The 57,671-nt window shown below is 49.0% G+C and carries 48 protein-coding genes, 4 pseudogenes and 1 riboswitch (1 of these 53 running past the window's edge); of the genes and pseudogenes, 36 read left to right on the forward strand and 16 right to left on the reverse strand.

Going from position 1 to position 57,671, the window contains the following annotated elements:
- From dnaA to rpsR, 10 genes and pseudogenes are all read left to right on the forward strand, one after another.
- Positions 1-1,350: a chromosomal replication initiator protein DnaA gene (gene dnaA, locus LBCZ_RS00005; protein ID WP_025013650.1), complete on the forward strand. Its 1,350-nt coding sequence runs from the start codon at positions 1-3 to the stop codon at positions 1,348-1,350.
- 173 nt (positions 1,351-1,523) lie between these two features.
- Positions 1,524-2,663, forward strand: coding sequence for a DNA polymerase III subunit beta (gene dnaN / locus LBCZ_RS00010; protein WP_039639777.1), 1,140 nt, complete (start codon positions 1,524-1,526; stop codon positions 2,661-2,663).
- A gap of 719 nt (positions 2,664-3,382) precedes the next feature.
- A complete protein-coding gene (gene yaaA, locus LBCZ_RS00015; protein ID WP_025013651.1) occupies positions 3,383-3,595 on the forward strand; it encodes a S4 domain-containing protein YaaA in 213 nt (70 codons plus the stop codon).
- A complete protein-coding gene (gene recF / locus LBCZ_RS00020) occupies positions 3,592-4,710 on the forward strand; it encodes a DNA replication/repair protein RecF (protein ID WP_039639775.1) in 1,119 nt (372 codons plus the stop codon). The genes yaaA and recF overlap by 4 nt, the downstream gene beginning before the upstream one ends.
- Before the next feature lie 41 nt (positions 4,711-4,751).
- Entirely contained in the window at positions 4,752-6,713 is a 1,962-nt protein-coding gene (gyrB, locus tag LBCZ_RS00025; RefSeq protein ID WP_025013652.1) for a DNA topoisomerase (ATP-hydrolyzing) subunit B, read from the forward strand.
- Between the two features lie 65 nt (positions 6,714-6,778).
- The gene (gene gyrA / locus LBCZ_RS00030; RefSeq protein WP_039639773.1) at positions 6,779-9,403 is read left to right on the forward strand and encodes a DNA gyrase subunit A; all 2,625 of its coding nucleotides are present in this window, start codon (positions 6,779-6,781) and stop codon (positions 9,401-9,403) included.
- A gap of 171 nt (positions 9,404-9,574) precedes the next feature.
- Positions 9,575-9,953 (forward strand): annotated as a pseudogene (locus LBCZ_RS00035) (single-stranded DNA-binding protein).
- Between the two features lie 126 nt (positions 9,954-10,079).
- The gene (rpsF, locus tag LBCZ_RS00040) at positions 10,080-10,376 is read left to right on the forward strand and encodes a 30S ribosomal protein S6 (RefSeq protein ID WP_010490297.1); all 297 of its coding nucleotides are present in this window, start codon (positions 10,080-10,082) and stop codon (positions 10,374-10,376) included.
- Between the two features lie 29 nt (positions 10,377-10,405).
- The gene (gene ssb / locus LBCZ_RS00045) at positions 10,406-10,999 is read left to right on the forward strand and encodes a single-stranded DNA-binding protein (RefSeq protein ID WP_025013653.1); all 594 of its coding nucleotides are present in this window, start codon (positions 10,406-10,408) and stop codon (positions 10,997-10,999) included.
- Positions 11,000-11,088: 89 nt separating this feature from the next.
- Positions 11,089-11,325, forward strand: a complete 237-nt coding sequence (gene rpsR / locus LBCZ_RS00050; protein WP_003568467.1) for a 30S ribosomal protein S18 — start codon at positions 11,089-11,091, stop codon at positions 11,323-11,325.
- A gap of 79 nt (positions 11,326-11,404) precedes the next feature.
- Here rpsR and LBCZ_RS00055 read toward each other — a convergent pair whose 3' ends face one another.
- Positions 11,405-11,911, reverse strand: a complete 507-nt coding sequence (locus LBCZ_RS00055; RefSeq protein WP_025013654.1) for a type 1 glutamine amidotransferase domain-containing protein — start codon at positions 11,909-11,911, stop codon at positions 11,405-11,407.
- Between the two features lie 357 nt (positions 11,912-12,268).
- On the opposite strand from LBCZ_RS00055, the gene LBCZ_RS00060 reads away from it, so the two are divergent.
- The 7 genes and pseudogenes from LBCZ_RS00060 (at position 12,269) to LBCZ_RS00090 (ending at position 21,635) form a co-directional block, all read left to right on the forward strand.
- Entirely contained in the window at positions 12,269-13,747 is a 1,479-nt protein-coding gene (locus tag LBCZ_RS00060) for a cytochrome ubiquinol oxidase subunit I (RefSeq protein WP_025013655.1), read from the forward strand.
- Positions 13,740-14,759 (forward strand): cytochrome d ubiquinol oxidase subunit II, encoded by a 1,020-nt coding sequence (gene cydB, locus LBCZ_RS00065; RefSeq protein ID WP_039639770.1) that lies wholly within the window; start codon positions 13,740-13,742, stop codon positions 14,757-14,759. Before LBCZ_RS00060 ends, cydB begins: the two co-directional genes overlap by 8 nt.
- Positions 14,760-14,901: 142 nt before the next feature.
- On the forward strand, positions 14,902-15,096 hold the full coding sequence (locus LBCZ_RS00070; RefSeq protein ID WP_010490250.1) for a hypothetical protein: 195 nt from the start codon (positions 14,902-14,904) through the stop codon (positions 15,094-15,096).
- 521 nt (positions 15,097-15,617) lie between these two features.
- Complete coding sequence (locus LBCZ_RS00075) at positions 15,618-16,670, forward strand: IS30 family transposase (protein WP_010620018.1); 1,053 nt, start codon at positions 15,618-15,620, stop codon at positions 16,668-16,670.
- 220 nt (positions 16,671-16,890) lie between these two features.
- Entirely contained in the window at positions 16,891-17,592 is a 702-nt protein-coding gene (locus LBCZ_RS00080; protein ID WP_025013826.1) for an ABC transporter ATP-binding protein, read from the forward strand.
- Positions 17,593-17,601: 9 nt separating this feature from the next.
- Positions 17,602-20,176 (forward strand): annotated as a pseudogene (locus LBCZ_RS00085) (ABC transporter permease).
- A gap of 202 nt (positions 20,177-20,378) precedes the next feature.
- Complete coding sequence (locus tag LBCZ_RS00090) at positions 20,379-21,635, forward strand: cell wall hydrolase P40 (RefSeq protein WP_025013825.1); 1,257 nt, start codon at positions 20,379-20,381, stop codon at positions 21,633-21,635.
- A 194-nt stretch (positions 21,636-21,829) separates the two neighbouring features.
- Here the strand turns inward: LBCZ_RS00090 and LBCZ_RS00095 are convergent, their stop codons facing one another.
- From LBCZ_RS00095 to LBCZ_RS00115, 4 genes are all read right to left on the reverse strand, one after another.
- A complete protein-coding gene (locus tag LBCZ_RS00095) occupies positions 21,830-22,939 on the reverse strand; it encodes an NAD(P)/FAD-dependent oxidoreductase (protein ID WP_025013824.1) in 1,110 nt (369 codons plus the stop codon).
- 19 nt (positions 22,940-22,958) lie between these two features.
- On the reverse strand, positions 22,959-24,032 hold the full coding sequence (locus LBCZ_RS00100; RefSeq protein ID WP_025013823.1) for an ammonium transporter: 1,074 nt from the start codon (positions 24,030-24,032) through the stop codon (positions 22,959-22,961).
- A 908-nt stretch (positions 24,033-24,940) separates the two neighbouring features.
- Positions 24,941-25,168, reverse strand: a complete 228-nt coding sequence (locus LBCZ_RS00110; protein WP_191995840.1) for a hypothetical protein — start codon at positions 25,166-25,168, stop codon at positions 24,941-24,943.
- A 155-nt stretch (positions 25,169-25,323) separates the two neighbouring features.
- Positions 25,324-26,376 (reverse strand): IS30 family transposase, encoded by a 1,053-nt coding sequence (locus LBCZ_RS00115; RefSeq protein ID WP_041084699.1) that lies wholly within the window; start codon positions 26,374-26,376, stop codon positions 25,324-25,326.
- Between the two features lie 186 nt (positions 26,377-26,562).
- On the opposite strand from LBCZ_RS00115, the gene LBCZ_RS00120 reads away from it, so the two are divergent.
- From LBCZ_RS00120 to LBCZ_RS00130, 3 genes are read left to right on the forward strand one after another with little or no spacing between them, the layout of a single operon-like run.
- On the forward strand, positions 26,563-27,114 hold the full coding sequence (locus LBCZ_RS00120) for a TetR/AcrR family transcriptional regulator (RefSeq protein WP_025013819.1): 552 nt from the start codon (positions 26,563-26,565) through the stop codon (positions 27,112-27,114).
- Between the two features lie 24 nt (positions 27,115-27,138).
- A complete protein-coding gene (locus LBCZ_RS00125) occupies positions 27,139-27,945 on the forward strand; it encodes a Cof-type HAD-IIB family hydrolase (protein ID WP_025013818.1) in 807 nt (268 codons plus the stop codon).
- Positions 27,946-27,953: 8 nt separating this feature from the next.
- Complete coding sequence (locus LBCZ_RS00130) at positions 27,954-28,274, forward strand: hypothetical protein (protein ID WP_025013817.1); 321 nt, start codon at positions 27,954-27,956, stop codon at positions 28,272-28,274.
- Between the two features lie 107 nt (positions 28,275-28,381).
- Here LBCZ_RS00130 and LBCZ_RS00135 read toward each other — a convergent pair whose 3' ends face one another.
- On the reverse strand, positions 28,382-29,155 hold the full coding sequence (locus LBCZ_RS00135) for a sulfite exporter TauE/SafE family protein (protein ID WP_010490228.1): 774 nt from the start codon (positions 29,153-29,155) through the stop codon (positions 28,382-28,384).
- 302 nt (positions 29,156-29,457) lie between these two features.
- Entirely contained in the window at positions 29,458-30,096 is a 639-nt protein-coding gene (locus tag LBCZ_RS00140; RefSeq protein WP_025013816.1) for a TetR/AcrR family transcriptional regulator, read from the reverse strand.
- A 230-nt stretch (positions 30,097-30,326) separates the two neighbouring features.
- Here LBCZ_RS00140 and LBCZ_RS00145 point away from each other — a divergent pair.
- The 5 genes and pseudogenes from LBCZ_RS00145 to LBCZ_RS00165 all read left to right on the forward strand — a co-directional run bounded on the left by LBCZ_RS00145 (position 30,327) and on the right by LBCZ_RS00165 (position 36,214).
- Positions 30,327-31,704 (forward strand): annotated as a pseudogene (locus LBCZ_RS00145) (Nramp family divalent metal transporter).
- 139 nt (positions 31,705-31,843) lie between these two features.
- The gene (locus LBCZ_RS00150; RefSeq protein ID WP_025013815.1) at positions 31,844-32,455 is read left to right on the forward strand and encodes a sugar O-acetyltransferase; all 612 of its coding nucleotides are present in this window, start codon (positions 31,844-31,846) and stop codon (positions 32,453-32,455) included.
- A complete protein-coding gene (locus tag LBCZ_RS00155; protein WP_228767544.1) occupies positions 32,456-32,830 on the forward strand; it encodes a hypothetical protein in 375 nt (124 codons plus the stop codon).
- A 354-nt stretch (positions 32,831-33,184) separates the two neighbouring features.
- A complete protein-coding gene (locus LBCZ_RS00160; RefSeq protein ID WP_039639761.1) occupies positions 33,185-34,975 on the forward strand; it encodes an ABC transporter ATP-binding protein in 1,791 nt (596 codons plus the stop codon).
- A 186-nt stretch (positions 34,976-35,161) separates the two neighbouring features.
- A complete protein-coding gene (locus LBCZ_RS00165) occupies positions 35,162-36,214 on the forward strand; it encodes an IS30 family transposase (protein WP_039639765.1) in 1,053 nt (350 codons plus the stop codon).
- A gap of 122 nt (positions 36,215-36,336) precedes the next feature.
- On the opposite strand, the gene dapB is transcribed toward LBCZ_RS00165, so the two are convergent.
- The 5 genes from dapB to lysA form a co-directional block, all read right to left on the reverse strand.
- Entirely contained in the window at positions 36,337-37,104 is a 768-nt protein-coding gene (gene dapB, locus LBCZ_RS00170; RefSeq protein WP_025013883.1) for a 4-hydroxy-tetrahydrodipicolinate reductase, read from the reverse strand.
- Entirely contained in the window at positions 37,101-38,006 is a 906-nt protein-coding gene (dapA, locus tag LBCZ_RS00175; RefSeq protein ID WP_025013884.1) for a 4-hydroxy-tetrahydrodipicolinate synthase, read from the reverse strand. The genes dapB and dapA overlap by 4 nt, the downstream gene beginning before the upstream one ends.
- A gap of 378 nt (positions 38,007-38,384) precedes the next feature.
- Positions 38,385-39,536 (reverse strand): N-acetyldiaminopimelate deacetylase, encoded by a 1,152-nt coding sequence (locus LBCZ_RS00180; RefSeq protein WP_025013885.1) that lies wholly within the window; start codon positions 39,534-39,536, stop codon positions 38,385-38,387.
- 6 nt (positions 39,537-39,542) lie between these two features.
- Positions 39,543-40,247, reverse strand: coding sequence for a 2,3,4,5-tetrahydropyridine-2,6-dicarboxylate N-acetyltransferase (gene dapD, locus LBCZ_RS00185; RefSeq protein WP_025013886.1), 705 nt, complete (start codon positions 40,245-40,247; stop codon positions 39,543-39,545).
- A gap of 9 nt (positions 40,248-40,256) precedes the next feature.
- Positions 40,257-41,606 (reverse strand): diaminopimelate decarboxylase, encoded by a 1,350-nt coding sequence (lysA, locus tag LBCZ_RS00190; RefSeq protein ID WP_039639758.1) that lies wholly within the window; start codon positions 41,604-41,606, stop codon positions 40,257-40,259.
- Between the two features lie 136 nt (positions 41,607-41,742).
- A riboswitch (Lysine riboswitch) is annotated at positions 41,743-41,922 on the reverse strand.
- A 643-nt stretch (positions 41,923-42,565) separates the two neighbouring features.
- On the opposite strand from lysA, the gene LBCZ_RS00195 reads away from it, so the two are divergent.
- The 3 genes from LBCZ_RS00195 to LBCZ_RS00205 are packed head-to-tail and all read left to right on the forward strand — an operon-like array spanning position 42,566 to position 46,016.
- A complete protein-coding gene (locus tag LBCZ_RS00195; protein ID WP_025013853.1) occupies positions 42,566-43,945 on the forward strand; it encodes an aspartate kinase in 1,380 nt (459 codons plus the stop codon).
- A gap of 1 nt (position 43,946) precedes the next feature.
- On the forward strand, positions 43,947-44,954 hold the full coding sequence (gene dapF / locus LBCZ_RS00200) for a diaminopimelate epimerase (protein WP_025013854.1): 1,008 nt from the start codon (positions 43,947-43,949) through the stop codon (positions 44,952-44,954).
- A 3-nt stretch (positions 44,955-44,957) separates the two neighbouring features.
- Positions 44,958-46,016: an aspartate-semialdehyde dehydrogenase gene (locus LBCZ_RS00205; protein WP_025013855.1), complete on the forward strand. Its 1,059-nt coding sequence runs from the start codon at positions 44,958-44,960 to the stop codon at positions 46,014-46,016.
- Between the two features lie 187 nt (positions 46,017-46,203).
- Here LBCZ_RS00205 and LBCZ_RS00210 read toward each other — a convergent pair whose 3' ends face one another.
- Positions 46,204-47,619 (reverse strand): IS5-like element ISLca2 family transposase, encoded by a 1,416-nt coding sequence (locus tag LBCZ_RS00210; RefSeq protein WP_039639756.1) that lies wholly within the window; start codon positions 47,617-47,619, stop codon positions 46,204-46,206.
- Positions 47,620-47,961: 342 nt separating this feature from the next.
- Here LBCZ_RS00210 and LBCZ_RS00215 point away from each other — a divergent pair, with 342 nt between their 5' ends.
- The 3 genes from LBCZ_RS00215 (at position 47,962) to LBCZ_RS00225 (ending at position 48,921) form a co-directional block, all read left to right on the forward strand.
- Positions 47,962-48,291 carry a YxeA family protein gene (locus LBCZ_RS00215; RefSeq protein ID WP_025013856.1) on the forward strand — a complete coding sequence of 110 codons (330 nt, stop codon included), beginning with the start codon at positions 47,962-47,964 and terminating at the stop codon, positions 48,289-48,291.
- Positions 48,292-48,416: 125 nt separating this feature from the next.
- The gene (locus tag LBCZ_RS00220) at positions 48,417-48,629 is read left to right on the forward strand and encodes a hypothetical protein (protein WP_025013857.1); all 213 of its coding nucleotides are present in this window, start codon (positions 48,417-48,419) and stop codon (positions 48,627-48,629) included.
- Complete coding sequence (locus LBCZ_RS00225; RefSeq protein ID WP_225421706.1) at positions 48,613-48,921, forward strand: helix-turn-helix domain-containing protein; 309 nt, start codon at positions 48,613-48,615, stop codon at positions 48,919-48,921. The genes LBCZ_RS00220 and LBCZ_RS00225 overlap by 17 nt, the downstream gene beginning before the upstream one ends.
- Before the next feature lie 48 nt (positions 48,922-48,969).
- Here LBCZ_RS00225 and LBCZ_RS00230 read toward each other — a convergent pair whose 3' ends face one another.
- Positions 48,970-50,214: an ISL3 family transposase gene (locus LBCZ_RS00230; protein WP_041084700.1), complete on the reverse strand. Its 1,245-nt coding sequence runs from the start codon at positions 50,212-50,214 to the stop codon at positions 48,970-48,972.
- A gap of 483 nt (positions 50,215-50,697) precedes the next feature.
- Here LBCZ_RS00230 and LBCZ_RS00240 point away from each other — a divergent pair, with 483 nt between their 5' ends.
- Positions 50,698-51,111, forward strand: a complete 414-nt coding sequence (locus tag LBCZ_RS00240; RefSeq protein ID WP_025014001.1) for an NUDIX domain-containing protein — start codon at positions 50,698-50,700, stop codon at positions 51,109-51,111.
- Positions 51,104-51,969 (forward strand): annotated as a pseudogene (locus tag LBCZ_RS00245) (DMT family transporter). The gene LBCZ_RS00240 and the pseudogene LBCZ_RS00245 overlap by 8 nt, the downstream one beginning before the upstream one ends.
- Before the next feature lie 237 nt (positions 51,970-52,206).
- On the opposite strand, the gene LBCZ_RS00250 reads toward LBCZ_RS00245, so the two are convergent.
- Entirely contained in the window at positions 52,207-52,473 is a 267-nt protein-coding gene (locus tag LBCZ_RS00250; RefSeq protein ID WP_039639749.1) for a helix-turn-helix domain-containing protein, read from the reverse strand.
- 340 nt (positions 52,474-52,813) lie between these two features.
- On the opposite strand from LBCZ_RS00250, the gene LBCZ_RS00255 reads away from it, so the two are divergent.
- Positions 52,814-53,290, forward strand: coding sequence for an ABC transporter ATP-binding protein (locus LBCZ_RS00255; protein ID WP_025014002.1), 477 nt, complete (start codon positions 52,814-52,816; stop codon positions 53,288-53,290).
- Between the two features lie 81 nt (positions 53,291-53,371).
- Here LBCZ_RS00255 and LBCZ_RS00260 read toward each other — a convergent pair whose 3' ends face one another.
- On the reverse strand, positions 53,372-54,424 hold the full coding sequence (locus LBCZ_RS00260; RefSeq protein ID WP_010620018.1) for an IS30 family transposase: 1,053 nt from the start codon (positions 54,422-54,424) through the stop codon (positions 53,372-53,374).
- A gap of 203 nt (positions 54,425-54,627) precedes the next feature.
- Here LBCZ_RS00260 and LBCZ_RS00265 point away from each other — a divergent pair, with 203 nt between their 5' ends.
- The gene (locus LBCZ_RS00265; RefSeq protein WP_225423311.1) at positions 54,628-55,716 is read left to right on the forward strand and encodes an ATP-binding cassette domain-containing protein; all 1,089 of its coding nucleotides are present in this window, start codon (positions 54,628-54,630) and stop codon (positions 55,714-55,716) included.
- 464 nt (positions 55,717-56,180) lie between these two features.
- A protein-coding gene (locus LBCZ_RS00270) for a DHH family phosphoesterase (RefSeq protein WP_025013876.1) crosses the window boundary here: on the forward strand, positions 56,181-57,671 show its 5' portion. 516 nt of this gene lie beyond the right edge of the window; the window shows 1,491 of its 2,007 coding nt (coding positions 1-1,491); its start codon is at positions 56,181-56,183; its stop codon lies beyond the right edge, outside the window.

The raw sequence follows: 57,671 nt of genomic DNA on the forward strand, positions 1-57,671 counted from the left end.
ATGCCCAATTTAGAGGAGCTTTGGGCTTACCTGAATGATAAATTCCGTGAAGAGTTGACCCCAGTCGGCTACAGCACATGGATTCAAACAGCCAAACCCGTTAAATTGACCAAAGATAAACTCGAAATCGAAGTCCCGGCATCGTTGCATAAGGCTTACTGGGAGAAAAATCTGGTCACCAAAGTCGTGGAAGGGGTCTATGAATTTGCCCAGCTGGAAGTCGATCCGGTGATCATGACCAAAGACGAGTTACAGCCGGTCACGACGCACCAGCAACCAGCGACTGCCGATGATGATGATCAACAACTAACTTTTAAGGCGAAAACGCATCTCAATCCGAAATACACGTTTGACCGGTTCGTGATCGGCAAAGGCAACCAAATGGCGCATGCCGCGACGTTAGCGGTTGCCGAAGCTCCCGGCACGACGTATAATCCGCTGTTTATTTATGGTGGCGTCGGTTTGGGCAAGACGCACTTGATGCAGGCTATCGGTAACCTGGTTTTGGAAAATAATCCAGCCGCTAACATTAAATATGTCACCAGCGAGAATTTTGCCAACGACTTCATTAACTCGATTCAAACCAAGCAGCAGGAGCAATTTCGTCAGGAGTATCGCAATGTTGACCTGCTGTTGGTTGATGATATCCAGTTTTTTGGTGACAAAGAAGCCACGCAGGAAGAATTCTTCCATACGTTTAACACGCTGTACGAAAATATGAAGCAGATCGTACTCACAAGCGATCGCCTGCCAAACGAAATTCCTAAGCTGCAGGAGCGGCTGGTGTCGCGGTTTAACAAAGGCTTGTCCGTTGACGTGACGCCGCCTGATCTCGAAACCCGCATTGCCATCTTGCGCAATAAAGCCGATGCCGAAGATCTCAGCATTCCTGATGACACGCTTTCTTACATTGCCGGCCAAATTGAAAGTAACGTGCGTGATTTGGAAGGGGCTTTGGTGCGTGTCCAGGCTTTTTCTACTATGAAAAATGAAGATATCACGACCAGCCTGGCCGCCGATGCGTTAAAGGCGCTCAAACTCGATGATCGCAGCGGGCAACTGACCATTGCGCAGATACTGGACGCTGTCGCCAAGCATTTTCAGGTCACCGTGCAGGATCTAAAAGGTAAGAAACGGGTCAAGCAAATTGTGATTCCCCGCCAGATCGCGATGTATCTGGCGCGAGAAATGACCGATAATAGTTTGCCGAAAATCGGCCAGGAAATTGGCGGTAAAGATCACACCACGGTCATCCACGCGCACGAAAAAATTATGTCGGCAATGACGACGAATGAAGATCTTAAAGCCCAAGTCGTCGAACTGCGAAATATTCTTAAAAATCGCGGATAATCCACTTGTGGACAACTGCGAAAACCCACCCGGTTTGTCCCTTACACTTATCCACAGGTGCATAACTTTTCCGGCTGTTGTTTCTCAAAGTTTTCCACAGTTTGAACACGGCCTATTACTATTACTTAAAAAGCTTTATATTATATATATAAATAAACGTACGGGAGGCTCTTATGAAATTTACGATTACCCGATCCACATTCTTGAAAACCTTGAATGACGTTGCCCGGGCTATTTCAACCAAAACCACGATTCCGATCCTGACTGGTTTAAAAATCGTCCTCACTGATACGGGACTGGTACTCACCGGTAGTGATGCCGATATTTCGATCGAATCACGTATCAATATTGCTGATGAGAACAACGATCTTCAAATCGATAGCACCGGAGAAATCGTGTTGCCTGCACGTTTCTTTAGTGAAATCGTCAAGCGGTTGCCGGAAGACAAAATGACCTTGGAAGTCAAAGATAATTTCCAAACCGTCATTACCTCTGGTGCTTCCGAATTTACGATTAACGGCATGGACGCTAATAACTATCCCCGGTTACCGGAAATTACCGCTGATGAAGCGTTGACCGTCCCAGCTGAAGTGCTGCGCCAGTTGATCAATCAAACAGTTATCGCCGTTTCTAATCAAGAAAGCCGACCGATTTTGACGGGTGTGCATTTCACGATTATGGGCGATCAGTTGGTGGCTGTTGCGACTGATTCGCATCGGTTAGCGCAACGAACCCTGACATTGCCGAGTGCAAGTACCACCAATTACGACATCATTATTCCCGGTAAGAGCCTCACCGAATTGAGTCGGATGCTGAGCGAGGATGTCGAAAAAATCGAAATCCGGATTGCCGAAAATCAGGTTTTGTTCGTTTTCGGTCAAACCGCCTTTTATTCCCGGTTGCTTGAAGGCAATTACCCGGATACGAGCCGCCTGATTCCAACGTCGAGCAATACGCAAGTCGAATTCGACGCGCCGGTCCTGTTGGCATCCATTCAGCGTGCTAGCTTGCTGAGTCACGCAAGCAGCAATAACGTGGTTCGGTTAGTGCTCAACATTGCGGATCAAAAAGCCACGATTTACGGCAATTCGCCTGATGTCGGGAATGTCGAAGAAGTCCTTACCTTTAATAAGTTGACCGGCGAGGATCTCGAAATCTCCTTCAATCCTGACTACATGAAGGACGCGCTCCAAGGCTTTGGCCAAACCGCCATCGAAGTTGACTTCACCGCCCCGTTGCGCCCATTCACCTTGGTACCGACGGAAGACAAGGAAAAGTTCATCCAACTTATTACGCCAGTGCGGACGTTCTAAAGCGCGACGGAGCAACTATAAGTACCGAGCATAAAGAGGCTGAGTCATAATTCATAGCCACAATAAAGGACGAACATACTCTGCAGTGATTAGAGGGTATGTTCGCTTTTTTATTTTCCTGAGGTAGTCCGGTGGAATTATTTTAGATATGAGTGCCAAGGCGGAGCAATCGTAGGCCAGAGGGGGCTCAGCTGTGAAATTGTACTAGCCGGGCGATCTTCCCGGCGTAGTACAAGGCCTAGCTTTGAGACTCAGCGGGCTTTGCTGAGGCTCAAAGTCGTGCCCACAGCGTTCCAGCCCCCTCTGGCCGGAGATTGCGGAGTTTGGCGCGGCAAGAAACTTATTGCCTAAAACTTTTTAATCGTTCGGAATTTACTAATCTGTTAACGTTCGTACAAAATTATGCTTCATCCTCTTTTTTCAGCAAAGTTCACCGCCATTACGTCATTTATAAACAAGCCCTCCATAACTAAGCATCCTTAAAAATGGCTTTAGGCTAGGCTAAAAACAGTAGAATTGAAAATTTGGCTGTTTTTGGGCTTTTTAAGGGTTTTTAGTCTAGGTGGGCGTCTTGGTGTTAAATTGGCTCAGAGCCGCTTAAATGCCCGTTTAGAATTGTTTTTTAATGTACAAAAGGGTATAATTGTTATGTGTTCATCTGCGGCAAAGCGCGATTTGATGCGATTTGCCGGTACTTTTCGGATTGGAGGGCGACGACGATGACAACCATCAAAATCACGACCGCATTTTTGACATTGGGTCAGTTTCTGAAAGAAGCCGGTCTCATTGATAGCGGTGGTGCAGCTAAGTGGTATCTAGGCGAGAATCCGGTAACCGTTAACGGTGAAGCCGAAAACCGTCGTGGCCGGAAATTATATCCGGATGATCAGATTGAAGTTGCCGGTCAGACTTATGTGATCGTGAGCGCATGAAGCTGGACCATTTGACATTAAAGAATTATCGCAATTATGCCACCGTCGATACGGATTTTTCTCCGGAAATCAATGTCCTGATAGGCGAGAATGCGCAAGGCAAGACCAACTTGCTTGAAGCGATTTACGTCTTGGCATTGGCCCGCAGCCACCGAACCAATAGTGACAAAGATTTAATTCGGTTTGGCAGCGATTTTGCGCGGGTTTCCGGACGGATTTCCCGGCAGAGCGGCACCCATCAGTTGGAGCTTGTCATCAGTCATCAAGGCAAACGGGCCCGAATTGATCGGATCGAACAATCGAAACTGTCGCAATACTTAGGACATTTCAATGTCATTTTGTTTGCCCCTGAGGACTTGGCGATCGTTAAGGGAAGCCCGGCTGGCCGGCGTCGATTTATCGACATGGAGTTTGGCCAGATGAGCTCGAAATATCTCTATAACCTGAGCCAATACAAAACGTTCCTCAAGCAGCGCAACGCCTACTTAAAGCAGCTAAAGTACCATCAGGCCAAAAATCTTGTGTATTTGGATGTTTTGACGGATTCGTTAGCTGCCTTTGGGGCCGAGTTGATTACCGCGCGTGCCGAGTTATTGCAAACCATGTCGGGCTATGCTGCGGCGGTTCAGCAGGATATTACCAAAGGACGCGAAATGTTGCGCTTTTCGTACCAGACCCAGGTTGATGCGGAGGCGCAACAAAATAGTGAGGCGGCATATGCGGCGTTGGGTGCGTTGTTTGCGAAGCAGCAAGCACGCGAAATCGAACAGGGAACCAGCCTAGTCGGGCCGCACCGCGATGATGTTGCCTTCATTGTGAATGACAAGAATGTTGCCGATTTTGGTAGTCAGGGACAGCAGCGTACCACGGCTTTGGCGGTCAAGTTGGCAGAAATCGATTTAATGAAAGATCAGACTGGCGAGTATCCGGTTTTGTTGCTGGACGACGTTTTGTCTGAACTTGATGCGATGCGCCAGACGCACTTGCTTAAAGCCATCCAGAGCAAAGTCCAGACGTTTCTGACGACTACCAGTCTGGATGGCATTCAAAAAGAAATCATCACGGCACCAGCTATTTTCCGGGCGCAGGATGGGGTTTTGTCTAAACAAGCGTAGGTTTGCTGTGTCGGGAAACGTGTTTTTAAGGAGGATAACCAGTGAGGGACAAGAAAGAATCGGCCGAAGAGAAGAAAGAAGAGCTGGCAGCAGAATATGATGCCAGTCAAATTCAAGTGCTTTCAGGTCTGGAAGCGGTTCGGAAGCGGCCAGGGATGTATATTGGCTCCACAAGCAGCCAAGGCCTGCATCATTTGGTTTGGGAAATTATCGATAACGGGATTGATGAAACGTTGGCCGGGTTTGCGACTCAAATCGAAGTCGAAGTCAATCCGGACAATAGTGTCACCGTGACAGATAATGGTCGCGGGATTCCGGTCGATATTCAGGCGAAAACCGGTCGGCCGGCACTGGAGACCGTTTATACGGTTTTGCATGCCGGCGGTAAATTCGGCGGTGGCGGGTATAAGGTGTCCGGCGGGTTGCACGGTGTCGGCGCTTCTGTTGTCAACGCCTTGTCGACGAATCTGGACGTGACGGTTAGTCGCGGCGGCAAGCGGTATTACATTGATTTTGTTCGCGGTAAGGTTAATACCCCAATGAAGGTGATCGGCACTGCGCCGGAACATGAACACGGGACCAAAGTTCATTTCCTGCCAGATCCGGATATTTTCACCGAAACAACGACGTTTGATGATAAAGTGCTGACCACCCGGATTCGCGAGTTAGCGTTCCTGAATAAGGGCCTTAAGCTGACGTTTACCGATAAACGCGCAGCAACTCACGAGAAGCTGGTCTTTCACTATGAAGGCGGGCTGAAATCCTACGTCGACTTTTTGACGGAGAAAAAGGAAAACCTGCTGCAAGAGCCGATTTATGTGGAAGGTCAGGATAAGGGCATCACGGTAGAAGTGGCGTTGCAATACACCAACGACTATCACAGCACCTTGCTGACATTCGCCAATAATATCCACACCTATGAAGGCGGGACGCATGAAACCGGGTTTAAAACGGCGCTGACCCGCGTCATCAACGATTATGCCCGGCGTTCCGGAGCATTGAAGGACAGCGATGATCCACTTAGCGGTGACGATGTTCGCGAAGGATTAACGGCAGTTGTCTCAGTCAAGCACCCTGATCCGCAGTTTGAAGGCCAGACCAAGACCAAGCTGGGCAACTCGGATGCGCGGACGGTGGTGGACCGGACATTTTCCGATCATTTTAACAAGTTTCTGATGGAACACCCGGCTGATGGCAAGTTGATCATTGATAAAGCCATGCTTGCCAGCAAAGCCCGTCTCGCTGCCAAACGCGCCCGTGAAGTCACCCGCAAGAAGAGTGGCTTGGAAATCTCTAACTTGCCCGGCAAACTGGCGGACAATACCAGTAAGGATCCGGAAATCTCGGAATTGTTCATTGTCGAAGGGGATTCCGCCGGTGGCTCGGCTAAATCCGGCCGTAGCCGCTTGACACAGGCGATCTTACCGATTCGCGGGAAGATCCTGAATGTTGAAAAGGCGTCGATGGAACGGATTTTGGCCAATGAAGAAATCCGCACGCTGTTTACTGCGATGGGCACCGGATTCGGTCAGGATTTTGACATCAGCAAAGCGCGGTATCACAAGCTGATTATCATGACCGATGCCGATGTCGATGGGGCGCATATCCGCACCTTGTTGCTGACGTTGATTTATCGCTACATGCGGCCAGTGCTTGATGCCGGCTACGTTTATATCGCGCAGCCGCCGTTGTATCGCTTGCGGCAGGGTAAGATGATGCGTTACATCGATTCCGATGAAGAGTTGCAGGATATTCTCGGGCAACTGCCGCCAAGTCCGAAGCCGGATATTCAACGGTACAAAGGGCTGGGTGAAATGGATGCCAGTCAGCTCTGGGAGACAACCATGGATCCGGATACGCGGCGCCTGTTACGGGTATCGCCAAAAGACGCGGAAGAAGCCGATGGCATTTTTGAAATGCTGATGGGCGACCATGTTGAACCGCGGCGGAAATTCATTGAAGAAAACGCGGTCTTCGTTGACCCGAATAATATTGATGTGTAATTGACCGATTGACGGATAGCAAACCGGTCGGATATGAGAACTTTTGAGAGGAGACTTTTCGCTTAATGGATGATCGCCAAGAAAGCCGGATTACGAATGTGAATCTCGGCGAAACAATGCGTAAATCATTCCTTGAATACGCGATGAGTGTCATTGTGGCGCGGGCCTTGCCTGACGTCCGCGATGGCCTCAAGCCGGTTCAACGCCGGATTCTGTATGGCATGAATGAACTCGGAGTGACGCCGGATAAACCGTATAAGAAGAGTGCGCGGATTGTCGGGGATGTCATGGGGAAATACCATCCGCATGGTGACAGCTCGATTTATGAAGGACTCGTGCGGATGGCGCAGGATTTCAGCTACCGATATATGCTGGTTGATGGCCACGGGAATTTTGGGTCGGTCGACGGTGACGGTGCCGCTGCGATGCGGTATACCGAAGCCCGAATGAGTAAAATCGCCGTTGAAATGTTGCGCGATATCAATAAAGACACGATTGATTTTCAGGACAACTATGATGGCACCGAAAAAGAGCCGGTTGTTTTGCCGGCACGGTTCCCAAACTTACTGGTGAACGGCGCTACCGGTATTGCGGTCGGGATGACCACCAATATTCCCCCGCATAATCTGTCCGAAACCATTTCCGCTTTGCACGTGCTGATGGACAATCCGGACGCGACTACGGCTGACTTAATGCAGGCGCTGCCGGGACCTGATTTTCCGACAGGCGGCGTGGTCATGGGCAAGTCGGGCATTCGCCATGCGTATGAAACCGGCCGCGGAACCATTGTGCTGCGTGGGAAAGTCGATGTTCAGACCGAAAAATCCGGCCGCGAACGAATCGTCATTACGGAAATTCCGTACATGGTCAATAAGGCCAAAATGGTGGAACGGATTGCCGATCTGGTTCACGAAAAGAAGATTGATGGCATTGTCACGTTGCGGGATGAATCTGACCGTGACGGGATGCGGATCGTCATTGATGTCCGGCGGGATGCCAGTGCTTCGGTGATCCTGAACAATCTGTACAAGCTAACACCGTTGCAGACCGGTTTTTCATTTAACATGGTCGCGATTGTCAACGGTGCGCCGAAGCTGCTGAGCTTAAAACAGATCCTACAATATTACCTGGATCATCAGGAAAATGTCATTCGCCGGCGGACACAATATGAACTGAAGAAAGCCAAGGCCCGCGAGCACATTCTCGAAGGCTTGCGGATTGCGCTTGATCATATTGACGAAATCATCACGATCATCCGCAGTTCCGAAACCGGAGACAAGGCCAAAGTCATCTTGATGGACAAGTTCAATTTGTCCGACAAACAAAGCCAAGCCATTTTGGACATGCGGCTGGTTCGCTTGACCGGTCTGGAACGTGACAAGGTTGAAAACGAATATAAAGATGTTGAAGCAGCAATTGCGGATTACACCGATATTCTTGCCAAACCTGAACGGGTTCACCAGATCATTTACGATGAATTGCTGGATATTCAAAAGAAATTCGGCGACAAGCGGCGGACAGAGTTGTTGGTCGGCGAAGTATTGAGCCTTGAAGACGAAGATCTGATTGAACAGGAAGATGTCGTGATCACGTTGAGTCATAACGGTTACGTCAAACGCCTGGCAACCAGCGAGTTTAAGGCGCAAAATCGTGGCGGCCGCGGGATTCAAGGCATGAACGTTCATGATGACGACTTTGTTGAACGTCTGATCTCAACCTCGACCCATGACGTGCTGCTATTCTTCACCAACAAAGGGAAGGTCTATCGTAGTAAAGGCTACGAAATTCCGGAATACAGCCGGACGGCAAAAGGCATTCCGATCATCAACCTGCTTGGTGTCGGCGCTGGCGAAAAGATTCAAACCGTCATCAATGTCCACGAAGGTCAAAAAGATGACCGGTACCTATTCTTCGTCACGCAAAATGGTGTCGTTAAACGCACGCCGGTCAAAGAATTTGCCAACATTCGCAGCAATGGCCTGATCGCGTTGAATCTGAAAGATCATGACGAGCTCAATAATGTCATTTTGACATCAGGTCAGGATAATATCCTGATCGGCACACATCTGGGTTACAGTGTGGCCTTCAAGGAACAGGATGTGCGCTCGATGGGTCGATCAGCCACAGGGGTACGCGGCATTCGCCTGCGTGACCATGATTACGTTGTCGGCTCCGACATTCTCAAACCGGATTCCGAAGTCTTCGTGATTTCCGAAAAGGGTTACGGGAAGCGCACTGCCGCGAAGGAATACCCAATCAAGGGCCGTGGCGGTAAAGGTATCAAGACTGCTAACATTACTGAAAAGAACGGCCCACTTGCCGGTGTGACGACCGTTGACGGGACTGAGGATATTCTGGTCATGACCGATTCTGGCGTCATGATTCGCTTCAATATCCAAAGCGTCTCGCAGACAGGCCGCGCAACGCTGGGTGTCCGGTTAATTCGGGTAGACGATGATGCCAAGGTCGCAACGATGGCTAAGGTTGAACCGGAAACCGATGATCCGGAAGATGACAACAAGCCAGACCAGCCAACCGATCCACAAGCCGGACCGACTGATCCTGATTCAAAGCAGCAACCAGCTGACGGACAATACGCAGGCAATGCCGACGAGCAGGTCAACAAACTGCTGGATCGCGCTGAGACCGATCAGCCTGCATCTGATGCTAATAGCGATGACGAGGACTAAACACGCCTGAGTCATTGTGAGGAATACCGTTCAATCCTGCCCGGATGATGGGTGAATTGAGCGGTATTTTATTTTTGTTGCAAAAATAAGGGAACATGCCATCAAGTGCAAAACTTTTTGCGTAATGTATAGCCGACAGCGAAAATAGCGCGATGAGATGGAGGGTGGCATATGCTAAATTGTGTGAGTTTGACGGGTCGGCTGACGAAGGAACCAGAGGTGTTTAAAACAGCAGCTGATTTGGATCTGGTTCGCTTTACGCTGGCTGTGGATCGGGTTTTTAAGAACAAAACCGGACAACGCGAAACGGATTTTATCGAGTGCGTGATTTTTGGCAAACGGGCGTTGACGTTTGCCAGCTCAACAACGAAAGGGTCGCTCATTGGCGTTGCCGGGCGCATCAGTAACAATCATTTTGAAAATAAACAAGGTGAACAGCGGTGGCGGACGTCGGTGGACCGGCACATTGCAGGCAACCGGCACTGATGGGATGCCAGCAGGTGATCCGTCAGCCTCACCGGAGCTGGCTACGGATGATTTACCATTTTAGCAGTAGTATTCGGAGCGAATCTATGCTACAATTTTACTTCGTGAGTATCCGGCTATTTTTGTAGCCTTATTACTCCTTGCTCCGGCAAACGACCGGGGCCTAAAGTCCATAAGGAGGTGAATCGTCATGGCTGAAACCAAGTATGAAGTAACTTACATCATTCGTCCTGATTTAGACGATGCTGCAAAGACTGATTTGGTTGAACGTTTTGACAATATTTTGAAGGAAAATGGTGCCAGCATCATTGATTCCAAGGATTGGCAAAAGCGTAAGCTCGCATATGAGATCAACAAGTATAACGAAGGTCTCTATCATATCGTGAACTTGTCCGCAGAAGATGACAAAGCGATCAATGAATTTGACCGTCTTGCCAAGATTAATAATGATATTCTGCGTCACATGATCGTGAAGCGAGAAGACTAATTGTAACTTTTTGAAAGGGGCGCTACGGCATGCTTAACAGTGTTGCATTGACAGGTCGTTTAACCAGAGATGTTGACTTGCGCTATACGCAAAGCGGTACAGCTGTCGGTTCATTCACTTTGGCCGTTGATCGCCAGTTCCGCAGTGCAAACGGTGAACGGGAAACCGACTTTATCAATTGTGTGATCTGGCGTAAGTCAGCGGAGAATTTCGCAAACTTCACCAAGAAAGGCTCACTGGTCGGGATTGAAGGACACATTCAGACGCGTTCTTACGATAATGCGCAAGGGCAGAAAGTCTATGTGACCGAAGTCGTCGTTGAGAACTTTGCATTGCTGGAATCACGGGCAACGACACAACAACGGCCGTCCGAACCTGCGAATCCCGCTGGCCAAGGCAACCAGAATTATGGCGGTGGGCAGCAGTTTGGTAATAACCAGCAGCCGCAAAACCCACCTAGCTTTGGTTCCCAAAGCGCCCCGAACAATGCACCATCATCGAATCCGGGCCAAAACCCGGCAGCAGGTCAAAGCCAAGGCAACAATGGCAATACTGCTAATCCCGATCCTTTTGCCAATAATGGTAAACCGATCGATATTTCCGATGATGATCTGCCATTCTAATGTGTGACTAGGGTCATGCTTAGCGAAGACATTGGTTCGTAAGGAAGCAATGTCGACTTGGAATCTTTGATAGAGAAGGAGGAATTCTCATGGCACAACAACGCCGTGGTGGCCGTCGTCGTCGTAAAGTCGACTTCATCGCCGCTAACCACATCGAATACATCGATTATAAAGACACGAACTTGTTGGATCGGTTTATCTCAGAACGAGGCAAGATTTTGCCACGTCGGGTAACCGGCACCAGCGCTAAGAACCAACGTAAGCTGACGATCGCAATCAAGCGAGCGCGGATTATGGGTCTTCTGCCGTTTGTTTCGGAAGACTAATATCGGTATTTAAAAAGGATGTTTCTGCTAATCGCGGCAGAAACATCCTTTTTTTGTGCTCGTCAGTCAGCACCGTTAATTACTTTAATTGCGCCAACATTGCCTTATTGAATTCCGGCAAGTCATCAGGTGTCCGGCTTGTCACCAAGTTATGATCAACGACGACCGGTTCATTTTTAACGATGGCCCCTGCATAGTAAAGATCCGGGCGAACCGTTGTGTAGGCGGTCATGGTGCGGCCCTTGGTCAAGCCTGTCTGGATGAAGAATTGCGGCCCGTGGCAGATCGCAAAGACTGGCTTGTCGGCCAACAGGAAGGCTTTGACGAAATTAACAAAGCGATCGTCAGCCCGAAGTTCATCTGGCGAAAAGCCGCCTGGAAGCAGTAAGCCGTCAAAATCATCCGGTTTGACATCGGTAATCGTGGTGTCGATCGTTGCCGTTGCGCCATGTTTACCGGTAATTTGCTTCCCAGCTTGCGTTTCAATCAAAGTGACGTCATGGCCCTGATCCTTTAACGCTTTGACGGGTGAGGTTAATTCCGCATCCTCGAAGTTATCGGTAACCAGAACAGCAATTTTTGCCATTTTAAAAGCCCCTTTCAGCATGTATTACTATTCTAGTTTAACGGTTTAAAAGTGTTGATGCAAAGGATTAAAATCCTAATTTTGTGTGAACTATCCAGGATTATGGATGAACAACTCTATAAGTTTCAAGAAAATGAGCGGCCGTATCAGAGTCATATTAACAGCAGTCCCTCGTTATTTTGGCAAACAAACGGAGGCGTGCTAACCCGCTGACTAGTAACTTATGTTAACGTTAGCTAATGCGAACAAAATCACAAGCTTATCGTTATATAAAATTTTGATTTTGTTTTACAATGACGATGATCAGAAGAGCAAAACGAACTTATATCAGGGGTTTGATTATCAGAGGTGATCAAAATGGGGCTCACATTAGCCGCGATCCTGTTGGCTGTCACGAACTTATCGCGAATGCAGTTTGCGGTGACCGCCATTACGCACTTTCTATTTGTGACAACCACCATCGGGATGTTGCTGACGACCATGATTTTTGAATTTTTATATGCCTATGGTCGGGGCGACACTGAAAAATACGGCCGTTTAACGCTATTCTTTAGCCGCATCTTCTTCTTCAGTTTTGGTACCGGGGTTGTGACCGGTTTGATTATGGAATTTCAATTCGGCATGAACTGGTCGGCCTTTACCCGCTTGATGGGCGATGTTTCTGGTGTACCGTTAGCCATTGAAAGTATGATTTCGTTCTTCATTGAATTGACTATCATCGGTTTGTGGCGGTTTACTTGGGGTAAATTGCCAAAACGCGCCCACGCTTGGCTAGGCGTTGGGATGTTGGGGGCATCACTGTTTTCCGTCGTTTGGATTATTGCGATTAATGCCTTTATGCAAAATCCTTATGGCTTCCACTTGGAAAATGGCCGTGCCCGTTTGGACAGTTTGATTACGTTGTTACAGAATCCACAGTACCGGCCGGAATTTTTACACGTTTTATTTGCAATTCTGATCACCGGCGGGTTTGTGACAGCCGGCATCTCGGCCTGGCAGATTCTGCATAAGCGCGATACGGCAGCGTTTAAAATTGCCGTTCAAATCGGCTTACTGATCGCGTTGCCAGCGGCCTTCCTACAGCCTGCACAAGGTGACGATCAAGGTGCCGCAACTGCCGCACTGCAGCCGATGAAGTTCACGGCAATTGAAGGACGCTATGATTTGGAAGGGAGTGCCACAACCGGTGCGCCTTGGGCAATGGCGGCGCTGATCAATGAAAAGGATCACACGACCAAAGCTATTTCGATTCCGAACATGGGCACGTATTTTGGTAAAAACACGTTTACCGGTGCGATGCCTGGCATGAATCAAGTGGCCAAAATGTATCATGCAAAGTTTGATAAGACCGTTGCCAAATCCTATGACGGCCAGATGAATTACTATCCGCCAGTAACGCTGCTGTTCTGGACCATGCATCTGATGGTTTATGCAGGCTACTTCTTCACCATGTTCGCGTTGTTTGCAACAATTATGCTGCATCGGCGTGAGTCAACGATTGAGGAGCATCCAAAGACGCTGCGGACGTTGGGCTGGACGTTATGGCTTCCGTACCTGACGTTTACTTCAGGCTGGATTGTTGCTGAAGTCGGTCGCTATCCGTTTGTTGTCTACGGCTTGCTGACACAGTATGATGCGGTTTCGCCAAGTTTGACGGCGACCGAGGCGGGTACGAGTCTTGCCTTGTTCTTCATTGCCGACGTCTTCTTGGTAAGCACCATGATTTATATCTCGCATCGTACCGTCACCCGTGGCTTGCCACAGATTACCGGTGATTATCCGGAAGACCGGACCATTCCAGATCCGTTTGCAAAGGAGGCGTTCAGCCATGCCTAGTCTTTCCAATTTGCAAGTCATTTTCCTCGGCATCATTTCTACCGAGCTGATGTTGTTCTTCGTCCTTGATGGCGCCGATTTTGGTGCGGGAATGGCAACGTTCTTTGTGGGCGATGATTTGTCGCGGCGTCAACAGATTATGAAAGTAACCGGGCCGGTGTGGGGCGGCAATGAAACTTGGGCTGTTACCGCATTTGCCGTCATGTTTGCTGCTTATCCTGGCTGGTATTCGGCATTGACCTCGGGCTATTATCCGTTGATTTTCCTGATGCTGTTCTTCTTGATTTTCCGCGGCGTCGCGTTTGATTATCGCAATCAATGGCATAGCCGACACTATAATCAGTTCTGGGACTGGGCGTTGTTTATCGGCAGTCTGATGCCACCGTTCCTGCTCGGCATCGTCTTTAGCTCCACGGTCAGCGGCGTGCCGATTCGTAACGGGTTTGTCTATGCCAGCATGGGTGACATCCTGACACCGTTCAGCATCTTAGGCGGTATTTTAGCGGTCTTGCTGAGTCTTAATGTCGGCTTGACCCGGGTGATCAAAAAAGTCAGTGCCAATGTTGCTGAGCAACTAACCGTGGCACTGAAACGCACAACCTGGGCACTTTATGCGGCGGTTGTCCTGTTTGCCGCCCTGTTGCCGTTCTATACCCGGTTTTTCACCAATCGGCCAGTCATCGTCTCGTTACTGCTGATCTTGTTGGTTGCGTTCCTTGGGGTTGAGACTTGGTCCATTGCCAACCACCATCCGCGTGTGACGTTCTGGCTCAGTGTTGGCACGATGGCCAGCTTCATTTACACCATTTTCCTCGGCGTCTTTCCAACGCTGATTGTCGGTCGGGCGCGAGGCACCTCAGTCACCGCCTTAACCGCAACCAGCGGCCCGGTTTCACTACTTTGGACTGCATGGCTGTTTGGCTTCACGATCATCTTGATGGTCGGCTTACAGGCAACCGCCTATCACCTGATCAATAAGTATTACAACGCACCGGCATCGCCAATGATTTAGGCTATAACGCGTTCGCTGGCGCAGGAGCCTGTGTATAAGAACCTTGGTCGCAATGGTCAAAGCCCGACCATCTCGCCCAAGGCCACTTATACTCCGGCTCCTGAACGCGCCAGCTCACGCTCAGCAAAAGGGAGTGTGTACTATGAAAAAAATCTGGATCAATATTTTCTGGGGCCTGCTAGTCGTTGGCTTCTGGCTCTACCAAGTCTTCTGGCCGGTATTCTGGAACCCGATCAGTAAGTTTTACGGCAATGTCGCTTTGTACACCATTGCGCTCATCGCTTTGGGATTTGCGATTCGGGCAACCTTGAAGGGATATGGCCGGCAGAAGGCTTGAGAATTAAATTTTGAATAGTCAAAAGGACGCTTGAGGTTCACGCAGTTATGTATGTGCGAATTCGAGTGTCTTTTTTTGATGTAAGGTGCGGGATGCCGAGATGCTTATTGAGTTTATCATCAGACGACGTGAGCTGTTTATTCAGATATAGTAGCTACAAGTTTTTAAGGTTGAATGATTTCGACCAAGAGTAAAGTCTAAGATTTTGCCTTAGTATAGGTGCTGATGTCGTAAAAAGGTTCATTTGAGTCAAAAATATTGAGAAAAACGACGTTAATTGGCCAAAAGTCGACGTTTATTTTTTTTATGACAAAAGATTTTAATCTGTGGTTATACTAAAAAAGTAAAGTCGACTTTGCAAAAAATTGAGAGTTTCCCCAAAATGTATAAAATTGTCAACGCGCATTTTAGAATCAAGTTAGCCACTGTCTCAAAATTTTTTGGACAATAAAAAACATCAAGAACAGATATCCTGTATCATTGAAGTTCCTACACAAACAATGGAAGAGGATATTGTCTTGATGCAGAAACAGGATAGCACACACCGCCAAAAAGGTCAGCACTTAACATCACTCGAGCGCGGAAAAGTGGCCGGATTCCGCCAAGCTGGGAAGTCCAATCGTTGGATTGCTGCTGAAATTGGCGTCTGCCCGCAGACCATTAATAATGAAATCAAGCGAGGTACAGTAGATCAGGTCAAGAAGAGTAATGGCAAGCGCGTCTACCATCGACAATACCTGCCAGAGGCTGCTCAGGCACGTTACGAGACTGCACGCTTGAGCTGCCATCGTCCTGACAAGTTCGCCAGCGTACAGGTCTTCTTAGCCTGGTACGTACAGCGAGCTAAGCAGGACAAATGGTCGCCGGATGCTTCAATCGGCTATGCCAAGCGACACAAGCTGTTTACTCCTGAAGAGCTTGTTTGTGCCTCGACTTTGTACCAGTACATTGACGACCAACGCCTAGAGATTCGAAATATCGACCTGTTGGAGAAGACTAAGCGGAAGACCTCTCACCAGCACCACACCAAGGCTAAGCGCCTGGCTGGCCGCAGTATCGAGGAACGGCCTAAGGTCGTTGAACGACGCAGGCAGTTCGGTCACTGGGAGATGGATACCATTGTCGGTAAACGCAATGGCAAGGAGAGCGTCATCTTGACTCTGATTGAGCGCAAGACCCGTTGCCAACTTCTCCGCTTGATCGAAGGACGAGATGCAGACTCTGTGAGCTATGCATTGCGTGGAATCAAGCGCGAATGGGGAGCTTGCATCAAGACCATCACAGCCGACAACGGACCCGAGTTCACCGCCTTAAATACTGCTTTTGCTGGGACGGAAACTGAGATCTTCTACGCCCATCCTTACACGTCCTGCGACCGTGGCACCAACGAGGCACATAACCGGATGATCCGCCAGGACTTCCCTAAGGGCATGTCCCTAGATGACATTAGCCCTAGTCAAGTGCAGGCCACGCAAGACCGCTTGAATCAGTTGCCTCGCAAACAACAGGGCTACTGCACACCCCAGCAAAACTTTGAGGCCGAAGCTCGGCGCGTTCGCCGCATGGCCCAGTAGTCTCTCTAGCGCCACAACTTCTATTTGATAACGGCCTGTTCTGGGATTGTCCTCAACGACTGGCTAACTTGTTCTTGCAATTTACGCAGATTTTTTGTTTCTGTGCTTGAACGAACACTTTTAATCTAACATAATGTCATTAAATGAACAACGTGTTGAATTTATGAGCAGACCAGCGGCACATACTCAGCTCAATGCGATTGTAGGAGGTTTTTTAATATTGGCATATATCCAAGTCAAACATGAATCCAAACGTTACAAAATGGGTGAAACCACCATTACCGCCAATCAGGATATCAACTTTACCGCGGATCAAGGCAAGCTGACGGTCATCCTTGGCCCCAGCGGTGCGGGCAAGTCGACGCTGCTGAATATTTTAGGCGGGATGGATTCGCCCACAGAAGGGGAGGTCTGGATTGACGGGACTGACATTGCGACGTTTTCCGATAAGCAACTCACGGCTTTTCGGCGGCACAATGTCGGTTTTGTTTTTCAATTTTACAATCTAATCCCGAACCTGACGACTAAGCAAAACGTTGAGCTGGCTGGGTCCATTGTGAAGGATGCGTTGGATCCGACCACAGTGTTGCAGCAAGTTGGTTTAGGCGCGCGGCTGGACAATTTTCCTTCGCAGCTTTCCGGCGGCGAGCAGCAGCGGGTGGCCATTGCCCGCGCCTTGGCGAAGAATCCGAAGCTGCTGCTGTGTGACGAACCAACTGGCGCGCTGGATTACAAGACCGGCAAGCAAGTGCTGCAACTGTTACAGGATGCCAGCCGCAAAGATCATAAAACCGTTTTGATCATCACCCACAACGCTGCGATTGCCAAAATGGCTGATCGGGTGATCGAAATCAATGATGCGCAGGTCCGCAGCATTCATGACGAAGCCGCACCAACGCCAGTCGCAGACATTGAGTGGTAGGTGATCAGTTTGAAACCATTAACAAAAAATCTTTGGCGAAACATTCGCGATTCATTGGGCCGATTCATCGCAATTGTTATCATCATTATGCTTGGCGTTCTTTTATTTGTCGGGGTCAAAGCGACCGGGCCAGCGCTCAAGGACTCCTTGAACACGACCGTTAAAGCCGATCATCTCGCTGACAGCCAGCTCCTGGCAACCACTGGCGTCACCAAAGCCCAGGTCAAGGCAGCACCAATCGGTTAGCGGCACTCAGGCAGAAGCCGTCAAGTTCAAATACGCAATTGGTGGAAAGGCCAGCGATGTCGTCGCCTTGTATGACTACCGAAAAACGGCCACGATTAATCGCCTCCACCTGACCAGCGGCCACTTGCCGACCCACCATAACGAAATCGTGCTAGATTCAGTCGCCAAAAAAAGCGGCTACAAACTAGGACAACATTACACCTTCGCCCGCAGCAGCGGTCTCAACCGGCGAACCTACACGATCACTGGCTTCGCGGACTCGCCGGCCTACATTGAAGACACCAGCCGCGGATCCGCAAATATCGGGGATGGCACGGTACGGTATTTTGCCTATATCCCTGATCAGCAAATGAACATGCCTCTCGCCTCGCAATTGAACATCCGCTTCCCGGGATTACAAAAGCGCGACACGTTCAGTTCATTTTACAAAGATGCGGTTGCCGCCAAAATGAAACAAGTCAAACACCGCGTCAAAGTCCAGGCACAAAAAGATTTGCAAACCATGATCGAAGCCAAAATTGTGCAGGCGGCCACTCAAAAGGCCACTGCCCAGGCGACTGCGGCCGGCATGCCGGCCAGTGCCGCTGCCACCACTGCGCAGGCAGCTGTTCAAAAGCAACAAGCGACTTTGAAAAAACAAGCCGACACCCGTGCGCAGAAGCAACTGACAACCAGCCTCACTTGGCAAACGCGGAGCGACCTGCCAGGATTCGGTGACTACGGCGGATCAGCGGATCGAATTGCCGCAATTGCCAACGTGTTCCCGGTATTCTTTTTCCTCGTGGCTGCCCTCATCACCTTTACAACCGTTAGCCGCATGGTTGAAGAAGCCCGCGCGCAAATCGGCACGTTTAAAGCACTCGGCTACGGTAAATGGGCCATTGCCCGGAATTACCTTGCTTATGCGGCGCTGGCCGGGTTGTTTGGCGGAATCATCGGCGTTTTTGCCGGCAATCTCAGCATTCCGCGGATCGTTTTGAGTTTGTATAAAAACTACATCCCGCTCAAACAAATCGTGACGCTGCAATGGCCGCTCATCGCCTTGTCGATCGGGCTAGCCTTAATTGCCACGTTAGGCGCCGCCATCATCGTTGTCCGAAACGAATTAACCGAAAAACCAGCAGCCTTGATGCGTCCGCGGGCCCCTAAATCCGCCAAACGCATTTTACTTGAACGGATCACCCCGTTATGGTCACGGCTTTCGTTTAATCAAAAAGTCAGTTACCGCAACCTGTTCCGGTATAAATCACGGCTCATCATGACCATTCTTGGCATTGCCGGCGGAACGGCCTTGATTCTCACCGGCTTTGGTATCAAGGATTCCATCACCGCCACGGGCACCTTGCAATACGACGATGTGGTGCATTACCAAGCGATTGCGCGTTTGGCGGATGGCAAAACCCCTGCGGCAGCGCGCACCGTCTTGAAGAAAAGTAACGCCTATCGCAGCGCTGGTACTGTCAGCAGTGCAGTTGGTAAACTTAGCGCCAATGGCCACCAAATCAGTGACGTTAATCTTTTTGCCCCATCAAGCGGCACCACCCTCGAGCCCTACGTCAGTCTTCGCTCAACCAAAACCAACCAAAAACTGACGCTGCCACACTCCGGCATCGTTATTACCAGCAAAGTGGCCAAATCACTTAAAGTCGGGACTGGCGATCGCTTAAAAATCACCACAACGGATGGCAAGAAACATAGCTTTAAGATTAAAGGTATCGCCAAAAACTATGTCGGGCATTTCGCCTATCTCGCAAATGCCAGCTATCGGCAGCTTGCCGGTCAGCACACAACGCCCAACGCTTTGCTCGTCCGCTTACGACCGCAAACCACTAAGCAAAACGATCGGCTAGCCAAGCGTCTTCTGAACCACCATGCGATTGTCGGCATCAGCTTCACCACAACGGCGAAAAAGACGCTGAACAATATGAGCAGCATGCTCGATCCGATTGTCCTGATCTTCATTCTCTTGAGTGCCGTTTTATCCTTCGTGGTCCTGTACAACCTGAACAATATCAACGTTTCCGAACGCATTCGGGAGTTGTCCACGATCAAGGTGCTGGGGTTCTTCGATCGTGAAGTCACCATGTACATCAGTCGCGAAAGCATCGTGCAGACCATTGTCGGGATTCTATTCGGCTATGGGTTAGGTAACCTTTTAACGGCGTATATTTTGCAACAGGCAGAAACTGCCGACGTCGTTTTCCCACTGACCATCAGTTTCACCGGCTACCTCACTGCCACGCTGCTGATGATCGGGTTCACCGCCATTGTCACTTGGCTCACCCACCGGCGCCTTCAGCGGGTTGACATGGTCGAGGCCCTTAAATCCAACGAATAACTTACAATTTTGTCATGCAGTCGCAGCGCGCGGCTGCTTTTTTTCATCCAAAATTCACCAAAACTGCCGAATAAAAACCTAAAATCACGTAAATTTGACCGCCAGATGAAGATTGAGAACAACTCCTAACAATTCTGTAATGGTGACGTAACATTGACACGGTAAAGTAGCCTTTAGTTAATTAATTAAGGGTGAGGTCAAAATGAAATTCAATAAAGCTATGATTACATTGGTTGCCGCAGTTACCTTAGCAGGTTCTGCCAGCGCCGTAACACCGGTTTTCGCTGACACAAGTGCCAGCATCGCTTCTAACAAAAGCGAAACGAACGATTTATTAAAACAAATCGAAGCAGCCAACACTGAGGTCATCAATCTTAACAAACAGATTGACGATAAGAATTCGCAAATCAGTGATGCCACAGCCAAGATCAGTGCAACCGATGCCCAGATCAAATCATTGAGCGGCCAAATCACGGCTGCCCAAAAGAACGTGACGGCACGGAAGAACAACTTGAAAGACCAACTGATTTCCCTTCAAAAGAAGGCTGGCAGCTCGGTTAGCGGCAATGTCTACATCGACTTCGTGTTGAACTCACAAAGTCTTTCGGACTTGATCGCCCGCACCATGACCGTTGGCAAACTCAGCCAAGCCAGCAAGGAAGCGCTGGACGCTGTGACCGTTGCCAAGGACAAACTGGCAGGACTGAAGAACCAACAGGAAACAGCGCGTCAGACGTTGGTTTCAACCAAGTCATCGCTTGAAACCCAGAAGTCTCAGTTGGTTACCTTGCAAAAGACAGCTAGCGACAAGCAAGATGCCTTGAACAAGCAAATCAATGACCACCGTGACGAATTAGTTGCTTTGCAAAGCCAGTTCGCACAGGAACAGGAAAAGACCGCTGCGGCAACCCAGGCTGCTTTGAAGACGGTCGCTGCATCAACCGGTTCTGCATCAAGCAAGAGTGCCGAAAGCAGCAGTTCAACAACTAAGGCTGCTTCAAGCCAAAGCACCCTCTCCACAACCAGCACCTCTTCCAACAGCGGTGCCTCATCATCCGTCATCAGCAACACCACCGCTTCAGGTAGCGGCAGCCATGCTGATTACAGTACTTCAGGCAACACTTATCCTTGGGGTCAATGCACCTGGTACGTTAAGTCTGTCGCTTCATGGGCAGGCAATGGCTGGGGCAACGGCGCTGAATGGGGCGCTTCCGCTGCAGCTGCAGGCTTCACGGTTAACCACACACCGGCAGCCGGCTCAATCATTGTCTTCGCTGCTGGCCAATCAGTTGGCGGCCAATGGACTGCTGATGGTCAATATGGTCACGTTGCTTACGTTCAATCCGTTTCCGGCGACAGCGTCACCATTTCCCAAGGCGGCATGGGCTTCAGCTCACCAACCGGCCCGAACACCCAGACCATCTCTGGCGCAAGCAGCTACACTTATATCCACCGGTAATTTTACCCACCCTTAATCACGTCTTGGGATCCCATTTTCGGATACCAACCTAAAAATACCGCGGGAACCAAAAGAAGCCTCGGAATCTTTGCAAGTGCATAGATTCCGAGGCTTCTTTTTATGGTTGCTATGAGAACTGCCGTGGATTCAGCACAACAGTTAATGACACGGCGGCTGTCTAGATGTTTAAAACCCTAGCAATCGCACGCCACATCGCATGTGTCACAATCATCAAGATAGAAACTGTTGGCGCGACTCACCGTTACAAAATCGCCAATGTCCCAATTTTCCCGTTCGGCTATTTCATTCACGATGACGCCAAACCGTTGGCGGAACTTGTAGATATAGCAGAAAATCGCGTCTTGGTGGCGAACGTCCGGACCGACAACAAACACGTTTTTGGCGCGGATCGATTCATCAACGTCACTTAACTTAATCTCGCCATCAACACTTTCGAAAAGTTCCGGCCATAATTTTAGCGGGCCCGGGTTGAATCCCGTACACAGGATCGGTTTGTAAGGCGTCGTGATGGTCCGGCCGTCGGTAAACCACAGCTGATACTGTGATGGAGAATCGCTGGTCACCGTTTTTAAGGTTGCATTTTGTTGTAAGGTGATCCGATCCGCAACTGCTGGCGGCAAATCCAAGAACCGGCGCCGGGTGTATGGAGCCAGGCGGATGCTGGGATCAGGTGAAGCAGCGTTTAAGCCGGTCGATTCCGTGATCATCAGAACTTTATGCCCGAGCGTGGCCAGATTGATCGCAGCATCCACGCCGCTTTCATTGCCACCGATGACAATTTGGGTTTCCCCTGGCAAATCCTGCCAGGAATGCACCTGCTGATAGTGAATGACATTTTCAGGGTGATCGGTTAACTTCGGAAAAGCAAATTGCCCGACTGCCATAATCAAATATTTACTTTCAACGACACCGTGATCAGTCTCAATGGTATAGCTGTCGGCATTGGCCGTAATGGCGCCAACACGTGTATGTTCAGCAATCGGTAACGTATAAGTCTCTGCCACCAGCTTCAAATAATCGGTAAACTGAGGCCCGCTAAGATGTTCGGTTCCCAGCGTATATGCCGGCGACGTCTCCATGGTAACGGCATTTAAGTCCGGCATGCCGAAACCATTACTGGTAAATGATGGCGTGATGAATCGGGTTTCTTTTGGCCAGTTGCGAAAACTTTCGCCAATTTCACCTTGCTCCAAAATCTGAAATTCCTGACAGCCTAATTGTTTCAAGATGACGCCAACGCCAATTCCGGCTGCTCCGCCACCAATAATCGTAATTTGATTCATATATTCATTTCTCCTTACATCATTCCAGACGCTTACTATCACGCACCATTAATCGATTCAGGCCGGTTTCACTCACATGTGCCGCGGCCTGAGCCAAAATGGTGCCGACAACGGTCAACCCGACCGCCACTAAGACCGCCAACAGCTCCACGCCAGCGAAACGGACACCATCCTGGCGCGTCACCATTCGCGCCACCATCAGACCGATAACACCAGTCAGGCCGCCAACAGCATTAATCGCAAAAGAATCAACTGCATCGTAGAATCTTTTAGCATGTTGCATCTGCACGACCGCCGTCTGACATAGCCCGCCGGAAACAACGGCGACCACGGCCATGGTGCCTGCACCGACATAGCCGACCAAAGCCGTACTCGTTACCAATCCGCATAAAATGCCATTCAGTAAGTCACCTAAGCTCACCGATTGCGTTCGCCAATACGTCAACCAGCACCATCCGGCAATCGCCGCCAAAACCGCAATGAGCGTTTTGACCAGCACCTGCAAAGCCTGGGCATTCAGGCCACCCACCGGCGCTAAATTAAAGCCCAACCAGCCCACCAGTATCATGATCGTTGCGGCGTAATCCGTACGAAAATCATTCGCCACAACCGCCTCACGACTGCGGGTCAACGACTTTGCCAAGACAAGACTGGTCAGCCCCGCCGTCAGATGCACGACAATACCGCCGGAAAAATCCAGTGCACCCAGTCGCTGCAACCAACCGCCATCCGACCATAGCCAGTGCGCCAGCGGGCAATAAACCAACGCCGTCCAAACCGGCACAAAAATCACCAAGTAACGGCCATGTTTAAAGCCAACAACGGTCCCGATCAACATGGCGATCGCATATAAGTAAAAATCCATCTGCACCAACCCATTCAGCAAATCCGCAAAACGGTTAATCTGTAACAGATTGGTGCCAAATGCCAGGTAATTACCAAACACCAACCAGCAGCCGATCGCCACCATCAACGCAACGCTCATGGTTAAAAGTGCCGGCTGCTGCCGCGAGCGCGGTAACATACCCACGTATAACAACGGTACGCTAAAGATCATCGGCAGCATGATCAGGAAACAGACAAGTGCAAACATAAATGACCCCCCTTGTAAACTTTCATCAGCTTGAAAATCAGGCTGAGCAAGCGTTAGTGACCCTTTGCTATTCAGTTGTCTATGACCGCTTCTACCTATAGACATGCGGTCAGTATGCGTAGCTATTTTTGAAGCTACCTACCTCGCTTTCTAAAACGTAACCATTACGATTAAGAAGCGACTGTTACCTTATCATTTGTTGGTTAGTGGTGTCAACTGATATTTTTGGCAAAAAAAGACGACACCTCTGCTAAAAGTGTCGCCCTGCTGCCAGTCTGTTTTCAAAAATAAATGGTGTGCGCTAGGCCCAGTTATCCCTGGTCACAAACGTTCCTTTCTCGAGAAATGGCAAACCGCTATTTCTCCTACGGTGTTAACAACCCAAATAAGTGGCATGATCGTCAATATATTCAACATTGCCTGTCTGAAGGTATCGCCGATTAACATTCGGAAAAGGACATTTATCAGGCAGCAAATTGACCAAAAAATGAGCTTAAGAACCATACCAAATAGCGCCCCCAAACAATATAAGCAGCGTCTTTTTTAGACCATTGCTTCTTACTTCACGTTTCCCAAGCAGAAATTCATCTATATTTCTTCGAATAGAAATAATAGACCAGACCGAGACCAGTTCCAAGAAGCAAGCAAATCAAGATTAGAACGGGATTGAACCAATTGTTAGGGTTTGTGTTAACATTTGTGTTCAAATAGACCGCAACGGCGTAGACTGCGGCAACGCCCAGAACAGATTTAGGTTTTGGTGTCATGGGGTTTCTCCTTGTACGATTTATCTTCAAGTTCGAAAAAGACACTGGACTCCGGTTCAAATCCAGTGTCTTTTTTGTTTAAAACCAAGAAATGACCTGGTTTCTTATTTGCAACACATTCCGCTGACTAATGACGTAGCATTAAATCCAGCAGCTTGCCCAGTAACCTATCCCTGCCCCAAGACCAGAAGCTCCACCAGCCCCTAAGGCACTGGCCGGTCCACCAAATGCTCCTACAAAAGCGCCGCTTGCAAAGCCTGATAGCATAGCTTTATTAGCCTCCTTAGCAGAGCATTTTCCGCCTTTGCCACCAGCCACTTTTTGAAGTTGTGCCTCGTTCAAAGAAACTAATGTGTTGAATGTTGACATTATAATTATCCTCTCTATTTTTGATCAAGTTACACGTGGAGTTCTCACTAAAATGATTGACAATTTTATCGTAAATTGCAAGAACAAGTTAGCCAGTCGTTGAGGACAATCCCAGAACAGGCCGTTATCAAATAGAAGTTGTGGCGCTAGAGAGACTACTGGGCCATGCGGCGAACGCGCCGAGCTTCGGCCTCAAAGTTTTGCTGGGGTGTGCAGTAGCCCTGTTGTTTGCGAGGCAACTGATTCAAGCGGTCTTGCGTGGCCTGCACTTGACTAGGGCTAATGTCATCTAGGGACATGCCCTTAGGGAAGTCCTGGCGGATCATCCGGTTATGTGCCTCGTTGGTGCCACGGTCGCAGGACGTGTAAGGATGGGCGTAGAAGATCTCAGTTTCCGTCCCAGCAAAAGCAGTATTTAAGGCGGTGAACTCGGGTCCGTTGTCGGCTGTGATGGTCTTGATGCAAGCTCCCCATTCGCGCTTGATTCCACGCAATGCATAGCTCACAGAGTCTGCATCTCGTCCTTCGATCAAGCGGAGAAGTTGGCAACGGGTCTTGCGCTCAATCAGAGTCAAGATGACGCTCTCCTTGCCATTGCGTTTACCGACAATGGTATCCATCTCCCAGTGACCGAACTGCCTGCATCGTTCAACGACCTTAGGCCGTTCCTCGATACTGCGGCCAGCCAGGCGCTTAGCCTTGGTGTGGTGCTGGTGAGAGGTCTTCCGCTTAGTCTTCTCCAACAGGTCGATATTTCGAATCTCTAGGCGTTGGTCGTCAATGTGCTGGTACAAAGTCGAGGCACAAACAAGCTCTTCAGGAGTAAACAGCTTGTGTCGCTTGGCATAGCCGATTGAAGCATCCGGCGACCATTTGTCCTGCTTAGCTCGCTGTACGTACCAGGCTAAGAAGACCTGTACGCTGGCGAACTTGTCAGGACGATGGCAGCTCAAGCGTGCAGTCTCGTAACGTGCCTGAGCAGCCTCTGGCAGGTATTGTCGATGGTAGACGCGCTTGCCATTACTCTTCTTGACCTGATCTACTGTACCTCGCTTGATTTCATTATTAATGGTCTGCGGGCAGACGCCAATTTCAGCAGCAATCCAACGATTGGACTTCCCAGCTTGGCGGAATCCGGCCACTTTTCCGCGCTCGAGTGATGTTAAGTGCTGACCTTTTTGGCGGTGTGTGCTATCCTGTTTCTGCATCAAGACAATATCCTCTTCCATTGTTTGTGTAGGAACTTCAATGATACAGGATATCTGTTCTTGATGTTTTTTATTGTCCAAAAAATTTTGAGACAGTGGCTAACTTGATTCTAAAATGCGCGAACAAAAAATCTGTTGTTAAATGAACACTTTGTTGAAATCATGTTGGTTTAGAGGTGAACGTTGATGTCAGGAACACGGGACAATCGCCGGGTTCAGTATACGGTGAGTCAGTTTAAGACGGCCTTATTGCAGATTTTGGAAACCAAGGCGTTGGATGACGTCACCGTGACGGAGATTTGTCGTCAGGCGGATCTGAATCGCGGAACCTTTTACTTGCACTTCCAGTCACCCTTGGCTTTATTCGAACAGATTGAAATCGATTTACTCACTGAAATCCAACCGTATCTCAGTGTTAAAATAGACGATATGACCAAGATGTTGGTGCCGATTCTCAAGGTCATCATGCAACATCCGCAAGCCGCAACGATTCTTTTAACCACACCGGATAGTTCGGTTTTACAAAAAATCGTGCGGCCGATTCAGGCACAAACGCAGTCACGTTATCAAACGTGGTATGGCGAGACTGACAAAGATCATCTCGATTATTATTATACGTTCTTCATCAGTGGGACCGTGGGTGTGTTAACCATGTGGCTAAAGCGTGGCATGCAAGAGCCGCCGGAGCAAATTGCGAAGGTGATCGAAAATGTGGTTACCAAAGGGGCGCCGCACTAACTAAGTCGTTTATGGGAGAAAAAGATGCGAAATGTAAAATTAATTGCCAGTGATATGGACCAGACGCTGTTAACCAGCAAAGGTGTCTTACCACCGCACTTTGATCGTTACTTACACCGGCTTCATCAGGCAGGCATCGAATTCGTCGCTGCCAGTGGCCGACCGTTGTATACGTTGCAGGAAACCTTTCCGCACTTCAGCCAGCACATCTCGCTGGTTTGCGATAATGGCGGTTTAGTGGCAACGCATGGCCATATCATCGGAAAAAGTTTGATTTCCGCGGCCAAGTATCGCGAGATTGTGTCATTCATTCTTGAAAAAACCGATGGCGTTCCGGTGCTATGTGCCTTGGATGCCGCGTATATCAATGCGGTTGATGCCAAATACGCACCAGCGCTGTTGCCGTTTTACCACAAGCTCAAAAAGGTGCCGAATTTGCTGTATATGTCGCTAGAAGTCGATAAGGTCACGATTTATTTTCCCAATGCGGATAGTCGCAAGAATGCTGATCGCTATTTTCGGCCGGTGTTTGGTCAGGATTATACGGTTCAGGTGAGTGGCGAAACTTGGTTGGATATTCAAAATCTTGGCGTGAACAAAGGCCGCGGGATGCGGATTTTGAGTCGGCATTTTGATATTCCGACTGCCCAGATGATGGCGTTTGGTGATTATGATAATGATATTCCGATGCTGGAGACGGTTGGTTACAGTTATATTATGGCCAATGCGACGCAGGGGATGGCACAGCATGCCAAATATCGTACCCGTAGCAATGATGAATATGGCGTTTTACATGTGATGGATCAAGTCTTGCAGGCGCAGGAAGGCTAGGCGAGCGCATGGCGGCAATCGGGATGCGCGTGGTGATTGGCGGTTATGGGTTTGTGATGCTGCTGGTTGCCTGGCAGGCGTGGCAAGCCAAACAAGGGAACCTACTTTTCAATCAGCTAACGGCGCTGGCTGCGGTTTTGGTACTGACAGCGTCGGTGATTCCGGATAAGGTCAACGCGGTCATCGTTTTGCTGATCGGGTTGCTGGGTTTGTCCGTAGTGGCATGGCTCAATGGGATAGCAATGTACGGCAAGCCGCACGTAAGCCATCATTTGGTAAGGTTATTGGTACATTTGGTTTTGTTTGGGTTAGCGATTTGGTTGTTATAACTGAATCATTTGTACGATATGCGTTAGAAAAAAACTTCTCAGCAATCATTTGCACATTGCAACATGATCGCTGAGAAGTTTTTTTGTTTGATAATACCAAAACTTTATTAGAAATAGGCTTGGGCGAACAACTTGGCGGCCAACAGGAAAGCTAAAACGGCAATGATGACGCGTAGTAACTGCACTGGCAGGCGCCGGGCGATGATGGGTCCAATGTAGCCGCCGATGAAAAGGCCGATGCCGAGAGGGATGACCATGAGCCATTCGATTTTGGTCGTGAAAGCGTAGATGACGGTGGCGATGCCATTAGCCGCAAAGCCGGTCAGATTTTTCATTGAATTGGAAACGATGAAGGGTTGATCCACGGTCAAGGTTAATGTTGCCAACATCACAACACCGGCAGCAGCGCCGAAGTACCCAGCATAGGCACCCGTCACGAAGATAACAATGGTTTGGGCGGCCTCTTGCCGAAATGTCAGGCGGCGCGCGGGTTCGTTCGGATCATGTTCCTGCGTAGGCAGTTTGCCGCTGAACAACAGTAACAGACCCGCAGCAATGATGAAGAACGGGACAATTTTTTCAAAAGTCGATGCAGGCGCAATCAGCAACAAGGCGCTGCCGAAAATACTGCCGAGCGAAACCAACAGGATGAGTCGCCACAGAAATTTGCCGCGTCCGTGCAATTCAGGCAGGGATGAAACTGCTGAGCCGACACCGGTGAATACCAAGGCGGCGGTGTTGGTCACATTGGCAATCACCGGCGGCACCCCAATGGCCAGCAACGCCGGGTAAGAAACCAACGAAGCCAGCCCAGCCAACGTGGCCGTCAAGCCAGCACCGATGCCGGCAATGAGTAGAAAAATAAAAATTGCGAGAGTCATGAATCCTCCTCCAAAAGAATGAGCGTGAGCAGGAGCGCTTAGAAATCGGAGTGTAAGTGGCCTCAAGTCTAAATGGCTGGGCTTTGGCCATTTGGGCTTGAGGTCCTTACACGTAGATTTCTGCGACTGCGAACGCGTTAAAGTGAATGAGCGTGAGCCGATTTCTGCGCCGGGGAGCGCGTTAAAGTGAACCTGAGCAAAACCACATAGTTTTATTTTATACGCAAACCAACACCCGTTGAGAGTCATAACCCAAACAACTACCGGAACAGAAGGCTACACCATGTGTGCACGGCCACCAACTACTTTGGCGTCAAAGCCTTAATCGTTGCGGTAATGCTGTGGTTCACGGTGTCGGCGTCTAGCGGCTGATTGAAGTATAAAAATCCCAGAATCAAACCACTGGTAGTCGACCAGATAGCTCTTAAAATATCTTCAAACGGCCAGTCAACCAGCACCCCCTGTTGTTTCAGGACGGTTAAATCATGCGTCATCGTCTGCCAATATTGGGCTGTGAAGTTGCCAATGACCTGTTCACGAACCTGCGTGTCATTTAACAATTCCGATAGAACGATTTTGATAATTTGCGCATTCGCCTGCAAAAAAGTAAGGCGATCTTTGATTAAAACGGTTAGAAAAGTTTCCAATGACACATAATCCTGATTCAACCGGGACTTAATGAAGTCATCCAGTTCGGCCGGGAACATCTGGTCGAGTACCGGTGTGATAATGGCGTTCAATAGGCCGCGTTTGTTGGTGAAGCGACTGTAAATATTACCTTCGGCGACCCCGGCCCGCGCGGCGATTTCCTTCGTACTGGTTGCCGCGTACCCCTTCTCGGCAAACACATCAATGGCGGCGATGATAATCAGTTTCTGTTTAGCCGTGAAATCATTAAATAATTGCGCTTGATGCAACATGTCATCAGTTGAATTGGCCATGTACCAGGATCCCTTCTTAAATTGGATTAAGTGAAAACTTAAAGCCGGCAGTGTGGTTTTATTATAGCACGCGATGAGTGCCGTCAGTAGGGGCTTTAGGCAATAAGTTAAGCCAGCCTAACCTTTTTCTTGACCTCACTTGGGGAGGGTGTATATTTATGTCGGACGATGTTGAGTGATAGCTCAATCGAGACCCAAATTTCAAACCAATGGAAAGAGGGCTTTATATCATGGAAAAAGAAAATAAAAACCCAAAACGTGAGCGGATCATTCATTTTGAAGACACGCCGAGTAAAAGTCTAGATGAAGTCAACGGCAGTGTTGAAGTGCCGCACAATGCCGGTTTTTGGCGGACACTAGCCGCTTATACCGGACCGGGTATTCTGGTTGCCGTGGGGTACATGGATCCCGGTAACTGGATCACCAGTATTGCCGGCGGGGCTTCATTCAAGTACTCATTGCTTTCGGTTATTTTGATTTCCAGTTTGATCGCGATGTTGCTGCAGGCGATGGCGGCAAGGCTGGGAATCGTGACCGGTAAGGACCTGGCGCAGATGACGCGCGAGCATACCGGACGTGTCATGGGCGGTTTTCTTTGGGTTGTTACCGAATTAGCAATTATGGCAACAGATGTAGCCGAGATTATCGGGTCTGCCATTGCGCTAAAACTGCTTTTCAAGATGCCGCTAATTGTCGGCATTATCATTACTACGGCAGATGTTTTAATTCTGTTACTACTCATGCGCCTCGGCTTTCGAAAAATCGAAGCGGTGGTTGCTACTTTAGTCCTCGTCATTCTGCTGGTTTTCGCCTATGAAGTCATTTTGGCCCAACCCAACGTGCCGGAAATGTTAAAAGGCTACGTGCCACACGCTGATATTGTTACCAATAAATCCATGTTGTACCTTTCACTAGGGATCGTGGGTGCGACGGTCATGCCGCATGATCTTTTCCTTGGATCATCGATTTCCCAGACGCGTAAAATTGATCGCAGCAAGCCAGACGATGTCAAACGGGCGATTAAGTTTTCAACGATTGAGTCCAACTTGCAACTGACGATGGCGTTTATCGTCAACTCATTACTGTTAATTCCTGGAGCGGCGCTTTTCTTCGGCACCAATAGCTCATTAGGCCGCTTTGTAGATCTTTTCAATGCCTTAAGCAATTCACAGATTGTCGGGCGCCATTGCCAGCCCGATGCTTTCCATGTTGTTTGCGATCGCATTGCTGGCATCCGGTCAAAGTTCAACGATCACCGGGACGCTGGCTGGCCAGATTATTATGGAAGGTTTCATTCATCTGAAAATGCCGCTCTGGGCACAGCGCATTCTAACGCGGCTCATGTCCGTCACGCCGGTGCTGATTTTCGCCATTTATTATCACGGCAATGAAGCCAAGATTGAGGGACAGCTGACGTTCTCACAGGTTTTTCTAAGCGTTGCGCTACCGTTCGCGGTCATTCCGTTGGTGCGCTACACCAGCGACAAAAAGATCATGGGCGAATTTGCCAACCACGCCTGGGTCAAGTGGCTGGCGTGGCTCATCAGTGCGGTGCTCATTATCTTGAACCTTTACTTGATTGCTCAGACGCTGGGCTTGGTTAAATAAATAATGAAAGCATGCAAAAAGGCCACTGGGCGGGATTTTGTCCAGTGGCCTTTTGAGTAAACTAGAAAGCGCATTATGGTGAGTACCGAGACTGTGATACGATTTAGCGAGAGAACGAGTAAAAAAGGAGGATCATCGCATGACAATCCAAGAAAAAATGCACAACGGCGCACTGTATCAGCCAATGGATGCGGATTTGCAAAAAGAACAACTGGCTGACATTGACGAAGTGGCCATTTATAATCGCATTCCGGCGACCCATCAGGAAGAACGCTTCGCCCAGCTTAAAAAGATGTTTGCGGAAATCGGTGAAAGAAGTTACGTTGAAGCGCCGTTCTATTCTAACTTTGGTGGCGCCCATGTTCATTTTGGCAGCGGTATTTATGCAAACTTCAATCTAACGTTGGTTGATGATACGCATATTTATGTGGGTGATCGAACCATGTTTGGTCCCAACGTAACTTTGGTGACCGCCACGCATCCGATTGATCCGAACCTGCGTGAACAGGGGTACCAATACAATAAGCCGATTCATGTCGGCCGGAATTGCTGGTTTGGCGCGAATGTCACGGTTATGCCGGGCGTGACGATCGGCGATAACAGTGTCATTGGCGCCGGCAGTTTAGTCACGCACGATATTCCGGCCAATGTCGTGGCATTCGGCTCACCGTGTCGGGTTGTTCGTGAGATTACGGATGACGATCGAAAGACGTATGATCATGGGAAGCCGATTGACATTGAGTCGCTTTAAATGGCAGCACGAACCTTTAGGGGGCTGGACATGACTTTTACATTTGACGGTTTAGTGAAGGAGTCAGCCGAACACGCTGGGCTTAAAAGAAACCAATTCAACAGACAAGATATCGAAGACTATGTGGTTTATAACATCTCAAATATCCAGTCAAGTTTAGAAAATTTGCAGGCTTTTCATACGCTCTCGTCACTGAGCGTTCTCTTTGAAGAATTCGGCGTTCCATTGAGAATCTCGGTGATGATGAAAGACAATAAGACTAAAGTTGATTACGTAACAGTCAGGTTGTCGAAAGTTGAATACGATGAGGCTTCGCAGAAAGTTAAATCAATGGTTGAACGTGCTTTGAGGCGAAAAGCGGAGGGAGAAGAGTAGTATTTCTGAAATATCAGTGTTTCGCTGAGTAGACGATCATAATTTTGCTTTCATCAACGTACTCTCACTAAGGTTGTTTTTGGTATAACGCATCAGTGCAATCTTCATCAAATTAATGGTCAAATATGACAGATCTAGATCATGAAAACATCTTTCCGCTAGCTCTTTTTGGTAGTAGAAATGAGTTTTCATGATCTTTTTTTAAGTGCACTTCCATTTCAGAAAGGTTGACACTTAGTTGATCTAGGAGTATTTTCTCATTAATATCAAATTATTCTAATTTATTTAACATAAAACGCAGATCGTAACAAGCATACCCTTTAGACGCGTATTTCTGATTAAGGAATGACCGCTATGAGTCAAAGAAGCAACTGGTTCTACATATTCTCCAAATTTGCCGCTAAATATCGACTCAAATTTGTCGTGATCTTATTGGGGCTTTGTTTGGTTGAGAGCGTGTACGTTGCGGGGATATCACTGTTGCCTTCGCTCGCAGTTGTCCTTATCCAAGCGAAAGACCTGAAGCTAGCTATGGTGATTCTGACCATCTTGCTCGCCGGGGTCGTTGTGTATGCTATCAGAATCTTTGATTTATTTTTGCAGCAACGCCTGACTTTGCTGACATTCGATTTTCGCTTTGACTATGTGCCGGTTTTTTCTGAGCATATTTTTGGCTGGCAACAAAGTTTGATTGACTCAGTGAAAGGGAAAGCGGTTATTGATCAAGCTTACGAAGCGATTTACAACGGGCAAAATATTGGGATTGGGGCGATCATTGCGCAGACGGTTACGCTGATTCGAACGGGTTGCCAAATTATCGTGCTGCTGGGCATGATGGGAATTTTGAGTATTTGGCCAGCTGCCATTGTCTTGGGGCTGAATCTTTTACAATATGCCTTTCAGCGCATTGGCAATCAATGGTATTTCAACCATAAAGGTGAACAAAATCGGATTACCAGTTATCAAAGTTATTTTGTGCGGACGCTGATGAAACGATCAACGGGAAAAGATATTCGCTTATTTGCGATGTTTGATCTTTTTCATCAGCATTTTATAGCATTGATTCAAAAGCTGGTGACCTGGCAACGTCATTACTCAAATCTTTCGCTGATTATTAATCTGGGCCAGCGACTGGTTAACGTTATCGGCTTGGCGTTGTCGCTGTTAATTTTGATCGCACTCCGAAACGTTTCAATAGCTAGCCTTCTTTTTGCGATCAGCGCGATCCAAACACTCAACCTGAACTTTGGTAATTTTAGGGATGCTTATGTGACGGTTGGAAAGAACTTGGTTTTTGTTGACAATTTTCGAAAATTTATGGTCTTTCCTTACCGCCAAGACAGCGACGCAAAAGAGCGGAAGGTTAGTGGGTCAGGTCAAATTGAAGTTCAGCATCTTTCTTATCAAGTGAATGGAACCGAGCTTGTGCATGACATCAATTTTTTCGTCGAGCCAGGAGAGAAAGTTGCGATTGTCGGTGAGAATGGCGCGGGCAAGTCAACACTGGTCAAATTACTTTGCGGTTTATATACGCCAAGTTCAGGGTCGGTGTCGATTGATGGCCAAGACATCGCGACCTGGGCGCCGGCAACCATGCGCCAGCGAGTGGCGGTCGAATTTCAGGATGACGTGATCCTCCATTTTACGATTGCAGAAAATGTGGCTTGTACAACGCCGCAACAGATTGATACAGCGCGTGTTAAGGCAGTATTGGCTGAAGTTGAATTGGGAGATTTTGTCGCCGGTCTGCCTAATGGGATTCAGACATTCATTGGCAATGAGTTGAATGAAAATGGTATTCAACTTTCCGGTGGGCAAAAGGACAAAATGCTTTTTGCCAGGGTTCTTTATCGTCAGGCGGATATTAATATCCTCGATGAGCCAACTTCGGCGCTTGATCCGATTAGTGAAAAGCAGTTTTATGCATTGGTTGACGCGAAGCTGAGTCAGAAAACAACGATCATCGTGACCCATCGGCTGGGGGCTTTGGCGACCGAAAATGTCAAGATTCTGGTCATGAAAGATGGCACCGCTATCGCTTCTGGCAGTCACCGCTGGCTTTTAGCAAACTGTGACTATTATCGCAAACTTTGGTCGGCACAGAGATCACTGTATGTTGGAGGTGACCGCCATGAAGCATCGTAAAACAGAAATTCGGCACGCAGTCGGAACAGTCCGTTTTATTTATCGTTTCGGGAAAAGTTTATTCCGCGCATTTTAGAATCAAGTTAGCCACTGTCTCAAAATTTTTTGGACAATAAAAAACATCAAGAACAGATATCCTGTATCATTGAAGTTCCTACACAAACAATGGAAGAGGATATTGTCTTGATGCAGAAACAGGATAGCACACACCGCCAAAAAGGTCAGCACTTAACATCACTCGAGCGCGGAAAAGTGGCCGGATTCCGCCAAGCTGGGAAGTCCAATCGTTGGATTGCTGCTGAAATTGGCGTCTGCCCGCAGACCATTAATAATGAAATCAAGCGAGGTACAGTAGATCAGGTCAAGAAGAGTAATGGCAAGCGCGTCTACCATCGACAATACCTGCCAGAGGCTGCTCAGGCACGTTACGAGACTGCACGCTTGAGCTGCCATCGTCCTGACAAGTTCGCCAGCGTACAGGTCTTCTTAGCCTGGTACGTACAGCGAGCTAAGCAGGACAAATGGTCGCCGGATGCTTCAATCGGCTATGCCAAGCGACACAAGCTGTTTACTCCTGAAGAGCTTGTTTGTGCCTCGACTTTGTACCAGTACATTGACGACCAACGCCTAGAGATTCGAAATATCGACCTGTTGGAGAAGACTAAGCGGAAGACCTCTCACCAGCACCACACCAAGGCTAAGCGCCTGGCTGGCCGCAGTATCGAGGAACGGCCTAAGGTCGTTGAACGATGCAGGCAGTTCGGTCACTGGGAGATGGATACCATTGTCGGTAAACGCAATGGCAAGGAGAGCGTCATCTTGACTCTGATTGAGCGCAAGACCCGTTGCCAACTTCTCCGCTTGATCGAAGGACGAGATGCAGACTCTGTGAGCTATGCATTGCGTGGAATCAAGCGCGAATGGGGAGCTTGCATCAAGACCATCACAGCCGACAACGGACCCGAGTTCACCGCCTTAAATACTGCTTTTGCTGGGACGGAAACTGAGATCTTCTACGCCCATCCTTACACGTCCTGCGACCGTGGCACCAACGAGGCACATAACCGGATGATCCGCCAGGACTTCCCTAAGGGCATGTCCCTAGATGACATTAGCCCTAGTCAAGTGCAGGCCACGCAAGACCGCTTGAATCAGTTGCCTCGCAAACAACAGGGCTACTGCACACCCCAGCAAAACTTTGAGGCCGAAGCTCGGCGCGTTCGCCGCATGGCCCAGTAGTCTCTCTAGCGCCACAACTTCTATTTGATAACGGCCTGTTCTGGGATTGTCCTCAACGACTGGCTAACTTGTTCTTGCAATTTACGTTTTTCATAAAATCGATCAACGCGTTTTCTATTTTTCTATAAAAAGTTCTCCAACCCAACCACCAACTGATCCGCTTCCTGCACCTTGCTAATGGCGACGGCAACGCCTTGCATGAAGCTTTGGCGGTCGAAGGAGTCTTGGCGAATGGTGAGGGCTTCACCCGGGCCGCCGAAAAGAACTTCTTCGTGGGCGATGTAGCCGGGTAGGCGGACGGCGTGGACAGGGACGTCATCGATGCGCTGACCGCGGGCGTCGTTGTCGATGGTGGACAATGGCTTTTGGGTACGTCCGGCGGCGATTTTGTGCGCGGTGGCGATGGCGGTGCCTGAAGGGGCGTCGGCTTTGTCTTGGTGGTGCATTTCGATGATTTCGGCATCAGGAAAATAGGCCGCGGCTTCTTGGGCAAACTTCATCAATAAAACGGCGGAGAGACCAAAGTTTGGTGCGATCAGGCCGCCAAGGTGTTTCGCGTTGGCTAGCTTGATGAGGCGATCCTGATCAGCCGGCGCCATCCCGCTTGTGCCAATGATCGGATGGATGCCGGCATTAATCGCGGCTTCGGTGTTAGCGGCGACCGCATCGGGATTGGTGAAGTCGACCCAGACATCAGCGACGTTGGCGTCGAGTTGATCGTAACGGTTGAGAACTTTGACTTCAGCCGGCAATCCGTAATTTTGCGGGTTATTGATAGTTATTTTAGGGTCAAAAACGGCACTTAATGCGAAATCTGAATGTGACTGGATCATTTTGACGGTTTTTTGACCCATGGCACCGCGAAAACCGGCGACAAGAACGTGAATCATGCGAGCACCTCCGCTTCAATGGCTGATAGTTCCGGAACGCCTAAAAGACGGGCGAGTTCCTGCTGTTGTTTGGCAGTTAATGGCAGTATTGGCAGACGCGGGCTGCCGACGTTGAAGCCTAATGCGTTGAGCGCAGCTTTGGTCGGAGCAGGCGATGGAAAATGGAATAAGGCAGCCATTTTCGGCAATAGTTGCCGTTGCAGCGCAGCCACCGTCGTGATGTCGCCGCGGTCCAATGCCGCGTACATTTCCCGAATGCTGTGTGCGTAAAGATGAGAAGCAACCGAGATCACGCCCATACCGCCGAGTGTTTTAATCGTCAGCGCCTGAGCATCTTCGCCGGTCCAGACACTAAAAGCATCATGCTTGGTTCGATCAATGATGTCACTCAGGGCGGCGAGGCTGCCGCATTGCTTGATGCCTTGAATCATGGGGTTTTGCGCTAACGTTGCCACGGTTTCCGGCAGCATCTCAACACCGGTTCGGCCGGGGATGTTGTAAATGATGATCGGCTTTTGCGCGTTGGCCGCAACCGCTGTGTAGTGGGCGATCATGCCGTTTTGATCAGGTTTGTTGTAGTAAGGCACGACCACCAGTGTCGCATCAATCCCGGCAATCCCGCCGACTTCATGGGTAAAATCAACGGTTTCCCGCGTATTGTTCGACCCTGAATTGGCAATGACCAGCGCCCGGCCGTGAACCATGTCGACAAACCGCGTGTACAAGGTGATTTTCTCGTCATGACTGAGCGTCGGCCCTTCACCCGTGGTAGCGCCGACGACAAAGCCATCGGTGCCTTCTGCAATCAGATGATCAACCAACCGTTGCATGACTGCGTAGTCAATTTCATCGCGATCATTAAACGGTGTCACAATCGCGGTGATCAATTCTGCTCTTTGCATTCAAAAACCTCCAATTAAAGTGAGCGTGAGCCAGCGCGGGTATAAGCCGGAGTGTAAGTGGCCTTGGGCGTGATGGCGGTCTTTGCCATTGCGACCAAGGTCCTTACATGCAGGTTTCTGCGCTGGCGAGCGCGTTAAAGTGAGCGTGAGCCAGCCCGGTTAGAAACCGGAGTGTAAGTGGCCTCAGGCGTGATGGCCCGGTCTTAGGCCATTGCGACCAAGGTCCTTACACGCAGACCCCTGCGCCGGGGAACGCGTTATGGTTGAGCGTGAGCCAGCGCCTTTTACGGGTAAGCTCTTGCGCCAAATGCTCCGGAGCGCATATGGTGAAAGTCGTCTCGGCGCATCAATCATGAGTCAATATCGATAGCTACTAATTCAATTATTTTCCGCCATTCGATGTTCCAGAAAATGCACAACCGCCGTTACCCCTGGTGCTAACGCAGCTTCGTCTGGTGAAAAGTCGGCGGCATGTAGTTGGGAATCCGGATCGTTAACGCCTAGCCAGAACATGGTGCCGGGAATTTTATTCAATAGATAGCCGAAATCTTCCCCGGTCATCACAGGTCCGGTGGGCGCAAACGTGACAGTTGGATCGGACTGCATGTATTGGATGAAATCTTTGGTCAGCTGCGGGTTATTTTCGACCGGATAATAGCCGCCTTGATTCAAATCGACATTGACGGCGCAGTTGAAGCTGGCGGCGATTCCCCGGCCGATATCGCGGATACGTTGCTGTAAGAAATCGATTTGTTTCTGAGTGAACCCGCGTAAAGTACCTTCCAAGTGGGCGCGTCCGGCAATCACATTGCGAATCGTCCCGGCGCGCATCAGGCCAAACGTGATGACCGCGCTGTCGGTGGGGCTGACGTTACGAGCAACGACGGTTTGAATCTGGTTGATAAAACTGGCAGCGGCTACGATCATATCGTTGGCATTTTGCGGCAAGGCTGCGTGGCCACTTTTCCCGATGAGATCGACATTGATTTCAGTTGTCCCGGCAAAAAGGGTGCCAAGCCGCGTGCTGATGGTACCAGCCGTCAAGTCGGGGCGATCATGCAGCCCATAAAACTCATCGATGTGCCAATCGCTGGTGAAAGTGCCCATGTCGTAGGCCAATTTGCCGCCGTTTTTGCTTTCTTCAGCCGGTTGGAAGAAGAAAATCAAATTATCTTTTGGCTGATGGTGGGCGAAATAATCCATAATTCCTAGCGCAACTGTCATGTGGATGTCATGGCCGCAAGCATGGGCGATGCCGGAATGCTGCGAGCTAAACGGTAAGCCGGTTTGTTCCGTCACCGGCAAGGCGTCAATGTCGGTCCGGTAGCCGATGGTTCGTTGCGGGTTTTGCCCGTGAACTTTGACTAGTAAGGCAGTCGGTAATTTAGGCAGTGTCCGAATGGTGAGGTGGGTTTGCGGAAAACTTTGCACCGTTTTAAGTAGGAAGGCATGCGTCTCTTTTTCCTGCAAGGCTAGCTCGGGGATTTGATGGAGCTGGCGGCGAATGGCAATCAATTCAGCTTCCTTCATTAGAAGTCACAGCTTTCTGAGTTCGTCGAGCAGGACGGTTTTGGCTTCGGTTTGATCGTTAACCTGCTTGATGACTTTGGCGGGAACGCCGGCGACCACCGTGTGTGCCGGCACATCGTTAATGACGACAGCTCCGGCGGCAATGACCGCACCTTCGCCGACCGACACGCCTTCAAGAACCACCGCATTGGCGCCGATCATGACGTGATCACCGATTGTGACAGGCTTCGCTGACGGCGGTTCCACCACGCCGGCCAAAACGGTACCGGCACCAATGTGGCAATGCTTGCCGACAATCGCCCGACCGCCCAGAACCGCACCCATGTCGATCATGGTGCCATCACCGATTTCAGCGCCGATATTAATGATGGCACCCATCATGATCACTGCATTGTTGCCGATCAGAACCTGGTCACGGATGATCGCACCGGGTTCAATCCGGGCATTTTCCGCTTTGATATCCAGCAAAGGAACGCCGGTGTTACGGCCCGCGGTTTCGACATAGTAATCGTCAAGCTTGGCCTTTTTCAGGATTGGCTGAATAACCGCCCAATCGCCGATGACCGTTCCGGTGTGTTCCCCAACGAATGCGTGAACACTTTTTGGAAAATGCAAATCAGCTAACTCGCCTTTGAGATAGACCTTAACGGGTGTTGTTTTCTGACTGTTGGCAATGGTTGAAATGATCTTTTGGGTGTCTAATTGTGCCATGATGGCCTCCTATTTGGTTGCGGTAGTAGCGTTGTTGGCGGTGGTTGCGGGTGTTGACGAGCTCGGTGCGGCGTAGTGGTGATCGTGCTGAATCAAGTCGGCGTAATTTTCGCGCGTGACGACCAGCTGGGCCTGGCCATTTTCAACGAAAACGACGGCCGGCCGCGGGTTGCGGTTGTAGTTGGATGCCATGGAGTAGCCATAAGCGCCGGTGTCGAAAACGGCAACCACATCACCTGGCTGGGTGGCGGGCAATGGGGCGTCGTCGATTAAAATATCCCCGGATTCGCAGTACTTGCCGACGAGATGGACATGCTCGGTTGGCTTTGCGGTCGGGTGATCGGCAACCACCGCAGTGTATTGCGCCTGATAAAGGGCAGGCCGAATGTTGTCGTCCATGCCGCCGTCAACTGCAACATATGGCCGCAACCCAGGCACGTCTTTGCGGCTGCCGACCGTGTAAAGACTGTAGCCGGCGGGGCCGACAATCGACCGCCCGGGTTCAATCCAGACTGCCGGAAGCGGCCAATCAAGCTGGCTGCTTTGCGTCTTGAGGGTGCTCAGAATGGCTTTGACAAACGCTTCTGGCGGCAACGGATCATCCTGGCTGGTGTAAGCAATCCCGAAACCACCGCCAACATTGAGCACTTGCGGGGTGAAACCGAATTGCCGGTGCCAATTATCAAGGACAGCCAGCAGCTTTTGGGTGACGGCTTCAAATCCGGCCACTTCAAAAATCTGCGAGCCGATATGGGCGTGGATGCCGAGCAGGTTCAGATGTTCGTCGGCTAAAATCCGCTTGGCTGCTTCATCTGCCTGCCCGCTTTCAATATCAAAGCCGAATTTACTGTCAGTTTGGCCGGTTTGATCATAAGCATGGGTGTGGGCGCTAATTCCGGGAGCGACCCGAATCAAAACATCTTGTTGGCCAACTGCTGCTTTCAAGAGCTCATCAAGCAGATCCAATTCGTGAAAATTGTCCACAATGATCGTGCCGACGCCAGCATCCAATGCTTGTTGCAGTTCAGCTTTGCTTTTGTTATTGCCATGAAAGCTGACTTTTGCCATGGGAAAATCGGCGGCTTGAGCCGTGTATAATTCGCCGCCGGAAACCACATCGACATGAATGTTTTCAGCCTTGGCGACATCGTACATCGCAATGGTCGCAAACGCTTTGGAAGCATAACTGACAGCATAACGGACGTTGGCAGTCTCAAATACTTGTTTAAACGCGCGAATCTGGTGGCGAATCGCTCCGACATCATACACGTAAAGCGGTGTTTGAAACGTGTGCGCCAGCTGGCTGGCCGCGACCCCGCCGATGGTTAATTGACCTTCTTGGTTTGTAGCAAAATTCATAACGTGCATCCTCCTTGAGCGTGGACTGGGCCGGTTTCTGGCCCAGTGAACGCGTTACGGCAGGGCGACGGCAAACGAAAAGGGATCCTTTTGTTTGGCCACGCGTCAAACAAAAAGATCCCAACTTGCAATCTACTTGAATGATAGCGCCCCGCTTAGGTTTCTAAGCGACAGTACAGGATTTATTCAACCCTGGCCCAACAGGCTTGCCGATCCCGGCGCCCCCATTTCGGCAACCGCCCCTTTCACCAAACGTCACCGCGAAGGATCTCGCTCGATTCGGATACTCATGTTGGTTGCAACCTCTATCTGTTTATCACCAGACTATAATAAAAAAACGAAGGCGTCAAGAGCGTGAACCGGCGCGATTAGAAGTCGGAGTGTAAGCGGCCTTGGTCGTGATGGCCCGGGCTTAGGCCATTGCGATCAAGGTCCTTACACGCAGACGTCTGCGCCGGTGAACGCGTTTAAGAGAGCAGCAGAGAAAACCAGGGGGCTCAGGCGTGATGGCGCGGGCTTAGGCCATTGCGATCAAGGTCCTTACACGCAGACGTCTGCGCCGGTGAACGCGTTTAAGAGAGCAGCAGAGAAAACCAGGGGGCTCAGGCGTGATGGCGCGGGCTTTTGCCATTGCGTTAAGCCTTTTACACGCAGGCTCGTTCCCGCGCCAACACACTTTCTGCCAGTCACAACCTCAATTCCTTCATCACCCGTTTGAGTAAAAAAATTAAAAACAAATTTCAACACTTTGTTTCTATCCAATGCCGCCAAAACATGCCGATTTTCCGCAATCGCTGGGGGTTGTGTTTCTGGGAGAGTCTGCTAAAGTACAAAATAAAATGACAGAGTTCTCATTTGCAGAAACGAGCTGGCGAAACTCGATTTCATTGGCGCGACGTCTGTGAGCGAATAGCTGCAAGTTGCTTGCGAAAGAGAACTCATTAGGGAGGCAGTTTATCGTGCGGGTCGTAAAGTTTGGCGGGTCATCATTAGCAAATGGGTCGCAGTTTGCCAAAGTTGTGGCAATCATGAAAGCAAATCCTGCACGGCGGGTGATGGTGACTAGTGCACCTGGTAAACGGCATCCCGGTGACGTTAAAGTAACGGACTTATTGATTCAGTATGCCCAGGCGTTCTTGCGCCATGAAAATGCAACTGAAGTCGTTAAGAAAATTGTTGCGCGCTACCAAGCAATCGCGGATGATTTCGGGCTTGATCCACAAGTCATGCTGCAAATCAGCGAAGAACTATACCAGTTACCGAAAAAGACATTTACCAATCACGATTATCTCATGGCCGGATTCAAGGCCCGCGGGGAAAAGTTGAATGCGTTTCTGATGACTGCCGTTTTGAATCATGAAGGCATTGAAGCCACTTATGGCGAACCAAAAGACTTGGGTATTGTGGTGACCGATGATCCGAATGATGCAGAAGTTTCACGTGAAACTTACACGCATTTGGAAACTTTTACCCGACCGCTGGGTGTGCTGGTGGTACCTGGATTCTATGGGTATACCAGTAAAGGCGCCATTGCCACTTTTTCGCGAGGCGGTTCCGATATCACCGGAGCAATTCTCGCCAACGGTTTTCACGCAGACTTATATGAAAACTTTACCGATGTTGATGGGGTCGCTGCAGCTGATCCGCGGGTGGTGGCAAATCCACAGATGATTCAGGAAATGACTTATCGGGAAATGCGGGAGCTATCATACGGTGGATTTGGCGTTTTTCATGATGAAGCGATTTTGCCAGCCATTGCGGGACAGATTCCCATTAATTTGAAGAACACCAATCATCCCGATGCTCCCGGAACCATGATCGTTCCCGAACAGCATTTTGTCCCGAAGCACGCCATTACCGGCATCGTGAGTTCGCAACATTTTGGCGCCATTTACCTGCATCGTTACCTGTTGAATAAGGAAGTCGGGTTCACATTGAAGTTGCTGCAGGTTTTGGAACGGCACGGCATCAGCTATGAGCATATGCCAAGTGGGATTGACGATCTGACGATTATTCTGGATGATCGGCAGCTGAATGAGGCCAAGCGGAAGGCTGTGTGCGACGAGATCCAAGCGGCGGTCCATCCCGATGTTTTGAAGTGGATCGATGATTACGCGATTATCATGGTTGTCGGCGAAGGGATGGCGCAGCGAACCGGCTTGATTCAGACGATTTTGCAGCCGCTAGCGAGTGCCGGCGTTCACGTGTCGATGATCAACGAAGGCGCCTCGCAGATTTCACTGATGCTGGGCACCTCGCGAGAGTCAGCCAATCGCGCGGTCAAGGCAATTTACAACGCCTTTTTCATTCCGATTAATCAGCGTCTGGAGGTGCACTAACATGGTGACATTGCAAAAAGTTCACGGTTCTGAGAATAGTTTCTTTTTATTGGATGAAACGCAACTGACCCAGCCGTTGACGAAGACGCAGCTGGCGACATTGACGCAACGGCTAACCGACAGTCAGACGGGTTTGCTAGGCGGTTCGGACGGCGTTTTGGCGATTACGGACGCACCTGGAACAGCGGGCAAAATGACCGTCGTTAATACGGATGGCAGTTTTGCCAAGCTTTGTGGCAACGGGCTGCGGACGGTGGCGCGATATTTAAGTGAAAAAACCGGCCAAACATCATTCCGCGTCCACACTGACTTTGCGGGTTTGGCGGTCGCCAAGCAGAAGCCATTAGCAGCCGGGGTACCGGCGTATTCGGTTGAAATTTCACCGGTTAGTTTTGCGCCAGAAGCTTTACCGTTTGCTAATTTAGGCACGGATCGCATTGTTGACACCGTTTTGCCGGCCATTCATCCGCATCTGAAGTTCACCGCGGTCGCCGTGCCCAATCCGCACTTGATTGCGTTTGTGTCCAAAGACGAGTTGGCTGGTCCGGATCTTGAACGGATTGGCAAGCAATTGAACGGGGAAAATCCTTATTTTCCGGAAGGGGTTAACGTCACATTTGCCGAAATCTTAGGGCAGGATACGCTGTTTGCCCGGACCTATGAGCGTGGCGTCGGGTTTACCAATGCTTGCGGTACCGGCATGTCAGCAACGACCCTGGCGTTTATTTTGACCCACCCCAACCAAGCAGCGTTGGATCGCGTCAATACCGTGTATAATCCAGGAGGCATGGTCAAAACGGTGGTTCATCGCGATCACGACCATTATTGGATTGAATTAATCGGCAATGCGACGGTCACCGCCACGATCACATTGCCAGAAGCAGCATTGATCGGCGGCGATTTGCAGCAGGCGGTTATCAAGCAGACGAGCGAGCAGGCGGCTTATGAGCGGTTTGTTGCCGCATTACCGCATCGCGCATTGGCTGACACATTGACAGAAGGAGTCTGAAAAATGAGTGGTTATCACGTAGCAGTTGTGGGTGCAACCGGAGCCGTTGGAACCCGGATGTTGAAAATGGTCGCAGAGAGCAAATTACCGATCGCATCGGTTCTGGCACTTGCCAGCAAGCATTCAGAAGGCAAAAAGGTACCGTTTCGCGATGGGACATTAACCGTTCACGAGACAACCGATGATTCATTTAAAGGGATTGACATTGCGCTGTTTTCCGCTGGCGGGTCGGTTTCCAAACGGTTTGCCCCGGCAGCCGTTAAAGCCGGCGCCGTGGTGGTCGATAATACCAGCACCTTTCGGATGGAACCGGACATTCCATTGGTTGTGCCAGAAGTAAATCCCGAGGCGCTGCGCCATCATCAAGGTATCATCGCCAACCCTAATTGTTCAACGATTCAGATGGTCACAGCGCTGGAGCCAATTCGTAAAGCATTTGGTTTGAAACAGGTTGTCGTTTCGACTTATCAGGCAGTTTCCGGTGCCGGACAGTCGGCCATGAATGAATTGTTTGATGAAACCCAGGCAGCATTGGATGACAAACCGCTGGAGCCGAAAATTCTACCGACTGCCGGCGATAAGAAGCACTATCCGATCGCCTTCAACGCCTTGCCGCAGATTGACGTTTTCGAACCAGACGGCTACAGTCATGAAGAATGGAAAATGATTCACGAAACCAAGAAAATCATGGCCGGCGATATGAACAGCGATGCGATTAAAGTCACTGCCACCTGCGTCCGCATTCCGGTTCCCATCGCCCACTCAGAAGAAGTTTACTTCGAAGTGGAAGATAGCAATGCTACCGCTGACGCCATTCGCGCGAAGTTAGCAGAAGCACCCGGCGTGGTTGTTCAAGACGATCCGAGCCAACAACTCTATCCGCAAGCCAGAAACGCCGTTGGCAGCAAGGAAGTCTTTGTCGGCCGCATTCGCGCCGATGCAGAAAATCCGCGCTTCTTCCACATGTGGGATGTTTCCGATAATCTTCTCAAGGGTGCCGCATGGAATTCCATGCAGATTGCGGAGACCATGGATGCCATGGGCTTGATTCAGCCGAAGTGAATAGGATGTTAGGGCCGATACCATGTTTAGTCGCTTTTGGGCGGCGGGTGGTGTCGGTTTTTTATATGCAGAATAATTAACGTTATAGGGAGATATACGAAATTAATTTCAAAAAGAAAGTATTAAAGCATGCAAAAATTGCTACCGTGTCTATTAAAAAGTCGTATAATACTTAGTGGCTGTTGAACTAGGCCACCATATCTTCGACCCTTGTAGTAAATTTATAGCGAATTTGATAGGCCTCACCCTCGAATTTAGCCAAAATTAAAATTGGTATAGCAAATACCCTTAACAGGGTCAGCACATTGCTCAAGACGATGGCCGCGTCAATCTTGACGGCCAGTGATTCAGCTGTCCGAGTGTTCACCAAGTCAAGCCCCAGCGTGCCCTTCATAAAAGCAAACCGGCGTTCAATGGTACCTCTTCGATTCTCGGCATCAGTATCCTCACGCCGGTTTGCTGCATCAACGTGTTTTGGATGCCGGCCAAGCTTCGGACCGCAGATTCGGATACCCAAATCCTTACACAGCTTTAGGTTCTCCCGATTACGGTACAGCGTATCGGCCAGTACTTCATCCGGATAATGTCCATGAAGGTCGTAATAGTGGTCTAAAGTTTCCGCGAAGTCTTGGCCCTCAGAGAATGCGGTGAAATCAAAACGTTCAATGTCGACTACGCCTTCACTTAACGAACAGTCAATCTTCGCCCCAAATTCAACTTTAGCATTGGCCTTACCACGTTGAATTGGGCGAATGTACGGCTGTTGGAGACTAACAATTCGGTCTTCAACGTGGTGAGTCTTGTGGGTATACATGTACCATTGCTGGTCAAATAGAATTCGAATCACGCCTAAGCGAATCGCTTGTTCATCTGGTAGAGTCGCACCCTGATCGATGAATTCGTTGATGTACCGCAAATCACGGCGCACATATTGAAGTTGGGCCTTGACCTGTTTATGAAAGCCACCACGCTGTTGCTTTGGATGTCGTGAAAATGAGGCCCAGCAATGCTTCGCCTCGCGTTTGTACATGCGTGGGTTTGGCACACCAAGTTGGTGTGCCATATCGATCGCCATCGCCTCAAGATTCAGCCTTGCTTGGTTGAGGAGGACGGTGTCTTGAGGATACTTGATTTTGACTGGCACTGCGGTTGCGTCCGTGATGACGGTGTCCACTTTGAATGGGACCAACGCTTCGATCTTGGCGCGTACTGTATCATTCATGATATTCGTAATCAGCTCGGAGATATCGGCAATTCGTTTGCGAAAGTGTGCCAGGCTGGAATAATTGAACGGCTCAACCGCTTTGTATTCGGACAACCCGATGAAATATTGAAGTGCGGGTGTATCACGAATTGCCGCAACCACCCCACGATCAGTTAAACCCATCCGTTGTTGGATCAGGATTGCCCCATAGAGTAAACGAAATGGTTTTGCCGCACGTCCCGCATTTTTGGTGAACTCCAATTGGTATGCCTCATCGAGAGCTTTCCAGGGCATGACCTCCGCCAACTGGACCCACTCATTGTTAGAGCTAAGTGGGGTACTTAAACCGGCACCAAAGGATTCAAATGACAATTGAAGCGGGCTGTGACGATAGACCATACGATAACCTCCGAGTAGGTTCCCAAAAAATGCAAGGAAAATGCAGGAAAACAGCTAATTCCAATGGATTTATTATACCGCAATAATGCATATATTAGCTTAACTGCCTGAATTATAGAATTTTTAAGCAGCCACTACTTAGAATAATACTTCTATTATACTTTTATCTATACTTAGCTTGACAGGAATCACTTATGTCGGCGATAATCCTTTTAGGAAACAGTTTCTAAATTAACGAAATGCTTGCTACGATTGCCATCCAGATGAGGCAAGACAGCAATCATTTACTTTAATATTGTCGACGTTGGTTGCTAAGAACATAGTTGAAGGAGCACACGTTGTATGAAAACAACAAAACTTTTGGGAAGTCTTGCGGCAGCGATTATTGTAGTGGCCCTTTCTGGCATACTCCTGATTCACAACCGGTGGACGGATCGAGTCAATCCATTCGTACCCGAACAAACAAGCTACGCAAAAGTCCCACAAGGTACACAGCGTTATCGCAATGTCAAGTTGTATGCCGCAACGCAGACAAAGCCGACGCTGGTACTGAAAGAAATGACCGGCTATGATCCGGATGGGAAGTATGTAGCGGTGCGGCACAAGGGACAGTACGTGAAGCGTGTGACTTATGTGTCAAAAGAGGCGTTTGCAGAAAAAGTGCGACAGTAGGCAGTGACTTAAAGACTGGGGAAGAATTAAAGCCAAAACAAATGATTGACGCGAATTGAGTTGTTATGGAATAATATGGCTACTATTGGCAGACGCACAGCTTTTCAAGAAAGAAGGTAACAGCCATGGCAGTGATTGGGACGATTTTAATGTTGTTGTTGGCAGTTCTGGCGTTGGTTATTGTTTTAGCGTTGATCGTTGCTGGGATACAAACGTTACTATCTTTGTGGCCGTCCACTAAAATGAAGCGACTGCCGTATCACGTGCGTGCTGGTATAATGTTGGCTTCGCTTTTCAACGCTCTTTATAAGGTAGTCACACTTGGATCCGTTATTTGATCAAAGCAAAGGGGAGCTGAGGATGACACCGAGAACATTAAAGATTGAAGATCTGATAGCTAAATATACGGTTCACCCTGAGGCAAAAGCGCAGTTTGATCAGGGCAAGGTTCGTTTAATGAATGCTTATCAATTTATGAAAGCACGTGACGCCGCAGGATTATCGCAAAGAGATCTTGCAGCTGCAGCTGGTGTACCCCAAAGAGAGATTGCCCGAGTTGAGCTAGGCGAGCGTACAAGTCTTGATACTTTGAGCAAAATTGGCTCTACGTCAACTGGTGTTGAAGAATAAATTTATCATTTGAGGCGGTTCTCCATTTGGGGAGCCGTCTTTGTCATGTTATGCCGTGATTTGGTAGATTCGTTTGAAGAAGTTCAGCTGATTCTTGAAGCCAAAACAGGATCGTTTGAGTGACTTGATGAGGCGGTTAACCCCTTCGATCGGACCGTTGGAATAAGGGCTGGTGACAGCGGCGAGAACAGCGACTTTGTGTCGCTTAAGCGTCGCGATCGTCATGTCCATTGCCGTACCGTTTGGCTCGTAAGTAGCTAACAGGTTTGCCAGTTCCGCGGGATGTTTCTTCACCATCAAAGCATCATGAAGCGCTAAGTAGGTCTCGTAGGTTTGCTTGAGCTTGGGCTCAGTATCAAGTGCGATATCGATGGCCTCCTGTTGCGTGACGTCTTCATTCAAACCAAACAGGAACTGTTTGTGTTTAGCGTCAGGCGCAGTTTGATGAAAAAGCCGCCAGTTTGTCTTCATGATCTTATAAGGACGGCTGTGCTTGTCATCAAGCTGTTTGAGCGCTTGGACGCGTACCTGATCAAGGGCACGAGCCGCAAGTTGAATGATATGGAACCGATCAATGACGACTTGGGCCTTGGGGAAAACCTCATGAATAATCGTCTGATAAGCTGCATTCATGTCCATGGTGACCGTCTGGACCCGAGTGCGTTCAGCGAGTGAATAATGAGCGATGAAGAAGTTTTTAATCGTGCGGTTGAATCGGTCACCAAGCAAGGCAATCAGACGATGTGAATCGGCATCAAGACAGATAAACGACATCATGCCATGAGTGGAACGGAACTCATCAAAGCAGAGTCGCGTGGGTAGCCGGCGAGCCGGTCGGAGTTTGAGATTTTGGTCAATGATCCGTTGAACCGAGGAGGCTGAGATTCCGATAATACGGGCGATGGTTTTGACTGGCAACCGTTCATGCGCTAACTTCATGATTCGTTCTGTCATGTGAGCGGCGATCGTGTGGTTGGGTTGCACGAGTGGCGTCTTGGCACTGACTGTGTGGTAACAGTTATGACAGCGCCATCGTTGCTTGTGCAAGTCAATGACTGTCGGCATTTCAACCCCGTTGAGGACGCGCACGTGGGCCGTGTAAAACCCGTTAGGGTGCAAGGCCTCAAAGCCACACAGTGGGCACCGGGTTAACCGGTAAGTCAGCTCGGCATCAATCACATGATACTGGCGGCGACGTACCCCGTTGCCGCGATATTCATGACGAACAAAGGCTACTTTGATATTATGGTCTGGTATTCCAAGGGCGGACAGTGTAGGATCGTATTGGGACATTTACTCATAACCTCGCTTGCTTTTGGTTTCGACGCTAACAAGCATAGCATGGACACTGAGTAGGTGTCTTTTTGCGTTATCCAAAAAGGGCCTATACGTTCAGTGTTGATTATTTCTCAACACCAGAAAGTGTAGACCCGCAAAATTGCAATGGCACTTGGCAAAACACTTGATGTGACTTTGGTAGATGATTAGGCTACAAATTGGTCCATGCAGCGCGCATGGGCTTTTTTGCCGCATTTTTACGATTTATTTTTGGCCTTTATCTAATAGTGATGCGTCAAACTCACGGAAAGTGATTGTCAGAGAAACATCAAGATAAATGCCCAAATAGTGATCGAAGCCGGACAGCTCGTCGATCAAGTTGTATTGTGCAGGAAACGAAACTTCGTAGTAGTAAAAAATATGATTGACACCCTCACAATGCCCGTTATACAATCAACCTCCGCGTTTTTAACCAAATAAATGAAGAGGTGAGTCGATATGGTTGAGGTTCATTTTGAAACGGTTCCGCAAAGGCCGGATTCGGTGCTGGTTGTTCAATCTTTTAATGCCGGCATTATCTGGGTACATAATTCCAAACGCCGGTGGGAGCTGACCGGCGGCAAGTTGGAAGCCGGCGAGACACTTGCTCAAGCGGCGGTGCGTGAGTCGTTTGAAGAATCCGGCGCTGTGATTAAGCCGGATTCAATCGTGCCGTTGGGTTATTATGTGTTACCGACCGGACACGTCACAGCGGTTGTCCGCGCCGAGGTTGATCGGCTGGAGCCGATTCCAGCATCTTCTGAAACCGACGATCGAAAGTTGTTACTTGCGCCGTTACCGGATGCTGACAGATCGTTTCATGACGATGTTTACTGCCAGATTTTTCGCCATATCGGGTGGCCAGATGAGTAGCCGCCGCTATGGCTTACTACTGAATGGATTGTCGGTGGCGGTGATGGCGCTGACGCCAGTGATGAACAAATGGTCGATGATCACGCTATCGCCACTGGCTGCGAGCTTTTATAATGCACTTATTTCACTGGTGTTGACGCTGATCACGATTGCGATGACCAAAACAAAAATGGTGTGGATTAAGCAGCCGGTTGTCTGGATTTTAGGACTGACGAATTGCTTGGCATCTTTTTGCAATACCTAAGCCTCTTTTTCCTTGATCCGGTGAGCGTCGGGTTGATCGGAAGGTTTTACATTGTCTTCGCCATTCTGCTGTCGGTGATCATGCTGCATGAAAAATTTGACCGCCGCGAACTGGTGCCGATTCTGCTTTGCATTGCCGGTACCGCACTGGTCTCTGATTTCTCGGGAAATGTGAACAACATCATCGGACTTGCCTGTGCATTTGGGTACACCTTCAGCTTCGCTTTAACGAATACGTTGGCCAAAAAGGCACTGACCCAGGTTGATGAGAAAATATTACTCTTATACAACCAAGGCACTGCCGTCGTTATTCTCGGACTGATACTCGCCGGAAGCGGCAAGCTCTCTTTTTCACCCAACATGGGCATGGGTGCCGTTGCCATCTCAGCGTTTTGTTCAGGCTTTCTTGGGTTGTTGCTGTTTTATCGCGGACTAAAGTTCATCTCATTTCGCGATGCCAATTTGATCCGAGCGCTTAACCCAGTTTTTGTCTTGATCTACTCGTTGCCATTTTTCACGATTCAAATAACTCCGGCATTTATGCTCGGCGGCGCCCTAATTGTGCTTTCGATTGTTTGGATGTCGCTGCCGGTTAAGAAGTCGCAAATTGACTAAAATGTTCATTCATAGTGATCAATCTGTTCAGTCCTAAATGCAAGATCATTAAACGGCCAAAACATTTGTAAGCATCTTGCGATTATTTTATCAGGATCGCAGTGAGATTCATCGAATTAAATATAGCAAAGGAAAATCTTTGCACTTATATAAATAACCTGCAATGCCCAGAAAGTTCGGCAATTGCAGGTCATTTTATGTAGGCTGGAATCCATATATCGGATTCCAGTAAAGTTATCAAACGATCTTAACATAGACCTTTTTGCCCATAGCATGAGCAATTTCTGCTAATTTATTAAATGAGACGTTATCGCCCCGTTCAATTCGAGCAATCGTTGTCTGTGGTACACCGGCACGTTCTGCTAGGTCAGCTTGTGTGAGGCCTGCCGCTTCCCGTGCGTGATAAAGTGCCAAGGCGGCCGCCGAACGTTCCTTGTCTAGTGTATAAGCACTGGCAAATTCTGGGTTCTGCATTTCTTTTTTCAATAATTCATCAATTTTCATGGGTTGAATGCCGTTCCTTTCAGAGATCTATGGATTCTTTATATCATACTCGTGCATATGATATGTATGTATACCGATAGACTTTGACATCTCTTAACTATTCAAATAGGTCTGTTTTGAAGATTGGTGATTTGCATATATTCAAGTTACTTTTTTGTGGAGGTGACATGCATTCAAGGTCAGTAGTGGATTCAGACAGAGAAAAGGCTAACAATAAGAAATTAGAAAATAATTATAAAATTAAACAGCGATTGCATTTTCATTGACAAAAACTTTTGCGAGCGTAAAACCATAACTAACCTTAGTTCATCCGTGCAACTCACGCTCAGGAGGTGTTTCAATGAACGCTGTCGTATGGCAAACACTGAAGAAGCATCGCGCAGCCTTTATCATCTTGGTGATCTTTACGATGATGAGTACGAGTCTGATCACCGGCAATACATATCTCGAAGGCAAGTTGCTGGATAGTTTGGTGTATAGTCGCAATCCGCGCCTATTTGCGCTGTTCTTTGGCTTAATGCTGGGCTTTAGCATACTAAGGCTTGTTATTTCCTTTTTCACAAGTCATATTCAGATACTGACCAAAAAAAAAACGGTACTTGAGTTAAATCGAAAAATTATTTTTCGACTGTTCACAAAAAATACGCTCAGCATCTTAAAGTGGAGCCCGACAACCTTAAGCGCGCGGATGAATGATGATGTGACTGAAATTGTTTCATTTTTCTCCGACACAGTTGTCAGGTTGTGCAGTGTCATCGTGTCGACACTCACCATTACTGCTTATGTTCTTAGTGCGAATGCTGAAATTTTCACGTAAATTGCAAGAACAAGTTAGCCAGTCGTTGAGGACAATCCCAGAACAGGCCGTTATCAAATAGAAGTTGTGGCGCTAGAGAGACTACTGGGCCATGCGGCGAACGCGCCGAGCTTCGGCCTCAAAGTTTTGCTGGGGTGTGCAGTAGCCCTGTTGTTTGCGAGGCAACTGATTCAAGCGGTCTTGCGTGGCCTGCACTTGACTAGGGCTAATGTCATCTAGGGACATGCCCTTAGGGAAGTCCTGGCGGATCATCCGGTTATGTGCCTCGTTGGTGCCACGGTCGCAGGACGTGTAAGGATGGGCGTAGAAGATCTCAGTTTCCGTCCCAGCAAAAGCAGTATTTAAGGCGGTGAACTCGGGTCCGTTGTCGGCTGTGATGGTCTTGATGCAAGCTCCCCATTCGCGCTTGATTCCACGCAATGCATAGCTCACAGAGTCTGCATCTCGTCCTTCGATCAAGCGGAGAAGTTGGCAACGGGTCTTGCGCTCAATCAGAGTCAAGATGACGCTCTCCTTGCCATTGCGTTTACCGACAATGGTATCCATCTCCCAGTGACCGAACTGCCTGCGTCGTTCAACGACCTTAGGCCGTTCCTCGATACTGCGGCCAGCCAGGCGCTTAGCCTTGGTGTGGTGCTGGTGAGAGGTCTTCCGCTTAGTCTTCTCCAACAGGTCGATATTTCGAATCTCTAGGCGTTGGTCGTCAATGTACTGGTACAAAGTCGAGGCACAAACAAGCTCTTCAGGAGTAAACAGCTTGTGTCGCTTGGCATAGCCGATTGAAGCATCCGGCGACCATTTGTCCTGCTTAGCTCGCTGTACGTACCAGGCTAAGAAGACCTGTACGCTGGCGAACTTGTCAGGACGATGGCAGCTCAAGCGTGCAGTCTCGTAACGTGCCTGAGCAGCCTCTGGCAGGTATTGTCGATGGTAGACGCGCTTGCCATTACTCTTCTTGACCTGATCTACTGTACCTCGCTTGATTTCATTATTAATGGTCTGCGGGCAGACGCCAATTTCAGCAGCAATCCAACGATTGGACTTCCCAGCTTGGCGGAATCCGGCCACTTTTCCGCGCTCGAGTGATGTTAAGTGCTGACCTTTTTGGCGGTGTGTGCTATCCTGTTTCTGCATCAAGACAATATCCTCTTCCATTGTTTGTGTAGGAACTTCAATGATACAGGATATCTGTTCTTGATGTTTTTTATTGTCCAAAAAATTTTGAGACAGTGGCTAACTTGATTCTAAAATGCGCGGCTGAAATTTTCACCATTATGGTTGTCTTTTTACCGGTTTATTTTCTTATTTACGTTGTCTTTCATCAGAAAATTTACCGCGTGAGCCTAGAAATAAAAGGCAAACAGAATGACTATTATTCGGCCAGAAACGATTTTATTGGCAGATATGTCGAGATTAAGGGTGCGGAAAATCTGCCTAGTGAGGTAGCGCGGCTCGATCAGGTGGGTCGCAATCTATTCAAGACGTTCACCAAAAGTTTTTGGATTCATTATTGGATGTCAACCTGGCAAATCGTCATGCAGTTGGCGTTTCAAACTCTTTTCTTTGTCATCGGCGGCCTGGCAGTCTTAAGAGGCAGTATCACCATTGGCCTTTTTGCGATTATTCTCCAGTACTTCGGGCAGTTACTCAATTCAGTCGATCAGATTTTTAGCATTGCTATTGGCGCTGAAGCATATCGGGCCTCACTTGCGCGGATGGAGCAAATTCTGGACATGGCGGACGATCAAACCGGGATGCAAGATGTTGCGCGGATTCACAGGATTGATGTTGATGCTTTTAACATCAAACGATTTGAGAAAAAATCTGATGTACAGGAACTTTTCTATTCGCGTGATCTATCTTGCTCGTTTAAGACACCGGGGTTATACATTATTTCTGGGGACAATGGCGTTGGCAAGAGTACGTTTGTCCGAACGATGACAGGGATTTACCAGCCAGAGTTGAAGGGCAACATTTCAATTAACGGCATCAAGATGAAGCAAATCGATATGCGGACATTGCGGAAAAAGGAGATTGGTTTTTCGTTTCAAGATATCCCGTCTCCGCATATAACGGTTCGCGAATACTTAGCCGGCATGACGCAAAATGACCTTTTATCAATGGTCAAAAGGTCACGACTCTTTGCAAAGGTTTATGATTCGGACGTGTTTAAGCTCCGGAATATTTATGATGAGAAGGTCGATGTGCTGTCGAGCGGCGAGTTGCAGTTAGTGCGTCTTTTAGCGGCATTTGGCAAAGAAAATGCGTCCATGTACATCTTGGATGAACCGACTGCCAACATCTATCCGGAGATCCGAGCGGCGGTGATTGGGTTACTCAAAGAACTCGCAAAAAGTAAATTAGTCATTGCGATTACCCATGATGATCATTTGCTTCATGTTGGTACGCCGATTGTGATGCAGTGAGGGTTATGTGAGCTGCATTTGTGGCTAAACTTTCAGCTGATGAATTCCGACGAAGCCCGGCATTGGCATTAAGGCAGTATCTTTTAGCGAGGGTGTCGTTTTTTGAGTACAAAAAAATCCGCGCAGCTTACGGTCTACGCGGATTGGTGATGATTCATGAACAATTTCGACAAGGTTATTCTAACATGGGTTCATCTAAAAGCATATTTGTATAGAAACTTGTGACAAAGCCCAGATGGCCGATGCACTAGAAAAACGCGTTCGCAGTTGCAGAAATTTGCGTGTAAGGACCTTGGTCGCAATGGCCTAAGACCGGGCCATCACGCCCAAGGCCACTTACACTCCGGTTCCTAACCGCGCCAGTTCACGCTCTGACCCTCTTTCCAGAATCCGCTTGCACAGTATGGTAGAATAGCTAAAGAAATCCTTAAGTATCTGCGCCAAGTGAAAGCGAGTTTTTCTATATGAAGAAATTATTTGAACGGATTCGTATGCCGGAGTTTTTGGAAGACATGCGGATGCGGTATGCAGCAATTGCGATGGTGGTTCTTGCGGTCATCGGCATTCTGATCGGAGCCTTGATCCGCCCGTGGCTGGCTTTGTTGATGCTGTTGATTTTAATCAGTCTTGTGGCGACGATTTTTTATGCCCTTGAGACCATTGCCAAGAATACGAATCAGTATATTTCGGATCTTAGTTATCGGATTAAGCGCGGGGAACAAGAAGCGCTGATTAAAATGCCGATCGGGATCATGATTTATGATGAGGATCTGAATATTGAGTGGACGAATCCGTTTCTCCAGAAGTATTTTGGTGATACGGATGTGCTGGGGCAGCCACTGGAAAAAGTAGATGCCGAGCTGGCCGAGCTGATTCGCAGTCACGAGGACACTAATGAAACCAAAATGGTGACCTGGGGCCAGCATCAGTTTGAGATTATCGTGCAAAAGAGCATCGGCGTTGTCTATCTGATGGATGTCACGCGTTATGCTGAAATTGAAGAGCGCGCGGAAGATGAAAAGATTGCTATCGGGCAGATTTTCATTGATAACTATGACGAAATTACCCAGACGATGGATGACCAGGTTGTCACGAATTTGAATAGTTATGTCACCAACCAGTTGACAGATTGGGCCAACCAATTTGGCATGTTTTTGAAGCGGATCGACAACGATCGCTTTTTCTTACTGGCATATGCCAAGTCGCTAAAGGATGTTGAACGGGATAAGTTCAAGATTCTGGATGCGATTCGGGAAGAAACCTCTAAGCAGAATTATCCATTAACCCTGTCTGTCGGGATTGCTTATGGTGACGAAGATTTAGCTCAACTCGCGGTCACCTCGCAGAGTAACCTGGATCTGGCGCTGGGTCGTGGCGGCGATCAGGTTGTGGTCCGGGCTAAAGGTCATGAAGCCCGATTCTATGGCGGTAAAACTAATCCCATGGAGAAGCGGACTCGGGTACGGGCACGCATGGTCGCGCAAGCCTTGCAAGAGTTGTTTAAGCAAACAGATAAAGTCTTTGTCGTTGGTCACAAGCGGCCGGATATGGATGCTGTCGGGGCAGCGATGGGGATTCGGCGTATTGCTCAGATGAATGGCAAGGAATGTTACATCGTCATTGACCCCGACCACTTGCATTCCGATGTTGAACGGCTGATGGGACAGGTTGGTCAGGATCCGGAAGTGGCTAATGCGATTGTGACTCCAGAAGCGGCGTTGTCACAGGCAACGGATCAGAGTCTGCTGATTTTGGTTGACCACAGTAAGCCGTCAATTTCAGCCGCGCCTGAGTTGTACAAGCGGTTGGCGGCACGAACCGTGATTATTGATCACCATCGCCGCGGGGAAGAGTTCCCGGACAATCCGATGCTGGTTTACATTGAACCGTATGCCAGCTCGACGTGTGAGCTGATTGCCGAAATGTTTGAATATCAGCCGACAAATGTTCCAAGC

Origin of the sequence: Lacticaseibacillus casei DSM 20011 = JCM 1134 = ATCC 393, assembly GCF_000829055.1 — a bacterium.
GTDB classification, from domain to species: domain Bacteria; phylum Bacillota; class Bacilli; order Lactobacillales; family Lactobacillaceae; genus Lacticaseibacillus; species Lacticaseibacillus casei.

What these genes read in the sequence shown, in the direction of transcription:
- dnaA (WP_025013650.1), top strand. Translation starts at nt 1, where the DNA reads ATGCCCAATTTAGAGGAGCTTTGGGCTTACCTGAATGATAAATTCCGT.
- dnaN (WP_039639777.1), top strand. Translation starts at nt 1,524, where the DNA reads ATGAAATTTACGATTACCCGATCCACATTCTTGAAAACCTTGAATGAC.
- yaaA (WP_025013651.1), top strand. Translation starts at nt 3,383, where the DNA reads ATGACAACCATCAAAATCACGACCGCATTTTTGACATTGGGTCAGTTT.
- recF (WP_039639775.1), top strand. Translation starts at nt 3,592, where the DNA reads ATGAAGCTGGACCATTTGACATTAAAGAATTATCGCAATTATGCCACC.
- gyrA (WP_039639773.1), top strand. Translation starts at nt 6,779, where the DNA reads ATGGATGATCGCCAAGAAAGCCGGATTACGAATGTGAATCTCGGCGAA.
- rpsF (WP_010490297.1), top strand. Translation starts at nt 10,080, where the DNA reads ATGGCTGAAACCAAGTATGAAGTAACTTACATCATTCGTCCTGATTTA.
- ssb (WP_025013653.1), top strand. Translation starts at nt 10,406, where the DNA reads ATGCTTAACAGTGTTGCATTGACAGGTCGTTTAACCAGAGATGTTGAC.
- rpsR (WP_003568467.1), top strand. Translation starts at nt 11,089, where the DNA reads ATGGCACAACAACGCCGTGGTGGCCGTCGTCGTCGTAAAGTCGACTTC.
- LBCZ_RS00055 (WP_025013654.1), bottom strand. Translation starts at nt 11,911, where the DNA reads ATGGCAAAAATTGCTGTTCTGGTTACCGATAACTTCGAGGATGCGGAA.
- LBCZ_RS00060 (WP_025013655.1), top strand. Translation starts at nt 12,269, where the DNA reads ATGGGGCTCACATTAGCCGCGATCCTGTTGGCTGTCACGAACTTATCG.
- cydB (WP_039639770.1), top strand. Translation starts at nt 13,740, where the DNA reads ATGCCTAGTCTTTCCAATTTGCAAGTCATTTTCCTCGGCATCATTTCT.
- LBCZ_RS00070 (WP_010490250.1), top strand. Translation starts at nt 14,902, where the DNA reads ATGAAAAAAATCTGGATCAATATTTTCTGGGGCCTGCTAGTCGTTGGC.
- LBCZ_RS00075 (WP_010620018.1), top strand. Translation starts at nt 15,618, where the DNA reads ATGCAGAAACAGGATAGCACACACCGCCAAAAAGGTCAGCACTTAACA.
- LBCZ_RS00090 (WP_025013825.1), top strand. Translation starts at nt 20,379, where the DNA reads ATGAAATTCAATAAAGCTATGATTACATTGGTTGCCGCAGTTACCTTA.
- LBCZ_RS00095 (WP_025013824.1), bottom strand. Translation starts at nt 22,939, where the DNA reads ATGAATCAAATTACGATTATTGGTGGCGGAGCAGCCGGAATTGGCGTT.
- LBCZ_RS00100 (WP_025013823.1), bottom strand. Translation starts at nt 24,032, where the DNA reads ATGTTTGCACTTGTCTGTTTCCTGATCATGCTGCCGATGATCTTTAGC.
- LBCZ_RS00110 (WP_191995840.1), bottom strand. Translation starts at nt 25,168, where the DNA reads ATGTCAACATTCAACACATTAGTTTCTTTGAACGAGGCACAACTTCAA.
- LBCZ_RS00115 (WP_041084699.1), bottom strand. Translation starts at nt 26,376, where the DNA reads ATGCAGAAACAGGATAGCACACACCGCCAAAAAGGTCAGCACTTAACA.
- LBCZ_RS00120 (WP_025013819.1), top strand. Translation starts at nt 26,563, where the DNA reads ATGTCAGGAACACGGGACAATCGCCGGGTTCAGTATACGGTGAGTCAG.
- LBCZ_RS00125 (WP_025013818.1), top strand. Translation starts at nt 27,139, where the DNA reads ATGCGAAATGTAAAATTAATTGCCAGTGATATGGACCAGACGCTGTTA.
- LBCZ_RS00130 (WP_025013817.1), top strand. Translation starts at nt 27,954, where the DNA reads ATGGCGGCAATCGGGATGCGCGTGGTGATTGGCGGTTATGGGTTTGTG.
- LBCZ_RS00135 (WP_010490228.1), bottom strand. Translation starts at nt 29,155, where the DNA reads ATGACTCTCGCAATTTTTATTTTTCTACTCATTGCCGGCATCGGTGCT.
- LBCZ_RS00140 (WP_025013816.1), bottom strand. Translation starts at nt 30,096, where the DNA reads ATGGCCAATTCAACTGATGACATGTTGCATCAAGCGCAATTATTTAAT.
- LBCZ_RS00150 (WP_025013815.1), top strand. Translation starts at nt 31,844, where the DNA reads ATGACAATCCAAGAAAAAATGCACAACGGCGCACTGTATCAGCCAATG.
- LBCZ_RS00155 (WP_228767544.1), top strand. Translation starts at nt 32,456, where the DNA reads ATGGCAGCACGAACCTTTAGGGGGCTGGACATGACTTTTACATTTGAC.
- LBCZ_RS00160 (WP_039639761.1), top strand. Translation starts at nt 33,185, where the DNA reads ATGAGTCAAAGAAGCAACTGGTTCTACATATTCTCCAAATTTGCCGCT.
- LBCZ_RS00165 (WP_039639765.1), top strand. Translation starts at nt 35,162, where the DNA reads ATGCAGAAACAGGATAGCACACACCGCCAAAAAGGTCAGCACTTAACA.
- dapB (WP_025013883.1), bottom strand. Translation starts at nt 37,104, where the DNA reads ATGATTCACGTTCTTGTCGCCGGTTTTCGCGGTGCCATGGGTCAAAAA.
- dapA (WP_025013884.1), bottom strand. Translation starts at nt 38,006, where the DNA reads ATGCAAAGAGCAGAATTGATCACCGCGATTGTGACACCGTTTAATGAT.
- LBCZ_RS00180 (WP_025013885.1), bottom strand. Translation starts at nt 39,536, where the DNA reads ATGAAGGAAGCTGAATTGATTGCCATTCGCCGCCAGCTCCATCAAATC.
- dapD (WP_025013886.1), bottom strand. Translation starts at nt 40,247, where the DNA reads ATGGCACAATTAGACACCCAAAAGATCATTTCAACCATTGCCAACAGT.
- lysA (WP_039639758.1), bottom strand. Translation starts at nt 41,606, where the DNA reads ATGAATTTTGCTACAAACCAAGAAGGTCAATTAACCATCGGCGGGGTC.
- dapF (WP_025013854.1), top strand. Translation starts at nt 43,947, where the DNA reads ATGGTGACATTGCAAAAAGTTCACGGTTCTGAGAATAGTTTCTTTTTA.
- LBCZ_RS00205 (WP_025013855.1), top strand. Translation starts at nt 44,958, where the DNA reads ATGAGTGGTTATCACGTAGCAGTTGTGGGTGCAACCGGAGCCGTTGGA.
- LBCZ_RS00210 (WP_039639756.1), bottom strand. Translation starts at nt 47,619, where the DNA reads ATGGTCTATCGTCACAGCCCGCTTCAATTGTCATTTGAATCCTTTGGT.
- LBCZ_RS00215 (WP_025013856.1), top strand. Translation starts at nt 47,962, where the DNA reads ATGAAAACAACAAAACTTTTGGGAAGTCTTGCGGCAGCGATTATTGTA.
- LBCZ_RS00220 (WP_025013857.1), top strand. Translation starts at nt 48,417, where the DNA reads ATGGCAGTGATTGGGACGATTTTAATGTTGTTGTTGGCAGTTCTGGCG.
- LBCZ_RS00230 (WP_041084700.1), bottom strand. Translation starts at nt 50,214, where the DNA reads ATGTCCCAATACGATCCTACACTGTCCGCCCTTGGAATACCAGACCAT.
- LBCZ_RS00240 (WP_025014001.1), top strand. Translation starts at nt 50,698, where the DNA reads ATGGTTGAGGTTCATTTTGAAACGGTTCCGCAAAGGCCGGATTCGGTG.
- LBCZ_RS00250 (WP_039639749.1), bottom strand. Translation starts at nt 52,473, where the DNA reads ATGAAAATTGATGAATTATTGAAAAAAGAAATGCAGAACCCAGAATTT.
- LBCZ_RS00255 (WP_025014002.1), top strand. Translation starts at nt 52,814, where the DNA reads ATGAACGCTGTCGTATGGCAAACACTGAAGAAGCATCGCGCAGCCTTT.
- LBCZ_RS00260 (WP_010620018.1), bottom strand. Translation starts at nt 54,424, where the DNA reads ATGCAGAAACAGGATAGCACACACCGCCAAAAAGGTCAGCACTTAACA.